At 48.3% G+C, this 56172-nt stretch carries 64 protein-coding genes and 2 other annotated features (2 of these 66 running past the window's edge); of the genes, 51 read left to right on the top strand and 13 right to left on the bottom strand.

What is annotated here, in order from left to right; translation table 11 throughout:
- From ACHWTJ_RS11980 to ACHWTJ_RS11965, 4 genes are all read left to right on the top strand, one after another.
- Positions 1-515: the 3' end of a M42 family metallopeptidase gene (locus tag ACHWTJ_RS11980; protein WP_294742850.1), read on the top strand. 523 nt of this gene lie to the left of the window's left edge; 515 of the gene's 1038 nt are visible here — the last part of the coding sequence; its start codon lies beyond the left edge, outside the window; it ends in the stop codon at positions 513-515.
- Positions 499-702: a YqgQ family protein gene (locus ACHWTJ_RS11975; RefSeq protein ID WP_394679777.1), complete on the top strand. Its 204-nt coding sequence runs from the start codon at positions 499-501 to the stop codon at positions 700-702. The genes ACHWTJ_RS11980 and ACHWTJ_RS11975 overlap by 17 nt, the downstream gene beginning before the upstream one ends.
- An 82-nt stretch (positions 703-784) precedes the next feature.
- Positions 785-1735 (top strand): ROK family glucokinase, encoded by a 951-nt coding sequence (locus ACHWTJ_RS11970; RefSeq protein WP_394679776.1) that lies wholly within the window; start codon positions 785-787, stop codon positions 1733-1735.
- Between the two features lie 216 nt (positions 1736-1951).
- Positions 1952-3877 carry an LTA synthase family protein gene (locus ACHWTJ_RS11965; RefSeq protein WP_394679775.1) on the top strand — a complete coding sequence of 642 codons (1926 nt, stop codon included), beginning with the start codon at positions 1952-1954 and terminating at the stop codon, positions 3875-3877.
- A 104-nt stretch (positions 3878-3981) separates the two neighbouring features.
- Here the strand turns inward: ACHWTJ_RS11965 and ACHWTJ_RS11960 are convergent, their stop codons facing one another.
- Positions 3982-4161 (bottom strand): DUF2759 domain-containing protein, encoded by a 180-nt coding sequence (locus tag ACHWTJ_RS11960; protein ID WP_035409134.1) that lies wholly within the window; start codon positions 4159-4161, stop codon positions 3982-3984.
- Between the two features lie 168 nt (positions 4162-4329).
- Between ACHWTJ_RS11960 and ACHWTJ_RS11955 the strand changes: the two genes are divergently transcribed.
- Positions 4330-4947: an MBL fold metallo-hydrolase gene (locus ACHWTJ_RS11955; protein ID WP_294742839.1), complete on the top strand. Its 618-nt coding sequence runs from the start codon at positions 4330-4332 to the stop codon at positions 4945-4947.
- 41 nt (positions 4948-4988) lie between these two features.
- On the opposite strand, the gene ACHWTJ_RS11950 is transcribed toward ACHWTJ_RS11955, so the two are convergent.
- Positions 4989-5252 carry a DUF2626 family protein gene (locus ACHWTJ_RS11950; RefSeq protein WP_023467555.1) on the bottom strand — a complete coding sequence of 88 codons (264 nt, stop codon included), beginning with the start codon at positions 5250-5252 and terminating at the stop codon, positions 4989-4991.
- 224 nt (positions 5253-5476) lie between these two features.
- Here ACHWTJ_RS11950 and ACHWTJ_RS11945 point away from each other — a divergent pair, with 224 nt between their 5' ends.
- From ACHWTJ_RS11945 to gcvPB, 13 genes are all read left to right on the top strand, one after another.
- Positions 5477-5863, top strand: coding sequence for a Spx/MgsR family RNA polymerase-binding regulatory protein (locus ACHWTJ_RS11945; protein ID WP_035409130.1), 387 nt, complete (start codon positions 5477-5479; stop codon positions 5861-5863).
- A 62-nt stretch (positions 5864-5925) separates the two neighbouring features.
- Complete coding sequence (locus ACHWTJ_RS11940; protein ID WP_294742833.1) at positions 5926-6768, top strand: ATPase, T2SS/T4P/T4SS family; 843 nt, start codon at positions 5926-5928, stop codon at positions 6766-6768.
- A 14-nt stretch (positions 6769-6782) separates the two neighbouring features.
- Positions 6783-7724, top strand: coding sequence for a type II secretion system F family protein (locus ACHWTJ_RS11935; protein ID WP_294742830.1), 942 nt, complete (start codon positions 6783-6785; stop codon positions 7722-7724).
- A 17-nt stretch (positions 7725-7741) separates the two neighbouring features.
- Positions 7742-8053, top strand: coding sequence for a competence type IV pilus major pilin ComGC (locus tag ACHWTJ_RS11930; protein WP_294742828.1), 312 nt, complete (start codon positions 7742-7744; stop codon positions 8051-8053).
- Positions 8022-8483: a prepilin-type N-terminal cleavage/methylation domain-containing protein gene (locus ACHWTJ_RS11925; protein ID WP_394679774.1), complete on the top strand. Its 462-nt coding sequence runs from the start codon at positions 8022-8024 to the stop codon at positions 8481-8483. Before ACHWTJ_RS11930 ends, ACHWTJ_RS11925 begins: the two co-directional genes overlap by 32 nt.
- Before the next feature lie 5 nt (positions 8484-8488).
- On the top strand, positions 8489-8848 hold the full coding sequence (locus ACHWTJ_RS11920) for a type II secretion system protein (protein WP_294742820.1): 360 nt from the start codon (positions 8489-8491) through the stop codon (positions 8846-8848).
- A complete protein-coding gene (locus tag ACHWTJ_RS11915; RefSeq protein ID WP_294742818.1) occupies positions 8841-9134 on the top strand; it encodes a hypothetical protein in 294 nt (97 codons plus the stop codon). Before ACHWTJ_RS11920 ends, ACHWTJ_RS11915 begins: the two co-directional genes overlap by 8 nt.
- The gene (locus ACHWTJ_RS11910; protein WP_231884698.1) at positions 9131-9403 is read left to right on the top strand and encodes a hypothetical protein; all 273 of its coding nucleotides are present in this window, start codon (positions 9131-9133) and stop codon (positions 9401-9403) included. Before ACHWTJ_RS11915 ends, ACHWTJ_RS11910 begins: the two co-directional genes overlap by 4 nt.
- Positions 9396-9881 (top strand): shikimate kinase, encoded by a 486-nt coding sequence (locus ACHWTJ_RS11905; RefSeq protein ID WP_294747596.1) that lies wholly within the window; start codon positions 9396-9398, stop codon positions 9879-9881. The genes ACHWTJ_RS11910 and ACHWTJ_RS11905 overlap by 8 nt, the downstream gene beginning before the upstream one ends.
- On the top strand, positions 9878-10192 hold the full coding sequence (locus ACHWTJ_RS11900; protein WP_023467565.1) for a hypothetical protein: 315 nt from the start codon (positions 9878-9880) through the stop codon (positions 10190-10192). Before ACHWTJ_RS11905 ends, ACHWTJ_RS11900 begins: the two co-directional genes overlap by 4 nt.
- Positions 10193-10376: 184 nt before the next feature.
- The gene (gene gcvT, locus ACHWTJ_RS11895; RefSeq protein ID WP_294742808.1) at positions 10377-11459 is read left to right on the top strand and encodes a glycine cleavage system aminomethyltransferase GcvT; all 1083 of its coding nucleotides are present in this window, start codon (positions 10377-10379) and stop codon (positions 11457-11459) included.
- Between the two features lie 13 nt (positions 11460-11472).
- Positions 11473-12819, top strand: coding sequence for an aminomethyl-transferring glycine dehydrogenase subunit GcvPA (gene gcvPA / locus ACHWTJ_RS11890; protein ID WP_294742806.1), 1347 nt, complete (start codon positions 11473-11475; stop codon positions 12817-12819).
- On the top strand, positions 12812-14281 hold the full coding sequence (gene gcvPB / locus ACHWTJ_RS11885; protein ID WP_294742804.1) for an aminomethyl-transferring glycine dehydrogenase subunit GcvPB: 1470 nt from the start codon (positions 12812-12814) through the stop codon (positions 14279-14281). The genes gcvPA and gcvPB overlap by 8 nt, the downstream gene beginning before the upstream one ends.
- A 66-nt stretch (positions 14282-14347) precedes the next feature.
- On the opposite strand, the gene ACHWTJ_RS11880 is transcribed toward gcvPB, so the two are convergent.
- A complete protein-coding gene (locus ACHWTJ_RS11880) occupies positions 14348-14728 on the bottom strand; it encodes a rhodanese-like domain-containing protein (RefSeq protein ID WP_035409116.1) in 381 nt (126 codons plus the stop codon).
- Between the two features lie 138 nt (positions 14729-14866).
- Here ACHWTJ_RS11880 and ACHWTJ_RS11875 point away from each other — a divergent pair, with 138 nt between their 5' ends.
- The 3 genes from ACHWTJ_RS11875 (at position 14867) to hpt (ending at position 16821) form a co-directional block, all read left to right on the top strand.
- Complete coding sequence (locus ACHWTJ_RS11875; RefSeq protein ID WP_294742802.1) at positions 14867-15697, top strand: lipoate--protein ligase family protein; 831 nt, start codon at positions 14867-14869, stop codon at positions 15695-15697.
- Between the two features lie 24 nt (positions 15698-15721).
- Positions 15722-16144, top strand: a complete 423-nt coding sequence (gene mntR / locus ACHWTJ_RS11870) for a transcriptional regulator MntR (RefSeq protein WP_035398709.1) — start codon at positions 15722-15724, stop codon at positions 16142-16144.
- A gap of 149 nt (positions 16145-16293) precedes the next feature.
- Complete coding sequence (gene hpt / locus ACHWTJ_RS11865; RefSeq protein ID WP_035409112.1) at positions 16294-16821, top strand: hypoxanthine phosphoribosyltransferase; 528 nt, start codon at positions 16294-16296, stop codon at positions 16819-16821.
- A 58-nt stretch (positions 16822-16879) separates the two neighbouring features.
- Here hpt and ACHWTJ_RS11860 read toward each other — a convergent pair whose 3' ends face one another.
- Entirely contained in the window at positions 16880-17281 is a 402-nt protein-coding gene (locus ACHWTJ_RS11860; RefSeq protein WP_294742799.1) for an SA1362 family protein, read from the bottom strand.
- 20 nt (positions 17282-17301) lie between these two features.
- Positions 17302-18237: a DUF1385 domain-containing protein gene (locus tag ACHWTJ_RS11855; RefSeq protein WP_394679844.1), complete on the bottom strand. Its 936-nt coding sequence runs from the start codon at positions 18235-18237 to the stop codon at positions 17302-17304.
- 152 nt (positions 18238-18389) lie between these two features.
- On the opposite strand from ACHWTJ_RS11855, the gene aroQ reads away from it, so the two are divergent.
- The 15 genes from aroQ to spo0A all read left to right on the top strand — a co-directional run bounded on the left by aroQ (position 18390) and on the right by spo0A (position 32195).
- The gene (gene aroQ / locus ACHWTJ_RS11850; RefSeq protein ID WP_294742796.1) at positions 18390-18836 is read left to right on the top strand and encodes a type II 3-dehydroquinate dehydratase; all 447 of its coding nucleotides are present in this window, start codon (positions 18390-18392) and stop codon (positions 18834-18836) included.
- Positions 18833-19897 carry a Xaa-Pro peptidase family protein gene (locus ACHWTJ_RS11845; protein ID WP_035409103.1) on the top strand — a complete coding sequence of 355 codons (1065 nt, stop codon included), beginning with the start codon at positions 18833-18835 and terminating at the stop codon, positions 19895-19897. Before aroQ ends, ACHWTJ_RS11845 begins: the two co-directional genes overlap by 4 nt.
- 34 nt (positions 19898-19931) lie before the next feature.
- Positions 19932-20498, top strand: coding sequence for an elongation factor P (efp, locus tag ACHWTJ_RS11840; RefSeq protein WP_023467577.1), 567 nt, complete (start codon positions 19932-19934; stop codon positions 20496-20498).
- 168 nt (positions 20499-20666) lie between these two features.
- Positions 20667-21122 (top strand): acetyl-CoA carboxylase biotin carboxyl carrier protein, encoded by a 456-nt coding sequence (gene accB / locus ACHWTJ_RS11835; RefSeq protein ID WP_294742790.1) that lies wholly within the window; start codon positions 20667-20669, stop codon positions 21120-21122.
- Between the two features lie 16 nt (positions 21123-21138).
- Positions 21139-22491 carry an acetyl-CoA carboxylase biotin carboxylase subunit gene (accC, locus tag ACHWTJ_RS11830; RefSeq protein ID WP_053452803.1) on the top strand — a complete coding sequence of 451 codons (1353 nt, stop codon included), beginning with the start codon at positions 21139-21141 and terminating at the stop codon, positions 22489-22491.
- A 123-nt stretch (positions 22492-22614) separates the two neighbouring features.
- The gene (nusB, locus tag ACHWTJ_RS11825; RefSeq protein ID WP_294747861.1) at positions 22615-23016 is read left to right on the top strand and encodes a transcription antitermination factor NusB; all 402 of its coding nucleotides are present in this window, start codon (positions 22615-22617) and stop codon (positions 23014-23016) included.
- A gap of 69 nt (positions 23017-23085) precedes the next feature.
- On the top strand, positions 23086-23919 hold the full coding sequence (folD, locus tag ACHWTJ_RS11820; protein WP_394679773.1) for a bifunctional methylenetetrahydrofolate dehydrogenase/methenyltetrahydrofolate cyclohydrolase FolD: 834 nt from the start codon (positions 23086-23088) through the stop codon (positions 23917-23919).
- On the top strand, positions 23916-25238 hold the full coding sequence (gene xseA, locus ACHWTJ_RS11815) for an exodeoxyribonuclease VII large subunit (RefSeq protein WP_394679772.1): 1323 nt from the start codon (positions 23916-23918) through the stop codon (positions 25236-25238). Before folD ends, xseA begins: the two co-directional genes overlap by 4 nt.
- 2 nt (positions 25239-25240) lie before the next feature.
- The gene (gene xseB / locus ACHWTJ_RS11810; protein WP_023467583.1) at positions 25241-25462 is read left to right on the top strand and encodes an exodeoxyribonuclease VII small subunit; all 222 of its coding nucleotides are present in this window, start codon (positions 25241-25243) and stop codon (positions 25460-25462) included.
- Entirely contained in the window at positions 25459-26328 is an 870-nt protein-coding gene (locus ACHWTJ_RS11805; protein ID WP_294742781.1) for a polyprenyl synthetase family protein, read from the top strand. Before xseB ends, ACHWTJ_RS11805 begins: the two co-directional genes overlap by 4 nt.
- Positions 26329-26446: 118 nt before the next feature.
- The gene (gene dxs / locus ACHWTJ_RS11800; RefSeq protein ID WP_294742779.1) at positions 26447-28333 is read left to right on the top strand and encodes a 1-deoxy-D-xylulose-5-phosphate synthase; all 1887 of its coding nucleotides are present in this window, start codon (positions 26447-26449) and stop codon (positions 28331-28333) included.
- Between the two features lie 6 nt (positions 28334-28339).
- Complete coding sequence (locus tag ACHWTJ_RS11795) at positions 28340-29146, top strand: TlyA family RNA methyltransferase (RefSeq protein WP_394679771.1); 807 nt, start codon at positions 28340-28342, stop codon at positions 29144-29146.
- A gap of 154 nt (positions 29147-29300) precedes the next feature.
- A complete protein-coding gene (gene ahrC / locus ACHWTJ_RS11790) occupies positions 29301-29750 on the top strand; it encodes a transcriptional regulator AhrC/ArgR (protein WP_023467586.1) in 450 nt (149 codons plus the stop codon).
- Between the two features lie 12 nt (positions 29751-29762).
- Positions 29763-31469, top strand: coding sequence for a DNA repair protein RecN (gene recN, locus ACHWTJ_RS11785; protein WP_294742774.1), 1707 nt, complete (start codon positions 29763-29765; stop codon positions 31467-31469).
- Between the two features lie 3 nt (positions 31470-31472).
- Entirely contained in the window at positions 31473-32195 is a 723-nt protein-coding gene (spo0A, locus tag ACHWTJ_RS11780; RefSeq protein ID WP_074668437.1) for a sporulation transcription factor Spo0A, read from the top strand.
- 36 nt (positions 32196-32231) lie between these two features.
- On the opposite strand, the gene ACHWTJ_RS11775 is transcribed toward spo0A, so the two are convergent.
- Together ACHWTJ_RS11775 and ACHWTJ_RS11770 are read right to left on the bottom strand one after the other, a co-directional pair.
- Positions 32232-32810, bottom strand: a complete 579-nt coding sequence (locus tag ACHWTJ_RS11775; RefSeq protein ID WP_394679770.1) for a dihydrofolate reductase family protein — start codon at positions 32808-32810, stop codon at positions 32232-32234.
- A 675-nt stretch (positions 32811-33485) separates the two neighbouring features.
- Positions 33486-33740 carry a DUF2627 family protein gene (locus tag ACHWTJ_RS11770; RefSeq protein ID WP_023467590.1) on the bottom strand — a complete coding sequence of 85 codons (255 nt, stop codon included), beginning with the start codon at positions 33738-33740 and terminating at the stop codon, positions 33486-33488.
- Between the two features lie 122 nt (positions 33741-33862).
- Between ACHWTJ_RS11770 and ACHWTJ_RS11765 the strand changes: the two genes are divergently transcribed.
- The 15 genes from ACHWTJ_RS11765 to trpA all read left to right on the top strand — a co-directional run bounded on the left by ACHWTJ_RS11765 (position 33863) and on the right by trpA (position 50467).
- On the top strand, positions 33863-35518 hold the full coding sequence (locus ACHWTJ_RS11765; protein WP_294747568.1) for a sigma-54-dependent Fis family transcriptional regulator: 1656 nt from the start codon (positions 33863-33865) through the stop codon (positions 35516-35518).
- A gap of 144 nt (positions 35519-35662) precedes the next feature.
- Positions 35663-36583, top strand: a complete 921-nt coding sequence (yqiS, locus tag ACHWTJ_RS11760; protein WP_041255026.1) for a phosphate butyryltransferase — start codon at positions 35663-35665, stop codon at positions 36581-36583.
- Between the two features lie 13 nt (positions 36584-36596).
- The gene (locus ACHWTJ_RS11755; RefSeq protein WP_023467593.1) at positions 36597-37721 is read left to right on the top strand and encodes a Glu/Leu/Phe/Val dehydrogenase; all 1125 of its coding nucleotides are present in this window, start codon (positions 36597-36599) and stop codon (positions 37719-37721) included.
- A gap of 16 nt (positions 37722-37737) precedes the next feature.
- A complete protein-coding gene (gene buk / locus ACHWTJ_RS11750; RefSeq protein WP_294747565.1) occupies positions 37738-38841 on the top strand; it encodes a butyrate kinase in 1104 nt (367 codons plus the stop codon).
- Entirely contained in the window at positions 38811-40232 is a 1422-nt protein-coding gene (lpdA, locus tag ACHWTJ_RS11745) for a dihydrolipoyl dehydrogenase (protein ID WP_294747562.1), read from the top strand. Before buk ends, lpdA begins: the two co-directional genes overlap by 31 nt.
- Positions 40233-40245: 13 nt before the next feature.
- The gene (locus ACHWTJ_RS11740) at positions 40246-41259 is read left to right on the top strand and encodes a thiamine pyrophosphate-dependent dehydrogenase E1 component subunit alpha (RefSeq protein ID WP_394679769.1); all 1014 of its coding nucleotides are present in this window, start codon (positions 40246-40248) and stop codon (positions 41257-41259) included.
- Entirely contained in the window at positions 41256-42239 is a 984-nt protein-coding gene (locus ACHWTJ_RS11735; protein WP_023467596.1) for an alpha-ketoacid dehydrogenase subunit beta, read from the top strand. The genes ACHWTJ_RS11740 and ACHWTJ_RS11735 overlap by 4 nt, the downstream gene beginning before the upstream one ends.
- 14 nt (positions 42240-42253) lie before the next feature.
- Positions 42254-43522 carry a dihydrolipoamide acetyltransferase family protein gene (locus ACHWTJ_RS11730; protein ID WP_394679768.1) on the top strand — a complete coding sequence of 423 codons (1269 nt, stop codon included), beginning with the start codon at positions 42254-42256 and terminating at the stop codon, positions 43520-43522.
- 56 nt (positions 43523-43578) lie between these two features.
- Positions 43579-43830, top strand: a binding site (T-box leader).
- 48 nt (positions 43831-43878) lie between these two features.
- Positions 43879-44130, top strand: a binding site (T-box leader).
- Between the two features lie 51 nt (positions 44131-44181).
- Positions 44182-45576, top strand: coding sequence for an anthranilate synthase component I (gene trpE / locus ACHWTJ_RS11725; RefSeq protein WP_394679767.1), 1395 nt, complete (start codon positions 44182-44184; stop codon positions 45574-45576).
- The gene (locus tag ACHWTJ_RS11720; RefSeq protein ID WP_394679766.1) at positions 45573-46139 is read left to right on the top strand and encodes an anthranilate synthase component II; all 567 of its coding nucleotides are present in this window, start codon (positions 45573-45575) and stop codon (positions 46137-46139) included. Before trpE ends, ACHWTJ_RS11720 begins: the two co-directional genes overlap by 4 nt.
- A gap of 6 nt (positions 46140-46145) precedes the next feature.
- Entirely contained in the window at positions 46146-47162 is a 1017-nt protein-coding gene (gene trpD, locus ACHWTJ_RS11715; protein ID WP_394679765.1) for an anthranilate phosphoribosyltransferase, read from the top strand.
- Entirely contained in the window at positions 47159-47926 is a 768-nt protein-coding gene (gene trpC, locus ACHWTJ_RS11710) for an indole-3-glycerol phosphate synthase TrpC (protein ID WP_394679764.1), read from the top strand. Before trpD ends, trpC begins: the two co-directional genes overlap by 4 nt.
- A complete protein-coding gene (locus ACHWTJ_RS11705) occupies positions 47923-48492 on the top strand; it encodes a phosphoribosylanthranilate isomerase (RefSeq protein ID WP_394679763.1) in 570 nt (189 codons plus the stop codon). Before trpC ends, ACHWTJ_RS11705 begins: the two co-directional genes overlap by 4 nt.
- Positions 48489-49685, top strand: a complete 1197-nt coding sequence (gene trpB, locus ACHWTJ_RS11700; protein ID WP_023467602.1) for a tryptophan synthase subunit beta — start codon at positions 48489-48491, stop codon at positions 49683-49685. The genes ACHWTJ_RS11705 and trpB overlap by 4 nt, the downstream gene beginning before the upstream one ends.
- Positions 49685-50467 (top strand): tryptophan synthase subunit alpha, encoded by a 783-nt coding sequence (gene trpA / locus ACHWTJ_RS11695; protein ID WP_047390833.1) that lies wholly within the window; start codon positions 49685-49687, stop codon positions 50465-50467. Before trpB ends, trpA begins: the two co-directional genes overlap by 1 nt.
- A gap of 245 nt (positions 50468-50712) precedes the next feature.
- On the opposite strand, the gene ACHWTJ_RS11690 is transcribed toward trpA, so the two are convergent.
- The 6 genes from ACHWTJ_RS11690 to abc-f all read right to left on the bottom strand — a co-directional run.
- Positions 50713-50982 (bottom strand): GNAT family N-acetyltransferase, encoded by a 270-nt coding sequence (locus ACHWTJ_RS11690; RefSeq protein ID WP_394679762.1) that lies wholly within the window; start codon positions 50980-50982, stop codon positions 50713-50715.
- 27 nt (positions 50983-51009) lie between these two features.
- Entirely contained in the window at positions 51010-51183 is a 174-nt protein-coding gene (locus ACHWTJ_RS11685; RefSeq protein WP_394679761.1) for a hypothetical protein, read from the bottom strand.
- Between the two features lie 16 nt (positions 51184-51199).
- Entirely contained in the window at positions 51200-53173 is a 1974-nt protein-coding gene (locus tag ACHWTJ_RS11680; protein WP_394679760.1) for a penicillin-binding transpeptidase domain-containing protein, read from the bottom strand.
- A gap of 116 nt (positions 53174-53289) precedes the next feature.
- A complete protein-coding gene (locus ACHWTJ_RS11675) occupies positions 53290-54006 on the bottom strand; it encodes a M23 family metallopeptidase (protein ID WP_294742729.1) in 717 nt (238 codons plus the stop codon).
- Between the two features lie 245 nt (positions 54007-54251).
- A complete protein-coding gene (locus tag ACHWTJ_RS11670) occupies positions 54252-55145 on the bottom strand; it encodes a diacylglycerol kinase family protein (RefSeq protein ID WP_294742726.1) in 894 nt (297 codons plus the stop codon).
- 67 nt (positions 55146-55212) lie between these two features.
- Positions 55213-56172, bottom strand: the 3' portion of a protein-coding gene (gene abc-f, locus ACHWTJ_RS11665) for a ribosomal protection-like ABC-F family protein (protein ID WP_394679759.1). The gene runs 897 nt beyond the window's last position; only the last 960 of its 1857 coding nucleotides appear in the window; its start codon lies beyond the right edge, outside the window; the stop codon is at positions 55213-55215.

Raw genomic sequence — 56172 nt, 5'->3', positions numbered from 1 at the left:
TGAAGTCACGCCACCTGGATGATAAAGCATCTGTCGCTTTATTGCTTGAATTAATCAAAGAATGGAAAACAATCGAGCTTCCACACACAGTTCAGATACTGATTTCAAATTACGAAGAGGTCGGATTCGGTGGCAATGCTGGATTCTCGGAAGAAGTCGCAGAATATATCGCGGTCGACATGGGAGCATTAGGGGATGGTCAGCATTCGGACGAATTCACGGTCTCAATTTGTGCAAAAGATGGTTCAGGTCCTTATGACTTGGCACTTCGTCACCAACTGACACGCTTGGCGCAACGTAATAGTATTCCATATAAGGTCGATATCTATCCGTTCTACAGCTCGGATGCCTCAGCAGCAGTACATGCAGGACATGATGTCCGGCACGGACTGTTCGGTCCGGGGATCGAATCGAGTCATTCGTATGAACGAACACACGAGACATCGTTACAAGCGACCTATGATTTGCTACATGCCTATGTAAAGGAGCCGATGGTCGATGAAGACACTGTATGACGTACAACAGTTACTTAAGACATATGGCACATTCATCTATCTTGGGGATCGAGCATCCGATATCACGATGATGATGCTAGAACTCGATGAACTACAAGAAGCAGGTGTTTTGGAACAACGTCAATATGATTCAGCGAAATTAATCTTGCGCCATGAATTAAAGCGTTCACAACCTGAAAACAGTTAAGGTGTGCAACCCTTTGCGCAAAGTAGTCCAGTTCGGTAAACTGAATAGGTAGATATTATATGAACATAGGGGAGACAGAGCGATGAAATGGTTACTCGGCATTGATATCGGTGGAACAACAGTCAAGATGGCAATTTTGGATTTGCAAGGTATCATCGTGGAAAAGTGGGAGATTGAGACGGTGATCCTGAATGATGGTGCACAAATTCCGGGAGATATCGCAAAATCATTCTTTGAGAAGTGTCAAGAAAGCAATAAACGACCAGAGGATTTCGTCGGAGCGGGTATTGGGGCACCAGGATTCATCGACTTCAATACAGGTGTCGTCGAAAAGGCAGTCAACATCGGTTGGCATAATTTCGAACTCGTCGGTGAATTCGAACGGTTGACAGGTTTACCGGCAGTACTTGAAAACGATGCAAATGCAGCGGCAATCGGTGAGATGTGGAAAGGCGCCGGTAGCGGTGCGACAGAATTACTTGCTGTCACGCTTGGTACGGGGGTCGGTGGCGGTTTGATCACGAACGGACAAATCGTTCACGGTACGGTTGGTATGGCAGGAGAAATCGGTCATATCACGATGTTGCCCGAAGGCGGCGTCATGTGTGGATGTGGACGGAAAGGATGTCTTGAGACGATTGCTTCAGCAACAGGTATTGCCCGTCTTGGTCTTGAGAAGCGTAAAGGACAAGAAACGCTACTGAATGACATTAAAGCTGTGACGGCGAAAGATGTATTTGAAGCGTATGAGAAAGGTGACCGTGTCGCGACGGAAGTCGTAGAGGAAGTAACGTTCCACCTCGGACTTGCGATTTCGAATCTAGCAAATAGTATTAACCCGGAAATCATTGTCATCGGTGGAGGTGTCTCAAAAGCAGGTGAAACACTGCTTGCGCCATTACGTCAACAGTTTGAACGGTTTGCTTTACCGCGTGTCTTTGGATCGACGACGTTCAAGATCGCTGAACTTGGAAACGATGCTGGAGTCATCGGGTGTGCCTGGCTTGCTAAACAAATGTTCTTGAAAAAATGATAATATTCAATTTCAATGAAAGGTTCGCTTCGGCGAATCTTTTTTTTGTTTACAAACGTATAGTAAATATGTGATTGTTAAGTATCTTCCGGATTCCGGTTGCATTTTTGTAAAACTAAGCGTAAAATTTTCACGTGATATGGGTATATGTACATTATGAGGTAGGTTGTGTGAACTGAAAGCAGAAAGCACATGTAAATTAGGAGGCAGGTTTTTATGCAGCAAGACGCAAACATCTGGTCGCGAATACGCCTAAAGATGGGTCAAGGCGTTCGCAGCACATATAAAGAGCATAAGCTCTTTTGGATTGCGACCTTATTGATTTGGTTAAAAACGTATTTAGCGTATACACTTTTCTTCAACGTTCCCGTAACGAACTCCGCGCAAGCATTCATTCTACTAATTAATCCAATTAGTTCAGCGCTCTTCATGTTCGGGTTCAGCTTCTTCTTCCGGGGGAATGTCCAAAAATGGTTCATCTACGGCACACTATTTGTCGCAACAGTCATTTTATATGCGGACATCATTTTCTTCCGCTTCTTTAATGATTACTTGACGTTGCCAGTATTGTTCCAAACGTCGAACGCAGAGACGGTTTCCGCTTCTCTCGCATCGCTTTTAAGTTGGGCTGACTTACTGATCGTCGGCGATTTGATCATCTTACCGTTTTTCTTACGGAAAATGGATATGTCAAAAAATGTCGCGTCACGTGGACGGGCGATTCTCGCTTTCGTCGCAGCAGTCGTCGTCTTCCTTGGAAACTTGACGCTTGCTGAGACAGAACGCCCAGAATTATTGACACGTGCCTTTGACCGGGAATTACTCGTCAAGAATATCGGAACATTTAACTTCCATATGTATGACGCACTCATCCAGTCGAAGACATCTGCCCAAAAAGCACTTGCGGATAGCTCAGAATTATCAGAAGTCCAAAACTTCATCGATTCGAAGCATGCTGCAGCCAATCCGGCGATGTTCGGAAAGTATAAAGGGAAGAACGTCATCGTCATCTCGTTTGAGTCGGCTCAATCCTTTGCGGTTGGTTTAAAAGCACCAAACGGTCAAGAGATTACACCGAACTTGAATAAGTTGATTAAGGAATCCCATTCATGGGATAACTTCTATCACAACACAGGACAAGGGAAAACGTCAGATGCCGAGTTCATTCTTGAGAACTCGATTTATCCACTTGGTCGTGGATCTGCGTTCTTCACAAACGGAGAGAACGAATTCCGTGCAACACCTGAGATGTTAAAAGAAGATGGCTATTACTCAGCTGTTTTCCATGCGAATAACAAATCATTCTGGAACCGGGACATCGTCTACAACAGTTTCGGCGTAGATCGTTTCTTCTCGGAGACGGATTATGATTTAGGGGATCCAGCAGATTTAACGGAGTGGGGCTTACTCGATGACAAGTTCTTCGAACAGTCACTTCCGATGTTAAAAGATTTACCGCGCCCGTTCTATTCGAAGTTCATCACGTTGACGAACCACTATCCATTTGAGATGCCAAAACCAGAAGATGAACTCGTACCACCGCTTGAGACAAGTTCTACGACACTGAATCACTATGTTCAGGCACTAGCGTATCAAGATATGGCACTCGGTAAATTCATCGAGGGTCTGAAAAAAGATGGTACGTGGGATGATACGATCTTCATGGTATACGGTGACCATTACGGTATTTCAACAAACCATAATGCTGCGATGGCAGAACTCATGAACAAAGATGAGTTGACACCATATGATGTCGCACAATTACAACGTGTGCCGTTCGTCATCCATTTACCGGGTCAAACGAAGGGTGTCAAACACGAAAATGTCGCGAGTCAAATCGATATCAAACCAACGTTGCTTCACTTGTTAGGTCATGATTTCAAAAATGAGGTCTTGTTCGGTACCGATCTCTTCTCGAAACAACATAAAGACTATGCGTTGTTCCGTGATGGTTCTGTCGTAACAGATAAGACAGTCTACACGCAAGAAACATGTTATGACCGCAAGACAGGAGAAGAAGTGAAAGACGGGGAACAAGCGGAGATGTGTAAACAATCTACGAAACAATCTGAGAAGGAATTAGGACTTTCAGATAAAGTCATCTATGGTGACTTGCTACGTTTCCTTCAAACTTCAAAATAAGTCAGTCATCGGAGTAGGTCTACGTTCTAGTAGATCTACTCTTTTTTTATAAAACAACGAAAAAGAGAGATGCGCGAGGCATCTCTCTTTTTAGCGTACTCTGATTACGATGGAATACCGCCGTAAATCAATGTCGCAATCCCAAACCAGCCGAATAAGACGACAGTTAGGGCTGCGAATACGAGTGGAAACATTTGGCGTTTCTTAAGTGAACGAACGACGGCCCAAACGCCGACGAGTGCGACGAAGAAGAAAAGCCAACCGATTGGTTGATCCAAATGCATGACGTACTCCCCCTTAAACAATCACGTTATGAATTTCACGAAGATTTCACTTAAATCTCACTTTTTAGTTTATCCGACTCGCGGGATAAAGTCGAGAGGGCGTTGCAGGAACTTTCGACAATTTCGTGTATAGTAGGGGAAGAGTCTATTGCAAAGGGGTTTTATAGAATGGAAATCGTAATGATCACTTCCGGTATGGCATCTGAGAATGGTTATTTGTTATTTAAGGATAAGGAATGTCTTGTCATTGATCCGGGAACAGAGGATATGCGTTTTTTCGATGAAATTGAAAGTCGAGGAGCAACCCTAAAAGGAATTCTTTTGACCCATGCTCATTTTGATCACATCGGTGGTGTCGATATGTTACGACGCTTCACGGAAGCTCCTGTCTACGTGCATGCGGAAGAAGCGGGCTGGCTTGGTAACCCGGAATGGAATGGTTCGGCGAAATTCGGTATGCCGCCGATGCGGATGAAGCCAGCGGATCATCTGTTGCAACCAGGACGATTGACGATCGGTAACTTTTCGATGCACGTACTTGAGACGCCAGGGCACTCACCAGGAAGTGTGACGTTCTACTTTAAGGGAGAGCGGATCGCGTTCGGTGGAGATCTTTTGTTCCAGCAAGGAGTCGGACGGACGGATCTTTATGGTGGGGATCAAGACGTGCTGATGCGTTCGCTTGATCGACTCGTTGCAGAACTACCGGCAGATACGACGGTCTACCCGGGTCATGGTCCGAGTACGACGATTCGTCAAGAAATGAAATCGAATCCATTCTTATGACTAAAAAACTCGCCATCCAAAAGGATGACGAGTTTTTTTCATTACATCTGGAAGTTTGACCAGTACGTAAAGACGATGAAAAATACAGTTAAGTAAGCTCCAAAGATATAGACATACGTTTTTTCAGTTAAGCGCAAGTAACCAAGCGCTGCAAAAAAGACAGTTTGTGCCAAGAAGACGAAGCCCATGACTAAAAATGAATCCGTATGCTCACTTGAGCTTGCATCGCCACCCAATGCGCCGATAAATGCCATGACTGCGATAATACCAGTCCAGAAACCGAGTACGCGGTACATTCTCCCCATTCCTATAACCCCCTAAATCCGACAGATAGTCAATATACGTACTTATTTTACCAAGCAAACAATCATTCGTCTATCCTGTTCTAGTGATTGTTAAGGAATAACTGTGAACAAAAGATGAAGTTTCAAAAAAAGTTGTACAATAGTTGTACAAAAGGTGTACAAAGGAAAAATGGCGTGCTATAGTAACTGTAATGAAACCCCACACTTTGAGAGGAGGAGCAAAAATGGCGAATGAGTTAGTCTTTTTCACATATCCAAGCTGTACATCATGTCGTAAAACGAAATCATGGTTAAAAGAGGAACATGTTGATGTAGAGGAACGTCATCTGTTCAGAAATGCTCCAACAGTTGATGAACTCATGGAACTGTTGAAATTATCGACGGACGGGATTGAAAGTTTGCTCGCAACACGCAGTCAAGCCTTCAAAGATCTCGGCATTGATATTGAAGACATGAAACTCAGTGAGTTACTACGCCTCATGAGTGACAATCCGAAATTGTTACGTCGTCCAATCATCACTGATGGAAAACAACTCGTTATCGGTTATGATAAACCGGGTCTTGAGACGTTAGCGAAACGTAAACATCGGACAATTGCACACGTATCGTAAAGAAGCCGGTTTGGTCGGCTTCTTTTTTTTGTGTATTGTTTGCTGTAGGGAGGTGAATAGAAATGAAGGAATGGACGACACAACTCATGGAACGATTCGAAGCTCTCGGTGCAACGGATGTTCATTTTGTACCGAACGAGACTCGTGTCAGGATCGTTTGTCGAACGAGCGACGGACTGTGTGAACAAGATGACGTAGAACTGACGCGTTACCGGACGCTTGTCAGCCATGTTCGCTATGAGGCGAACTTAAAGGAACAAAATGAACGGATTCCGCAAAGTGGCTTGTATCCACACGGAAAAAAGGGAATGCGCGTCTCATTGTTACCGAGTCGACAAGGCGATGCGATGTCGTGGCGCTTTTATCGTTCGACGGTCTCTCGTGAAACGGCTTTACACACGCTGCATGATCAGTTGGACTTTGCTTGGTTAGCTGAACAACGACACGGGTGTATCGTCATTTCTGGATCGACAGGTGCAGGGAAGACGACGATGTTATATTCCTTGATGAGTGCAATGGAAGAAAAACGAATCATCTCGATTGAAGATCCGGTGGAATGTACGGTACCAAACGTCTTACAACTGGAACTAAATGAAAAGGCAGGGTTCACTGCTACGCGATGTTTTGAAGAGATATTGCGAGCGGATCCGGATTGGATTGCTTTTGGTGAGGTGCGGACGAGGGAGGCAGCACGTTTGACGATGAATGCCGCACTTAGTGGTCACGTCGTGTTATTTACGTTACACGCTGGAAGTATTGATGAGGCGCGATTGCGATTGCGCAGTTTAGGGATCGAAGAGTCAGAACTAGCTGTCTGTCAACGCATCATTCATCTCGAGCGAAAAGGAGAGGATGTCCGCTGTACCGTCAGAAACTTACAAGCCGCGATCAAAGTCGGTTCTTAAAACGATATCATCGCTTGTTATCAAAAGGTATTTCCGCGAAAGAGACATTACTCATTTTAAAACGATTCGAGCGTCAGCCGTTCGCGGAAGTAGTCGGAGAAATGGAACAACGTCTTGAAAAAGGAGACTCCTTTGCAGCATCGCTTGAACCACTTGCGTTAACGAATACCTTAAAACGACTTCTTTTTGTTGGAGAAAGGACAGAGCGACCGTTGCTCGTTCTTCGCCAAATCGTGAAGCTGCTCGACCTCGAAACAGAAATGCGATCGAAGTTTTGGAAGATGATTCGGTATCCGCTTGTTCTAGCGACCAGTCTATTCCTTCTGTTCTTCTTTTACGCCCTCTATGTATTTCCGTCTCTCCTCGAGATGTCGGACCCGAAGACTCTCCCCTCATTTCTTCATCTCCTTCTTCACCCCTCTGCGAAGTATCTACTCGCAAGTATTCCCGTTATTTTGTTGACCTCCGGTTACCTCTTTTTTCGCTTCTTTCCGTTAAACCGTATTTTACGTCTGAAACCGCTACAGCGATTGATTCGTCTCTACTACAGCTATTTATTCACGATCGAAGTAGGATCGTTCATCGATGCTGGCTTCTCGCTCGAAGAGACCTTTCGACACCTAGAGCAAGGGCAAGCGAATAAAAAAGGACATCTTTATGCTCGTCTGCATGCTAAACAACAGGCGGGAGAACCACTTGCAGAAGCACTGGGTGAAGATGAAATCATCGAAGCCGAGACGATTGGCATCGTCCATTTGGCACGGGAAAGTGGTGATCTTGGACCATTGTTGCTTGAGCAAGCGACGCTCTTGTATGAATCCATAGAGGAGGAACTAGAGAAAAAATTGTTATGGATCGAGCCGATTTTGTATGGCGGATTGACGATCATGACGGGAACATTGTTTCTCATCTTATATTATCCGATACAGCTAGCGATTCAGCAGCTTCCATTCTAAACAGAGGAGACGATACGATGAATCAATTCTTAAAGCGACAGGATGGATTCACCTTACTTGAGATGGCAGCCGTCTTATTGATCATTTCGTTATTACTGCTCGTTTTGATTCCAACGATGACAAGTGGAAAGGACCAGGCGAAAGGTGTGAGTTGTGAGGCGAACATTCGAGTCATTCGGTCAGAAGTAAACCTTTACTATGCCAAAGAGAAGAAGTACCCAGAATCGCTTCAGACGATCAATCGCGGAACAGCTGATAAACCGAATGCTCTCGTCTGTGATCAGGAGACGTATACGTATGATTCGAAGACTGGCGAACTTACGAAGTGAACGAGGGTTTACCTTATTTGAGATGACGTCGGTGCTGACAATCATTGCTTGTTTACTTGTTTTTTTATTACCGGCACTGTTTGAAAAACGACCGGACTGGATTCCGCTTGAACAAGAGGTTCGTCTGATGGAACAAGATATTCAGACACTTCGACTCATGCAGTACTCAAAGCAAAATCAAGCATTGATGCAGTTTCGATTTCGAGGAGACGGTACAGGATACCTTGTCCTTGCGGATGACCGGTTGTTATGGCAACGAACATTCCAAAATGGTCATACGTGTACCGTTCCGCCCTCGAATCGCATCATCTATTTTAAAAGCTATCACTCGATCTATGCAGCGACCTGGTCTTGCCGTTCGGCAACAGCCGAATATGAAATCAAATTCTTACTTGGGAACTATCAAATAGCAATCCGTAAAGTGAGGTGAGAAGTATGCAGAACGAACGCCAAGCGGGCTTCTCTTTGCTTGAAGTGATGCTCTCGATCGTTGCAATCGGTATCTTCATGATGTTAGCGATTGATCCTTATCTCGATTTACGAACGAAACAAATGAAATGGGAACAAGAGACGGAACAGCTTGAGCAGATGGCTACGGATCAAGTTGAAAACCGAACAGCGTCCTATGTCCTGAAACAAGGAGCGTGGTGCAATGAAACGATATGTCTTGCGAGCGGAATCCGGAATGACCCTTCTCGAACTGTCATTCGTCCTATGGCTGAGCCCACTTCTTCTGCTGGCAATCTTGACATTGACCCCACTCATTCGTCCGCCGGAAGTCAACCGAATGAATGAAGAATTGTTCTTTCATACCGTGGAACGACTGATGTGGCGCAGTACGATGTGCGAGCGCGCAGGAGACGAGATTCGTGGAATGGACGTCAATCCGGGAGAGACGTCTGAAAAGTGGCGTCTCGTCCGTGTGCAAGATCAACTACGTCTCAAAAAAGAACAGGGAGGTGAACTGACATACGCCCGCGACGTCAAACACTATGTCGTGACAGGGGATGCCGAGGTTCTCTCGATTCAGTTGAACGACAGCAGACGTTCCTTCCGATGCATCAGGAAGGATTCGTCTTGATTCAAACGTTACTGTTACTTCTAGGAATGGGAGTCGTGCTCTTGATTTCTTGTCAGCAGATTGACGAAGAGATGCGGCATCATCAGTTAGAGCAAGAAGCACTCCAACTCGAGTCTCTCATCCGAGCAGCGAAAGCAGATTGTACGAAGGACGAGACGCTCCACTACCCAATCGGACAAGTCAGCTGTACAGCGACCGATAAAGGCTTTAAAATGGAAGCGAGATTAGAGAATGGTCAAAGAATTGAGGCGGTCGTCACACATGAGTAAGGTTTATTTGATTGGGTTTATGGGAACTGGTAAAACAGCCGTCGGACATCGATTGCGTACACAATACGAGGTCGACGAACTGGATGAACGGTTCGAACAGGAACATGGACAAACGATTACTGCTTTTTTCGCTGAGCATGGCGAAGCAGGATTTCGTACACATGAAAGCGAATTGTTAAAGAGTAGCAATGCGGAAGTAATCGTCACGGGTGGCGGGATCGTCGAACGAGAAGAGAACCGACTGTACATGCAGGAGTCCGGAACAGTCGTCTGGATCGATACACCCTTTGATTTGATTTGGGAACGGATCGCCGCTGATCCGAATCGTCCACTCGTGACAGAACGGGAACAAGTGAGACGATTGTTTGAACGTCGCTATTCCTTATATGCTGGAGTGGCTACTGTCCGACTCGAAGGAACGGCATCAATCGAAGAGTTAACGCGTGCGATTGAAACGGTATTGGAGGAGAAGTCATGATTTGGATTACGTTAGGTATTATTTTATTGGCTATCATAGGACTCGTGTTGTTCGGATTCAGTCTTTACAAAAAGAAGCTGTCTCAGGATATTCGGCAGTTAAAACAACTGATGGAGCGCTTTACGATTCGTCAGCAAACCTTGCAGACGAACATTGATCATACGACGCAGCGAATCGATCAAATAAAAGGGAATATCAATCGAATCACTGAAGAAGGAAATCGTGTGAAGCAAGGAGCGAGCCAATTGGTGACGGAAGGTCGTCGACTCCAGGAAGAAATCAAACGAACTGCCGGAATCAAACAATTTTGAAATGGCTTTCATGGGAAGAATATGAAACAATAGGGGAGAAGGGACAGGGTCCTTTCTCTCTTTTTCGTATGTTCCTTTTTCCGAATAATACTAGATAATTATGATTTTAATTGGTAAGATGGATTTGAAAATGGAACATTAAAGAGAAGAGAGAGTGAAAACGTTCGTAAATAGGGGGATTTGTATGAGTCAAACGACATTGAAAAGAACACCGTTATTCGAAACGGTTTCGCAAACCGGTAAGATGGTGGATTTTGCGGGATTTGAAATGCCAGTTTTGTTTTCCTCGATTAAAGAAGAACACGTTGCAGTAAGGGAAAACGTCGGCATGTTCGATGTCTCGCATATGGGTGAACTGTTCGTCAGCGGACCGGATGCTCTGACGTTTTTACAAGCTACATTATCGAACGATATTTCGAAGATTGCGGTGGGGCAAGCGCAATATAACGTCTTATGCCAAGAAGACGGTGGGACAGTGGATGATTTACTCGTCTATCGTTTGGCAGAAACGGACTATCTTCTCGTTGTCAATGCTTCGAACATTGAAAAAGACGAACAACATTTACGCCATTATCTAACCGGGGACGTCACGCTTCAGAATCAATCGGAACAATATGGTCAAATTGCGGTCCAAGGACCACGCGCGGAAGCCATCCTTTCCGGTATGACACCACTTGCTTTATCAGAGATCGGATTTTTCAAGTTCCAACGGGGGACGGTTGCAGGAGTGGAAATGATCGTCTCACGCAGTGGGTACACAGGGGAAGATGGATTCGAACTCTACATGGCAGCTGGTGACGCACCTGCTGTCTGGCAAGCATTGCTTGAGCAAGGTGTCGTACCATGCGGGCTCGGGGCACGTGACACATTACGTTTTGAGGCATGTCTGCCACTTTATGGACATGAATTATCAGCAACGATTTCACCCATCGAAGCGGGAATGGGCTTTGCGGTCAAACCACAAGTCAAACCGTTCGTCGGTTCAGAAGTCTTGTTGCAACAGAAAGAACAAGGAGCACCGCGTCGCTTGATCGGTCTTGAATTACTCGATAAAGGGATTGCGCGTCAAGATGCACCGGTTTGGCATGACGGGGAAGTCGTTGGTGTGGTGACGACAGGTACGTTGCCGCCGACAGTCGGAAAAGCGATTGCTTGGGCACTCGTTCCTGCAGAAGTAGCGGAACAAGAGCAATTTGAAGTGGAAGTACGCGGAAAACGTTTAGCAGCGAAACGAACAGCGACACCGTTTTATCGTCGCACGAAATAAGGGGGATATTTCTATGGATTTTCGTTATTTACCAATGACAGCAGAAGATGAGCAGGCGATGTTACAAACGATCGGTGCAGCATCGATCGAAGATTTACTCGCTGATATCCCGGCATCCGTCCGTGATAACGGTACATTGGAAGAAGTCGGAGTTCCACTTCCGGAAACAGACTTGATTCGGACACTCTCGAAGCTTGCCGACCAAAACATGAATACGAAACAATATCCATCGTTCCTTGGCGCCGGTATCTATGATCACTATGCACCTGCTGTCGTCAATCATATGTTACTGCGCTCGGAGTTCTACACTGCCTATACACCGTATCAGCCAGAGATTTCGCAAGGCGAACTACAAGCGATTTTTGAATTCCAATCGATGATTTGCGAATTGACAGGGATGGACGTCGCGAACTCGTCGATGTATGACGGTATCACGGCGTTAGCGGAAGCGGCCATGCTTGCGTGTGCCCATACGAAGAAAAAGACGATCGTTCTTTCGGACGGTGTTCACCCGGAAGCACACGATGTCGTTCGGACGTATGCGAACGGTCCAGGACTAAACGTCGAGACATTATCGCTTGAGCAAGGTGTCACACGGATCGATCAACTCGATGCCATCGAAGACGTCGCCTGTGTCATCGTGCAGTATCCGAACTTCTACGGTCGTGTCGAAGAACTACAAGCATTGGCCGATGCGACACATGCACGTGGTGCGCTCTTCATCGTCTCTGCGAATCCACTGGCACTCGGTATCTTAGAAGCGCCAGGTAAACTTGGCGCTGACATTACGATCGGAGATTGCCAACCGTTCGGAATTCCACAAAGCTTTGGTGGACCGACATGTGGTTATTTCACGACGACAAAAGCGTTGATGCGTAAGATTCCAGGACGTCTCGTTGGACAGACCGTCGATGAGAATGGAAAACGCGGTTTCGTTCTGACCTTACAAGCACGTGAACAACACATTCGCCGTGACAAGGCTACATCTAACATCTGTTCGAACCAAGCGTTGAATGCACTCGCTGCTTCGATCGCGATGAGTGCACTCGGAAAACGGGGTATCCGGGAACTCGCGACACGTAACTTGCAAACGGCACATGCATTAAAACAAAAGCTGAAACAGGCTGGCTTTACGATCGTTGACGATGGGCCGAGCTTCAATGAATTCGTCGTCACGCTACCAATCGACGCGACACGTGCGAGTCAACAATTGCTCGAGCGCGGAATCATCGGCGGTTTGCCGTTAGGATCGTATGACGCGGCACGTCAAAATGAAATGCTTGTTTGTGCAACGGAATTACGGACGAATGAAGAGTTGGATCAATTCGTGACAGCGTTAGGGGGACTCACACATGAATGAGCAAACATTGATCTTTGAAATTTCTAAACCGGGTCGTATCGCCTATAGCTTACCGTTACCGACTGTCGATGAGGTGGCAGTAGAAGAATTGTTACCGACCTCGATGTTACGGAAGGAAGACGTGGCGCTACCGGAAGTATCGGAACTGGATCTCGTCCGTCACTACACGGCACTCTCGAACCGTAACCATGGTGTGGATTCTGGATTCTATCCACTCGGGTCATGTACGATGAAATACAACCCGAAAATCAATGAAGATATGGCACGCCTCCCTGGGTTTGCACACATTCACCCGCTTCAACCAGTCGAAAGTGTCCAAGGGGCACTCGGTTTAATGTATGATCTGCAAGAAAAACTCGCAGTCATCACAGGAATGGATGAAGTGACGCTCCAGCCTGCGGCGGGAGCACACGGTGAATGGACAGGCTTGATGTTGATTAAGGCCTACCATCATGCACGTGGTGACTTTAAACGGACGAAAGTCCTCGTACCGGACTCGGCACACGGAACAAACCCCGCATCGGCATCTGTCGCTGGATTTGATACCGTGACGGTCTTATCGGATGAACGTGGTCTCGTTGATTTAGCGGACTTAAAGAAAAAAGTCGGTGACGATACAGCGGCACTCATGTTGACGAATCCAAACACGCTCGGTTTATTTGAGTCGGATATCGTCGAAATCGCCAAAGCGGTTCATGAGGCAGGCGGAAAACTGTACTACGATGGTGCGAACTCGAATGCGATCATGGGCATCGCTCGACCAGGGGACATGGGCTTTGATGTCGTCCACTTGAACTTGCATAAGACGTTCACAGGACCGCACGGTGGCGGCGGACCAGGGTCGGGTCCAGTAGGGGTCAAACAAGATTTGATTCCGTATTTACCGAAACCGATCGTCCGCAAAGAGGAAGAGCGTTATGTCCTCGACTACGATCGCCCGGAAGCAATCGGTCGTGTCAAACCATTCTACGGTAACTTCGGCATCAACGTGCGTGCCTATAGCTATATTCGGACGATGGGTGGAGCAGGTCTCGCTCGCGTCTCGAAAGAAGCGGTCTTGAATGCGAACTATATGTTGGCTCGTCTCAAAGGTGCGTATGAAGCGCCATACGACGTCTATTGCAAGCACGAATTCGTCTTGTCGGGTAAACGTCAAAAAGCACTAGGTGTCCGGACGCTTGACATAGCTAAACGTCTGCTTGACTTCGGATACCATCCACCAACGATCTACTTCCCATTGAACGTCGAGGAGTGTATTATGATCGAACCGACGGAAACAGAGTCGAAAGAAACACTCGATGCCTTTTGTGATGCGATGCTCCAGATTGCAAAAGAGGTCGAAGAGACACCAGATGTCGTCTTGAACGCACCACACACGACGGTCGTCAAACGGATGGACGAGACACTTGCTGCTCGAAAACCGGTCTTACGCTACGAACCAAAACAAGAAGTACACGCATAAGCTGTTTCATAAAAAAGAGGATTTCTCCGACGAAGGAGAGATCCTCTTTTTGCGATGAACGAAACATTAGCTCCGTTTGATTTTTCCTGACCACTGCTTGAATCCGCCTTTTAATTGATACAGATTCGTATAGCCTGCTTTTTTCAAGACTTTTGCAGCTTGTGAAGAACGCATGCTTCCTTGGCAGTACAAGTAAATCGGCATATCTTTCCGTAATTCCTTCGAGCGCATCTTCATTTGGCTGACCGGGATATTACGAGCACCAACGATGTGTCCACCTTTGAATTCCTGTGTTTCGCGGACATCGACGATTTGTGCTTTGCGATAGTTCGCGCGGAATTCTTCCTGTGACAATTTCGTGATACCTTTGACCGGCATGAAACGCCAAGCGATGTAGGCGATCAGCGCGACCCATAGTACGATCGTAACGATAGTTCCAGTTTCCATATTCGACTTCCAACCCCTTCGTTCGTTTAACCTCTGTTTCATTATAGTCAACGAAATCGATTTCGGCAATCGACTCGTGATTGCGCGACTGAGAAAGGGTTTGATACACTAAGACGGAAACGTTTTGGGGGTGCTGAAGTGAACAGAGAGTGGCAAGTGTTGACGACGCCGGCGATGGAGCCGGCAATGAACATGGCAATCGATGAAGCATTGATTCAGTTCGTCGGGCGGGGAGAGATCGCACCGACGCTTCGTTTTTACTCATGGGAACCACGTGGATTAAGCGTTGGTCATTTTCAGCGGGCAACTCGTGATATCGATCGTAAGCGGATCGCAGAGCTCGGGATTCCGATTGTGCGCCGGATGACAGGAGGGCGCGCCGTCTTGCATGCAGACGAGTTGACTTATAGTGTCGTCATCCCAGAAGATACAGAAGGTTTACCACGCACGGTCATCGAAAGTTATCGGATGTTGACGGAAGGAATTCGTAAAGGATACCATCACCTCGGCATTCCGGTCGAATTTTCAGTTCCATTGACGGAAGAGGAAAAAGAAGAGTTACGGAAGCCTAAATCAGCCGTTTGTTTTGATGCAGCATCGTATTATGAACTCGCTGTTGGAAAACGGAAAGTCGCCGGAAGTGCGCAAGTCCGTCATCAAGGCGTTGTCTTACAGCACGGTTCGGTCCCGCTCTCTGTTGATGAAGGTGAGCTATTCGATTGCTTCTTGTATGATGATGAGTCGACGCGCGAGCGAATGAAGGCGCGTTTCTCTGGAAAGGCTGTCGCCCTGAACGAGTTAGCAGGTCGCGCTGTCGCCTTTGACGAAGTACGAGAAGCGTTCACGAAAGGCTTCGAAGAGGCGCTTGAATTGTCATTCGTTCCGTTAACGTTCACGAGTGAGCAGTGGCAGGAGATTGAGCGTCTTGCCGAGAAATACCGTAGTGATGAGTGGAACTGGAAACGCTAATGAATGAAATGGGAAGGTGATGTCGTGCCAACTCCGAGTATGGAAGATTATTTGGAACAAATTTATAAGTTGATTGAAGATAAGGGATATGCCCGTGTATCGGATATCGCGGAGTCGTTAGGAGTTCATCCTTCGTCTGTGACGAAGATGGTTCAAAAGCTCGACCGGGAGACGTACCTTGTTTATGAAAAGTATCGGGGTCTCATGCTGACGCCTAAAGGACGTAAGATTGGGAAACGTCTCGTGGAACGACATGCCTTACTTGAGGATTTTCTTCGTCTCGTTGGTGTGGATGAAGAACTGATCTATAAGGATGTCGAAGGAATCGAGCATCATATTAGTATCGAAGCGTTGGATAAGATTAACGGAATGATTCAGTTCTTCGCGGAACGTCCTGGTTTGAAAGAGGAACTGCATCGTTATCAACAAGCCCATCCAGAGGATTGAGGCTTGTTTTTTTATGTTTTATTACGAATAAAAGTCCTCAAACACGAACGATTCATTACATTTTTATGATAAAGTGCGCATTTTGGAGTGGATATGCTATACTGAGCCTGAAAATGGTCGAAGGGGGTGACGGGTGTTCGCACCTTGTCATGGAAATCACGATTAAAGAAAAGTTAGTGTCGGAGTCACAACTGAAAGAAAAAGTTCGTGAGTTAGCACAGCAGATCGAAGCAGATGCGGCAGGACGTCAAATCGTTCTCGTCGTCGTATTGAAGGGGTCAATGGTCTTTGCGGCAGACTTAATGCGCGAAATCAAAGGGAGCGTCCAAATTGATACGGTCGCGTGTTCTTCTTACGGGACGAAGACCGTTTCTTCAGGTCGTGTTCAATTGAAGAAGGATCTCGATCTCGATGTTCAAGGAAAATATGTCGTCGTCATCGAAGACATCATTGATACAGGACGGACGCTTCATTTCCTATGTGATCATATGAAATTACATCAACCAGGCGTCCTGAAGGTATGTACGTTACTCGATAAACCGGCGCGTCGGGAAGTAGAACTCGATGCGGACTATGTCGGATTCGAGATTCCGGATTATTTCGTTGTCGGGTACGGGATTGATTGCGCTGAGGAATATCGTAATCTTCCTTACATCGGTTGGGTCGAAACGGAGTGAAAAAAACAAGGAGGTTCGTCACCTATGACGAACCTCCTTGTTTAATATGCTTTTATCATTAAAAAGCACGTTTTTTCTTTTTGCCTTTTTTCCCTTCAATGACCGTCAAATGAGGGGCTTTCGAACGATCACGTAACGGTCTGACTTTATTCGATGCGGGTGCTTTCGAAGACTTGACCGGTTTTTTCTTGAAGTCTGTCCGGCGAACAGCATTCGAAGTACCATGCATTTTTTTGGATTGAGCGACCGATTTACGATATTGCGCGTTCGTACCGCTTCCGACGCTTCGATTACGAGTCAGGAACTTAAAGAGTAAGAAGATGATCCCGGCGGTAATGCCGAAGAACAGCAATTGTGAAAACAGACTACTTGGATTATTGACGAGTTTATATCCGAAGCCGACAAAAGCGAACAGTAACACGACGAGTGCAAATGTAGAACCAATGCGTTGTCTGATCATAATATCACCCCTGTTATCGATTAACCCAGTGCATTCTCATGTAAGTTATGTTCCTGTTTTTCTAACGCTTCAAACGCATAAATCGCAACCTCGATCTGGGCATCATCCGGTTCTTTCGTCGTCAAGTACTGTAACCATAGACCGGGCAAGGCGATGACACGAAGTCCTTTGATGTGCTGGGCTTTATTCGTTAGCTGTAAGACTTCGAACGAAAGACCGATGACGACCGGCAATAAAGCAATTCGGCAGATGAGACGCAACCAGAGCGGATCCGTTGGCACGATCAAGTAGACGAAAAAACCGACGATGACGGTGAAAATCAAGAAACTCGAGCCACAACGGTAATGGAGACGACTGCTGACACGAACGTTCTCGATCGTGAGTGGGCGTCCTGATTCGACGCAGTTGATGACCTTATGCTCCGCACCGTGGTACTGAAAGAGGCGTTTGACGAGCGGTGTTAAAGAAATCACGTAGAGATAACTAAATAGTAACGTTAATTTAATCACTGCTTCGATGATGTTTTGAATGATATGTCCCGATAAGGCGGGGAACACATCGAACAGTGACGCAAGGAATGCAGGGAGTAACGTAAAAAGTAATTTACCGAAGAAGAATGATAGAATCCCGACGACAGCCACTCCGAGCCATTTCGTCAATGGACTAGCCGTTGACTCTTCTGGTTCTTCTTCACCAGGTTTGACACCGTATCGGTCACTTGCGAAGTTCATGTGACTAGCGCCATTCGCTGAGGACTCCATTAAAGCAAAGAGACCACGCAGGAGTGGAATTCGTTTTCCTTTGGCGATTCGTGGTCGAATCGGTTTTTGTTGAGCGAACGTCTCGATCGAATCGTCATTTCGACGAATCGCAGAAACCGCATGGGTCGCATTTTGGAACATGACGCCTTCGACGATGGCTTGACCACCGACTGGCGGATTAGTCGATTTCATAATAGAACGCATCCCGTCTTCATAAAATAAGGTGTATCGTCAGTGTACTTGATTTACGCTAAAAAAACTATGTTCGACTCGTCAAAACGAGGCAATCTTTAGGAGTCGGAATTCGGGTTATGATACAATGAGGAAGAATTCGAGGAGGTGTTTTTTTGCGTGTCTTGATTTTAAACGGACCTAACTTGAATTTACTCGGAACGCGCGAACCGGATACATATGGAACGGCGACGTTAGCCGACTTAGAACACGAGCTTCGCGTATATTTTCCGAACATTCAGTTTCGGTTCGAACAATCGAACCATGAAGGACGACTGATTGATGTTCTTCACGAGGAACGAGGGGCGGACGGTATCGTCTTCAATGCGGCTGCCTACACGCATACGAGTATCGCGTTACGTGACGCAATTGCCGCGATCGAAGCACCCGTCATCGAGGTCCATTTATCGAATGTCCACGCACGTGAATCCTTCCGGCATCATTCGATGATCGCACCCGTCTGCAAAGGTGTCATCGCTGGACTTGGCATGACGGGATATCGTCTGGCAACGGAAGCACTTCAAGCTTTACAACAATCGGAACAAGGGGGAAATCAATCATGAAACAACGGATCGAGGCGTTACAAGCAGCTTTAAAGGAACGGGATCTTCCGGGATTACTCGTCACGAAAGCAGAGAATATTCGTTACATTTCCGGCTTCACGGGTTCAAGTGGTGCGTGTCTCGTAACAGAAGAACAAGCCTACTTCGTGACGGATTTCCGTTACACGGAGCAAGCGGCAGACCAAGTCAAAGGAATGGAGATCGTTCAAATCGAACGTTCAATTCCAGAGACGATGGGCGAATTGATGGCAGGGGCACGTGTTCGCGCAGTTGGCGTCGAAAAAGATGCGATGACACTCGGTGCTTTTGAAGCGTACGATCAAGCTTCTTCGATTGAGCTTGTTCCGACGACAGGAATCATTGAAAACCTACGCTTGATTAAGGATTCGTCAGAGATTAAGATGATTAAGGAAGCGGTGGAGCTCGCGGATGCGACCTTCCAACACATCTTGACGTACATTCAACCAGGACGGACGGAACTTGAAGTATCAAATGAACTAGAATTCTTCATGCGTAAGCATGGAGCGACGTCTTCTTCTTTCGATACGATCGTTGCATCGGGCTATCGTTCTGCCTTGCCACACGGTGTTGCCAGTTCGAAGGTCATTGCGACAGGCGAACTCGTCACGCTTGATTTCGGGGCGCTTCTGAACGGTTATGTTTCAGATATCACACGGACTGTCGCAGTTGGTCCGATCAACGCCGAATTGCAGAAGATCTACGATACAGTCTTACAAGCGCAACTAGCGGGTGTCGACGGTTTAAAACCAGGTATCACAGGGATCGAAGCGGACGCATTGACGCGTGATATCATCAAAGAAGCAGGATACGGCGAGTATTTCGGTCACTCGACGGGACACGGCATCGGTCTAGAAGTACATGAAGGACCTGGTCTGTCTTTCCGCTCTGAGACGAAACTTGAACCGGGCATGATCGTCACGGTCGAACCAGGTATCTACGTGCCGCAAGTTGGCGGATGCCGGATTGAAGATGACGTCTTGATCACGGAAACAGGTCGAGAAATTCTTTCGTCTTCACCAAAAGAACTGATCACTCTCTAAGCAGAGTGACGGGACATTTTAGGAGGAACCATTCATGGTATCAGTAAACGATTTAAAAACAGGATTAACGATTAAAACTTCAGACGGTATGATTTGGCAAGTACTTGAATTCCAACATGTTAAACCGGGTAAAGGGGCAGCATTCGTACGGACGAAAATGCGTAACATCCGTAACGGAAACATCCAAGAGATGACATTCCGCGGCGGTGAGCGTGTCGAGCGTGCACACATCGAGCGTAACAAAATGCAATACCTTTACCCAATGGGCGAGACATACGTCTTCATGGACACAGAATCATATGAGCAGTTGGAACTGACGACGGCACAAGTCGAAGCAGCTCTTCCATACTTGCTTGAAAACATGGAAGTTCAAATCGCGGTTTACAACGGCGAAATCCTTGGTCTTGAATTACCGAACACAGTCGTCATGACGATCGTTGAAGCAGAGCCTGGTGTTAAGGGTGATACAGCTTCGAACGTCAAGAAAAATGCGACAGTGGAGACAGGTCATATCATTCAAGTCCCACTCTTCATCGAAGCAGGCGAAAAAGTAACGGTTGATACACGTACAGGTGATTTCACAGGTCGTTACAACGGATAATATTGAAACGACAAGACGTCTCTCACCTTTTATCAGGTCGAGAGACGTCTTTTTTCATCCAGCTTGACTTGCATCCAATGGTATGACCAGTTAATATAAGTATTTGAGTAGGCATTAGCACCTGGTATAATAATTGTGAATACAGCATAGATGGGGGAAGAATGACAGATGAAAATCGATCAGTTGAAGCAAGTACTTGAAATGCTCGATCAGTCGAGTGTAAATGAACTCTCACTCGAGACGGATACGTATAAATTGAAGTTGAAGAAACAAGGAGAGACGGTAACGGTCTCGCATCAAGCACCTGCTGCGCCAGTAGCGGCACCTGTTCCTGCTCCTGTGAAGCAAGCAGCTGCACCTGTTGAAGAAGAAACAGTCGCAGACGACACGATCACGATCAATGCGTTGATGGTCGGAACGTTCTATTCACGTCCGAATCCGGATAAACCGGCATATGTTAAAGTAGGGGATCGGATCGAAGTCGGTCAAGTCATCTGTGTCCTTGAAGCAATGAAACTCTTCAATAACTTAAACTCGGAAGTATCTGGAACGGTCGTCGAGATTCTTGTCGCCGATGGAGATCTCGTTGAATTTGGTCAACCACTCTTCCGGATCCGTCCGTAAAACTGAGGTGAACAGCATGGAAAAATTATTGATTGCCAATCGTGGAGAAATTGCCGTCCGTATCATTCGAGCGGCAAAGGAACTTGGAATACAAACCGTTGCTGTCTACTCGACGGCGGATAAGGAAGCTTTGCACGTTCGTTTAGCCGATGAGGCGTACTGCATCGGTGAGGCGAGTTCTGCTTCATCTTACTTAAACGTTACGAATATCCTCGCGATCGCGACGAACCGTCAAGTGACGATGATCCACCCAGGGTACGGTTTCTTAGCCGAGAACGTTGATTTTGCTGAGATGTGTGAAGCGTGCGGGATCAAGTTCGTTGGTCCGACGTCGGATGCGATCCGTCAGATGGGGATCAAGGACGTTGCGAAGAAGACGATGATCGAGTGTGGCGTGCCCGTCGTACCTGGTTCAGATGGAACGGTCACGGACGAAGAAGCGGTCGCACTAGCGCAAGAAATTGGTTATCCGGTCATCATCAAAGCAACAGCAGGTGGTGGAGGTAAAGGGATTCGGGTCGCTCGTTCGGAAGAAGAGCTGATCAACGGGCTAAGTGAGACACGCCGTGAAGCAAAACAAGCTTTCGGAAACGGGGATGTCTATTTAGAGCGCTTTATCGAAGAATTCCGCCATGTCGAGGTACAGGTCCTCGCTGACCGTCACGGCAATGTCATTCACCTTGGTGAACGGGATTGTACCGTCCAGCGCCGGATGCAGAAACTGATCGAGGAGGCACCATCACCTGCGGTCAGTGAAGCGACACGATTGAAGATGGGCGAGGCTGCCGTAAAAGCCGCACAAGCGATTCAATATACGGGAGCTGGAACAATCGAATTTATCTTCGTCGAAGAGACAGAAGAATTCTTCTTCATGGAGATGAACACACGTATTCAAGTCGAGCACCCAGTAACGGAGATGATCACGGGGTTCGACCTCGTTCAAGCACAACTGCAGGTCGCGCTTGATCATCCACTTGCCGTCAAACAAAAGGATATCAAGTTCCACGGTCATTCGATCGAATGCCGGATCAATGCCGAGGATCCAGATCATGATTTCCGTCCGTCTGCTGGACGCGTCACACAATACGTGACACCAGGCGGAATGGGTGTGCGCATCGATAGCGCGGTCTATCCAGGGTACATGATTCCACCATACTATGACTCGATGGTTGCGAAATTGATCGTTCATGCGGAAACACGGGAAGAAGCATGTGCGAAGATGGAACGTGCACTAGCTGAATTTTGGATCGAAGGTGTCAAGACGACGATCCCGTTCCACGAACGTGTTCTCAGTCACCCGGTATTCCGGCGTGGGACGTTCACGACGAAATTCGCAGAGCGTGAGCTAAAAGGTACGATCGTTAACTGAATCAGGACGGGAGTTTGTGCGACGAACTCCCGTCTTTTTTTGGCGTTCTCTATGTTTTTTAAAAGAGGAATGTGCTAAACTAACTGATTGAGAACGACAAAAAAAGGAGCACGCAAAATCATGATGAAACGACACATGGCACGCGAACTCGCAGTCCAATCTTTGTTCCAAATGGAGCTTTCGGATCTGACTGCACAAGAGGCCATTGAATTCGCGGTAGAAGGTAAGGAATATGACACATTCGTCGAGCAATTGGTGAACGGTGTCGAAACGAACAAAGTAACGATTGACCAACACATCCGAGAAGCACTGGTCAACTGGTCATTCGAACGACTCGGAAACATCGAGCGGACGATTCTTCGCTTAGCAGTCTACGAATTATTATTCGAAACGAACATTCCAGTTCGAGTGACGATCAACGAAGCGATTGAATTGACAAAGGCGTTCGCTGACGAAGAAGCGACAAAAATCGTGAACGGTGTTCTCGGTAAGGTCGCACAAGGCGTCGTTAAAGAAAATTCATAAACGTGTAAAACCGAATAGAGACAAACAGACAGAAGAGTGAATCGAACTTTTTGGGGGAGTGGACAAATCATGGCAGTAGTAATCGATGGAAAACAGGTAGCCCATTCATATCGTATGAAGCTGAAAGAAGAAGTCGCACGTCTGAAAGAACAGCGGATTCAACCGCAATTGACTGTCATCCTGATTGGCGAAGATCCTGCTAGTCAGTCCTATGTACGTGGTAAAGAAAAGGCAGCGAAGGAAATCGGCATGGATTCGGAGTTGATCCGACTGCCGGCAGAAACAACGGAATCAGAGCTTCTTCACTTGATCGAACGTCTGAACGTTGATGCGAGTGTCCATGGGATTCTCGTTCAATTGCCGTTGCCTGACCATATTGATGAGAGTAAAGTCATTTTTGCGATTTCTCCTGAAAAGGACGTCGATGGTTTTCATCCTGTCTCTGTCGGGAAAATGATGATTGGTGAACCGACATTTTTACCGTGTACACCAAACGGTATTCTTCATCTCGTCAAAGAGATGAATGTACCGATTGCCGGTCAGCACGTCGTTGTCGTCGGTCGTAGTCAAATCGTCGGAAAACCCGTCGGCATGTTGTTCTTAAATGAATCGGCTACCGTTTCCTATTGTCATTCAAAAACTAAAGACCTCGGTGCGATGACGCGTCAAGCGGATATCTTGATCGTCGCAGTCGGCGTACCGAAGCTGATTACGGCGGATATGGTGAAACCGGATGCTGTCGTCATTGACGTTGGTGTCAACCGTGTCGATGGCAAACTCGTCGGTGATGTCGAGTTTGATACGGTACAAGACGTTGCATCGATCATCACACCTGTTCCAGGTGGCGTTGGTCCGATGACGATCACGATGCTACTGCATAACACGATCGAGGCCGCGAAATGAGCGAACCTCTTCACGTTTCCGATTTAGTCCACTATGTCAAACGTGAACTAGAAGGCGACGCCCTTCTGCAACAAGTCCAGGTGGTGGGAGAAGTGTCGAACTTTAAACGACACTCTTCCGGTCACCTTTATTTTACGTTAAAGGACGAGCAGTCACGGATGAAAGCCGTCATGTTTGCCCGGGATGCGAGTCGAGTCAAAGCAGACGTTCGTGATGGAATGCGTGTCGTTGTCACCGCGCGCTTATCCGTCTACGTCTCTTCAGGAGAGATGCAACTCTATGTCGAACGGATGACGGAAGATGGCATAGGAGCGCTATATGAGGCGTTCTCACGCTTGAAGGTGGATCTTGAAGAGCGTGGTTGGTTTGATCCAGCCATCAAACAATCGTTGCCAGCTTTTCCAGAGCGCATCGGGATCATCACGTCGCCAAAAGGAGCAGCGCTTCATGATATCGCAACGACACTCCGGCGCCGTTACCCGCAAGCGGCCATCGTCTTTGCCCCGGTCCTTGTACAGGGAGCGGACGCGGCACCACAAATCAGTCGTGCCATTCAGCTGATGAATGAGCATGCTGCCTGTGATGTGTTGATCATTGGTCGTGGTGGTGGTTCGATTGAGGAGCTGTGGGCATTTAATGAAATGTCTGTCGTGACTGCCGTGTTTGAATCACGCATTCCGATCGTCTCTGCTGTTGGTCACGAAACGGATTTTACGATCAGTGATTTCGTCGCCGACGTTCGTGCGGCTACACCAACGGCAGCGGCAGAACTCGTCACTCCGGAAGCAGAGGCACTCACTCGACGGGTACAGGATGTGAAGCGTCGTTTAGAACGAACGTATGCACAACTCCTTAAAAGTAAGCAGGAGCAAGTGACGCGTCTAGCTGCAAGCTACGGTCTGAAATCGCCACGCGTCTTACTTGGACTGAAGCAAGAACAATTGGACCGGACCGAAATGTTGCTCCAAAAAGAGATGCAGCATATCGTGACTCAAAACCGACAGCAGGTGGAGCGTCTTGACACACGCTTAATGCGAGTACCTGTGCGTGATCGATTCGCACAACAACGGATAACGATTGAACAGTCACGGCGTCGACTCGAAAGCGTGCGTCGGCTTTTGAATTCGAAACAACAACAGGTGCGTCATGTGCTCGCGCGACTCGACTCTGTCAGTCCGACGCATGTCCTGATGCGCGGCTATACGTATGTCGAACAGGATGGGCAAATCGTCCGTTCCGCGAAGGCATTGACAGCGTCTTCGTTCGATATCCGATTCCATGATGGAACGATTCGTGCCAAACGAGAGGATGGGGAGTAAGAATGGAGACGGAACAATCTTTTGAAGAAGCATTGGAACGACTAGAAGAGATCGTCACATTACTCGAAGAGGGGGAAGCTCCTCTGGAACAAGCGATGGCTCTTTATGAAGAGGGCGTCAAACTGACAGCTCTTTGCCAAGGGAAGTTATCCGTTGCTGAGAAAAAACTCGATCAAATCCTGGAGCAAGATGGTACGCTTCGGGAAAAAGGAGGAGCACAATGATTGCCTTGCATGAATGGAAGACACAAGTCGAAAACAAAATGGCAGAGTTCATGGAGCGACTCGATGCACCGGACCGCTTACGTGACTCGATGCGGTATTCACTCGATGCGGGTGGGAAACGGATTCGCCCAGCCTTGATTTATGCCGTGCTCGATGCCTTTTCGATTGATCGCTCAAAAGGAGATGCGACTGCTGCGGCACTTGAGATGATTCATACATATTCACTGATTCACGATGACCTTCCAGCAATGGACGATGATGATCTTCGTCGAGGGCGTCCGACGAATCATATCGCTTTTGATGAAGCGACAGCGATTTTAGCAGGAGATGCCTTGCTCACGAACGCCTTCAGCTGCCTCCTCGAGACACCGGTTTCGCCCGAAGTGAAGCTTGCACTTGTCGAACGGTTGGCAACTGCAGCGGGAGCTTCAGGAATGGTCGGCGGACAACTGGATGATATGCTCGGTGAGCGTGGCGGCATCAGTGACGTAGCGGAACTGGAATCGATTCATCGCCGCAAAACAGGAGCGCTTCTCGTCTTTGCGGTCGAAGCGGGTGGATTGCTTGCCGCGGTCAGTCCGACTGATCTTGAACACCTTCACCAATATGGTCGTCATCTTGGGATTGCGTTTCAAATTCAAGATGACATCTTAGACGTGACAGGAGATGCTGAAAAGATCGGCAAGCCGGTTGGTAGCGATGAAGGAAATGAAAAAGCGACGTATCCGAAACTCCTCGGTCTTGAAGGTGCGAAACGTGCACTGACGGCTCAGGTGGAAGCAGCGGAACAGGCGATTGAGGCATTATCGGTCGAAGCGACGACACTTAAGGAACTGCTAGACTTCGTGGTCAAGCGTGACCATTAAGCAGGACGACGCATCGTGCGTCGTCTTTTTCTATGCTGACAATGGCGCTCGATAGATTGTTCTAGTACAATGTAGGGTACAAACCCTATAAGATTGTAAGGAAAAGAGGCGGTAAGGTATGAAATTGACAGAAATACAGGATCCGTCATTTTTAAAGCGTATGTCGGTCTCCGAACTCGAAGTACTCGCAGGCGATATTCGACGCTTTTTGATTGAAGAATTAGCGACGACAGGTGGACACTTGGCACCGAACCTTGGTGTCGTCGAGTTGACGCTTGCGTTGCATCGTGAATTCGACAGCCCGAATGACAAGTTCGTCTGGGACGTCGGACACCAAGCCTACGTGCATAAGATTTTGACAGGACGCGCGAGCCAGTTTGATACGCTCCGTCAGCACAAAGGACTCTGTGGATTCCCGAAACGCAATGAAAGTGTGCATGACGTCTGGGAGACAGGGCACAGTTCGACTTCGTTGTCAGCAGCAATGGGGATCGCTGTTTCAAACGAATTGAGCGGTAAGGATGACCGTGCGGTCGCGATCATCGGTGACGGGGCATTGACAGGCGGTATGGCCCTCGAAGCATTGAATCACATCGGAGCAGAGCAACAAAACGTCATCGTCATCTTGAACGATAACGAGATGTCGATTGCACCTAACGTTGGGGCGATGCATCAAATGCTTGGACGGATTCGTTCATCGCGTAAAGTACGCTTTGCGCAAGACGAGCTCGAAGCGTTGATCAAAAAAATTCCGGTCATTGGCGGACGTCTTGAAAAAGGAAGCGAGAAATTGAAGGAAGCCGTCAAGGGAGCGCTTGTTCCTGGGATGTTCTTCGAAGAACTTGGCTTTAACTATTACGGTCCGGTCGATGGACACGACCTCAATGATTTGATTGAACAGCTCAATTACGTGAAAAAAGAAGAAGGACCTGTCCTGCTTCATGTCATCACGAAAAAAGGGAAAGGCTATCGTCCGGCAGAGTTTGATGGGGTCGGCACATGGCACGGTCTTGGACCATACAAGATGGAGTCCGGCGAAGTCATCAAAGGGAAATCAAAAGCACCAAGTTATTCCTTTACGGTAGCGGATACCTTGACGAAGATGGCACGCGATGATGAAAAGCTGACATTGATCACACCAGCGATGAGTGTCGGTTCAAAACTTGATTGTTTTGAAAAAGAATTCCCTGAGCGGATGTTTGACGTCGGGATTGCAGAACAACATGCTGTGACGTTCGCGGCAGGTCAAGCGACGCAAGGGATGAAACCTGTCGTATCGATCTACTCGACGTTCTTCCAGCGTGCATACGATCAGCTCGTTCACGACGTGGCACGTCAAAATCTCGATGTGACGTTTACGATTGACCGTTCAGGACTTGTCGGTGCGGACGGAGAGACACACCAAGGGGTCTTCGATATCGCCTTCATGCGTCACGTGCCGAATATTCGGATCGTCATGGCGAAGGATGAGAACGAACTTCAACACTTGCTCTATTCTGCCGTCAAATATGAAGGACCAATTGCGGTTCGTTTCCCACGTGGAGAAGGAATCGGTGTACCGATGGACGAGACATTGCACGAAATTTCACTTGATACATGGGAAGTTGAACGTGAAGGAACAGATGTCGCGATCCTTGCATTCGGACCACAAGTGCAAGATGCACTCAAAATAGCAGATCTCCTAGCAGGCGAACTGTCGGTTCGTGTCATTAATGCCCGGACGATCAAACCGCTTGATGAGAAGATGCTGAACGCCCTTTACGCAGAAGGCATTCCACTCGTGACGCTCGAAGAAGCCGTCTTAAAAGGTGGATTCGGATCAGCAGTTCTAGAGCACGCGAACGAGCAGGAAGCATTCCCACGCGTCAAACGCTTCGGTATTCCAGATTGGTATATCGAGCACGGCGGTGTCAACGAGTTACTAGAAGAAATCGGATTATTACCTGGACAAATCGCAGAAGAAGTACGCGCTTTCGTCAATCAAGGAAAGAAACAGAGTGTGTGACGATTCATGGAAAATGTAAAAAAAATCCGCCTCGACGTTCTTCTCGTCGAGCGCGGTTTGTTTGAAACGCGTGAAAAAGCGAAACGGTCGATCATGGCTGGACTGGTCTTTAGCGGAACAGAACGATTGGAGAAGGCCGGTGAAAAGGTCAAGTCCGATATCGATTTGCACGTCAAAGGTCAGTTGATGCCTTATGTCGGTCGTGGAGGCTTCAAGATGGAAAAGGCACTTCAAGTATTCGATTTTGATGTCACGGGTAAAACAGGTCTCGATATCGGATCGTCAACGGGTGGTTTTACCGACTGCTCCTTACAAAATGGAGCGGCACATATGTATGCGCTGGATGTCGGTTCCAATCAGCTGGACTGGAAGCTTCGCTCGGATGACCGTGTGACAGTGATGGAGAAAACGAACTTCCGGCATGCGACACCAGATATGTTCCCTGTCTCGCCACAGTTCGCGACGATTGATGTGTCATTCATCTCGTTACGATTGATGCTTCCACCGCTGACGACGATCCTCGTCGAAGGAGGAGACGTCATGGCGCTCGTCAAACCACAATTCGAAGCTGGGCGTGATGATATCGGTAAAAAAGGTATCGTGCGTGACGAACGGATTCATGTCCGAGTGCTCGATGAGATGATCGAATTCTTCATTCAACAAGGGTTCTATGTCAAGCAGCTCGACTATTCACCGATTACCGGTGGAGAGGGGAACATCGAGTTCTTGTTGCATGCGCGCCTTGGTCAACCAGGGCTTGATCCATCCGTCGATGCGACGGAGACGGTCAAGCAAGCACATGCTAGTCTTTAAACGAACAGATGAAAACGAGGACGGATCCGGTTCATGGGTCCGTCTTCCTTGTTGTTCGGAGCGATGAAAACCGTATAATAAAATGGCAAACGTGGACTTTTAATGATTTATTGGATTACAATAGTAACATCGAATAATACTGTGAGGTGCAGGGATGACAAAGGGGCAACGGTTGATTAAGATTCGGGAGATCATCACCCAATCAGAAGTAGAAACCCAGGATGAATTGGTAGAGGAATTACGGAATGCAGGATATAAGGTGACACAGGCAACGGTATCACGAGATATTAAGGAACTCCATCTCGTCAAAGTCCCGTTGAATGATGGACGTTATAAATACAGCTTACCCGCCGACCAACGCTTCAACCCACTCGGGAAATTGCGGCGTCTGCTCGGGGATAGCTTCATCTCGATTGATTCTGCTCAAAATCTGATTGTCATGCATGTCCTGCCGGGAAATGCGAACGCAGTCGCTGTCTTACTGGACCATTTGAGCTGGAACGAACTGCTTGGGACGGTGTGTGGGGACGATACGATCCTATTGATCGCACGAAGTGAGGAACAAGCGAAAGAAGTGACGGAACGAATTTTAGAAATGCTGTAAGGAGTTGACAGGATGCTAGCTGAATTATCGATCAAACAATTTGCGATCATTGACGAGCTACAGATCGACTTTAAAAAAGGAATGACCGTCTTGACTGGGGAAACAGGTGCCGGTAAATCGATCGTTCTCGACGCGATCGGATTATTGATTGGTGGACGTGGATCCGCAGAATTCGTTCGATACGGGGAAGATCGGGCGGAACTAGAGGGGTTGTTTCTGATTGAGGACGACCATCTCGTCTATGATCTCGCAGAAGAGTATGGTATCGATATCGAAGATGGATTGATCATCTTGCGACGTGATCTGTTCGCGACCGGGAAAAGTGTCTGTCGCGTCAACAATAAGCTGGTCACACTGACGATCTTACGTGAGTTCGGGCGTGTCCTTGTCGATATGCACGGGCAACATGAACATCAGCATTTAATGGACAGTACGTATCATCAAGCGATTCTCGATGACTTCGCGCAAGAGGCAATTGCGCCGCTTCTTCAAGCCTACCAGTCCGGTTACCAAGCGTATGAAGAAAAACGGACGGCTTTGCAATCGCTCGCGCAAAGTGAGCAGGAACTTGCACAACGGATTGATTTGTTGTCATTTCAGACAGAAGAGATTGAAGGCGCAAAACTTCGGGCGCATGAGGAAGATGAGTTGCTTGTCGAGCGGAATCGTCTCGCGAATTTCGAGAAGCTATATGCGTCACTGAAGACAGCGTACGATGCTTTGCATGATGAGATGCGCGGTATCGACTCTGTAGGAGACGCGATGCGTGAACTACAGCAAGCGTCAAGTATCGACGAACAGTTTTCGCAGCAGAGTGACGCGATCGCAAGCGCTTTTTATGGACTCGAAGAAGTCGGGTATGCGATTCGAGATCAACTTGAAACACTTGAGTTCGATTCCAATCGTCTCGATGAGATTGAACAACGTTTATCCGTCTTCCAACAACTGAAACGAAAATACGGGGCGACGATCGAGGAAGTCATTGCATACGGTGAGAAAATTCGAGTTGAACTTGATACGATGACGAATCGAGATGAACGGATTGAGCGCTTAAAAGCCGAAGTCGAACAGCTCGAAGGCGAATTGTTTGAGATTGGTGGTCGTCTCTCGCAACAACGGCGAAAAGCGGCCGTTCAATTAAGCGAAGCGATTCATCTGGAGTTGCGTGAGCTCTACATGGAGAAAGCGCGGTTTGAGATTCGTTTTCTTCAAGATGGAAAAACGCCGACGCTGCGCAAGAACGGGATCGACCAAGTGGAGTTCTTCATCATGACGAATGCGGGCGAGCCGTTCAAGTCGCTCGGAAAAGTCGCATCGGGTGGGGAATTATCCCGTATCATGCTCGGACTGAAGTCGATTTTCTCGCGCTCGGTCGGGGTCGCCTCGATTATCTTCGATGAAGTCGATACAGGTGTCTCGGGTCGTGTCGCCCAAGCGATGGCTGAAAAGATCTATCGTTTATCAGTAGACGGACAAGTGCTTTGTATCACGCACTTACCACAAGTCGCTTCGATGGCCGATCAACATCTCTATATTCGGAAGATTGAGGAGACGGATCGTACGACGACCCAAGTCAACGTCTTGTCTCAAGCAGATCGAGGGAATGAACTCGGACGGATGATCTCCGGCGCGCATATGACGGATTTGACGTTACGTCATGCCGAGGAATTGATGGATCAGGCGAAGACGATGAAAGAATCGCTTAAAAATGGGGTGTAAGGATTGATTAAAGTCGGGATAGCAGATGATAATCGCGAAATGGTCGAACTGATTCGCCAACATATCTCTGCGCAAGAAGACATGGAAGTCGTTTGCGTCGCCTACAACGGCGAGAGTTGTCTCGAACGCATGAAAGAACATGAAGTGGATGTATTGCTCCTCGACATCATCATGCCTCATTTAGATGGGCTGGGTGTCCTTGAAGAGTTGATGAAGAAAAAGAAGAATCCTGCTGTCATCATGTTGAGCGCCTTCGGTAAGGATGAGGTCTCACAACAAGCGGTCACCCTCGGAGCATCATACTTCTTACTTAAACCGTTCAGCATGGATCAGCTCGTTCAAAAAATTCGTCTCGTGACGCATCAAGGACAAGCACCGATCGTCGAAACGATTGACTTAAGAGTCGGTACGACACTGCGAGAAGTGGGAATTGCTCCGCATATCAAAGGGTTTACCTATTTAAAGGACGCTGTCTTAATGGTGCTTGAACGGGAAGATTTACTTGGATTGATTACAAAGGAACTCTATCCGACGATCGCGAAGAAACACCAAACGACAGCATCTCGTGTCGAACGAGCGATGCGTCACGCCATCAAGTCCGCTTGGAACGAAGGGATGCAACAGCACGAGCTCTTCAACGGTCGAATCGAACAAGAGAAAAGTCCAAAGAACTCGGAGTTCATCTCGTATGTTTCGAGTCATATGAATCAAGAACAATCTGGTTAAAGGAAACACACCGTCTGATGGTTAGACGGTGTGTTTTTAGTTCCGATCCCGTTCATAGTAAGCGATCAACACACCGTTATCAAGCGTGTGTCGTTTTGTGACGTTCCAAGTGAGAGGCGTCATTCCGTTGCCGGGAAATAGACGTTTACCAGAACCGACGATGACCGGATAGTGGATCAATCGAAGTTCATCAATCAGATCCGCTTGATACAGTACATGAACGAGTTCACTACTACCCCAGACGTGAAGCGGTGGTCCGTCCTGTTGTTTCAAAAGCTCTAGTTCAGAAGTCGGCTGCTTTAAATACATCGTCGGCTGCCAAAGAATAGGTGGTGCATGACGCGTGGCGACATATTTCATGGTATGATCGGCAACTGGCCAGATATCTGCATGGAGCGGCCAGTAACTCGACCATTGCTCGTATGTCGCGCGACCGAGTAACAGGGCGCAATCCTCTTGCATCCATTTACGGATGACCTGACCGATCTCAGGATGTTGGAACGAAGTAGTCCAACCACCATGGGTAAAACCGTTACTTGGATCTTCTGTCTTATCGCTCGGTGCTTGAATGACACCGTCTAACGATAGATGCTCGAATACGATGATTTTTCGCATGAAAGATCTCCTTTCGATTACGATCTGCTTATAGCATACCGTAAAGTTAAAAATATATAAAAGCGTTTACAAATAAATATTGCATAAACTGAAATGTTTGTTATAATAAAAGTACCAAATGATTTGGCAAGACGTCAGATGAACGTCGAGTCGGCGAGGACTCCGGAAATCCCGTTGATGAACATCATCTCAGAACGCCAACTGTAAATGGCTCAAGAATGCCGGACGACATTCTCTTGGTAGAAGTCGTACCAAGGTATCTTGTTCATTCTAGATGGGAAATCTCGAATGAATGGGAGCTTCCATGATTTCGAAGCTAGGGAAAAGTGGAAGGTAACGGATCGTCTAAAATGAAAAGTACAGTTCGTGAAAAGGAGTGTTGTCTAGCAGTGATTGTTAGCAACCGAATGTTTGACTGCTTCAAGCGGATGACATTACGCTCCACCTAGGTCCCGAGTACAGTCAGATGATGGAACTGAAATACCATTCTATCGTTAGCCCGATAGCCAGATCTGATTTCTTTCCACCTCTTCATTAAGAGGAACACCTAAGGTTTTGGAGTACACGAATAGTTCTAACTATGAGAGGAGTTCATCCGTAAGTGAAACCAATTTTATACGAGTAAAAGGTCCCGCGCTTGAAATGAGTTCAAGAGATGGGGACCTTTTTCTGTGTTCATTTTTTTTGATAGCGGTCAGAGACTTTTCCGCGTTTTCGGTCGCGATAAAAGACATATCCTGCGACAAAACCAATGCCGCCCATCGCAAGAATCAACCCGACGAGACCTTGTAATACATATACGTAAGCCGCATCGCCTAAGTATTTAAATGGAACTTGAGCAATTAGAAAGACACTGTCGCGCATGAGCTTGATGCCGATTGCGCCGATGATGCCGGGGATCAATAATGAGAGCAAACCAATGATACGCATAGGACGCCACTCCTTTCCAAGCGTATTGTATCAAAAAATCGACCGTTCTGCGAATCGGGTTTGCTTCCCTATTTTATTCCGAGTAGGATAGAAATGTAAGCAGTTTCAAAGGGGGAATTCATATGCATCATCTACTCGTCGTCGGGGCTGGTCAAGGGGGAACAGAAGTCCTGCACGCATTTCAACGTTCACCATTATTAACGGTCATCGGTCTTGTCGATCCAAACATGGAGGCGCCTGGGGTGGCGCTTGCACGGCGTGCAGACATCCGCATCGAAGCCAATTGGTCGGCATTCGAAGGAGAAAACGTCGATTTCATCATTGACGCCACGGGAGAAAATGGCGTACTCGAACAATTGATTCATGATTTTCCGGGAGCGGCGGTCTTACCGGGTGAATTCGTCAGAGTGTTACTCGAGCGTCTGACTGAAAAAGAAAAAATGCTCGAAGCGATCATTCATTGTACGAGTGAGGCAATCTCAGTCGCTGATCAAGATGGACAGACGATGCTGATCAATCCTGCATATACGCGAATGACCGGTTTCACAGAACGAGATGTCGTCGGAAAACCGGCTAGTGCTGATATCGGAATGCAGGAGTCTGTTCATTTGAAAGTCTTGAACACAGGCGAGAACGTTCGAGATGTTCGGATGAAGATCGGGCAAGATCAACGCGATATCATCGTCAACGCGGCACCTGTCATCGTCGATGGACAAGTCCGAGGTTCGGTAGGTGTCATTCGGGATATCTCAGAAATGAAGGCACTGGCAAAAGAATTAAAGGCAGCGCGTCAAAAAATCCGGACGCTTGAAGCCAAATATACATTTGATGATATCATCGCCGAGAGTGAAGCAATGCGCTTCGTCGTCGATCAAGCAAAGCTTGCGGCAACGATGCCCGTCAACGTCTTGATTCGTGGTGAATCGGGAACCGGAAAAGAGTTGTTCGCGCATGCGATCCATGCAGCGAGCGAACGCAAATATGAACAATTCGTCCGCGTCAACTGTGCGGCGATTGCACCGACGTTACTCGAAAGTGAACTATTCGGGTACGAGGAAGGCGCGTTCTCAGGAGCGCGGCGCGGCGGGAAACGGGGATATTTCGAAGAAGCACACGGAGGTTCGCTATTCTTAGATGAGATCGGCGAATTGCCACTCGACGTCCAAGCCAAACTGTTACGGGTGTTACAGGAAAATGAAGTCGTCCGTGTCGGTGGCACGAAGGCGATTCCGGTTGATGTCCGCATCATCGCGGCGACGAATGCCAATCTCGAACAAAAAATCATCATGAATGAGTTCCGAGAAGATCTTTATTACCGGATCAATCGTTTACCGATACACATACCGGCACTACGTGAGCGTCCGGATGATATCGCACCGTTAACCTTACACCTACTCCGCAAATTGAATCAAAGTTATGGACGATCGGTCGGACGGATCTCGGATGATGTACTCGAAGCAATGAAGAAGCAACCGTGGAAAGGAAATGTCCGCGAGCTTGAAAATGTCATCGGTCGTGCATTGATTTTTACGGATAAAACAGAAACCGTCTTACGAAAAGGCCATCTCCAGCTTGTCGTGCCACAAACAACGAAAGTCGCGACGAGACAGAAAAAGGAAATCAAACATTTATCGGATGAGATGTCACACGTCGAAGAACGGTTGATTCGGGAAGCGCTTACTGCCTTTAATGGCAACAAAACAGAAGCAGCGAAACAACTCGGAATTTCACTTCGCGCACTTTATTACAAAGTGGAACGATTTAACATCTATTCGTAAAGCGCAAATTTTTGCGTGCAATATATTGCAAAAAATGCAAAAGCGTGCAAAATTAAAGACGTTCTTGCTTAACCTACCGTCTCTTTTGAATTGGCACGAAAATTGCTATTACTATTTATGTATGACAGGTGAGGGGGGAATACGGTGAGATTCAGTGAAATGGTCGAGCAGGCAGCTCGACTCGAAGATTCCGTCGTTGCGATCGCAGCTGCGGATGACGAAGAAGTGATGGATGCTGTCGCATTAGCAATTGAGAACGATTTAGCGCGTTTTCATTTGTTCGGGGATGCGACACGGATTCAGCAGATGATTCAAAAACGAGCATTACGAGAGTCACAGTTCGTGATCACACATACTTCTACATCACAAGAAGCGGCAGAACGTGCCGCTCATGCCGTTCGCAAAGGGGATGCGAGCGTCTTGATGAAAGGTCTTGTTCCGACAGCTACGTTCATGAAAGCTGTCTTGAACAAAGAAACGGGTTTGCGTTCAGGGAATGTCTTGTCGCATGTCGCCTTGTTCGAAGTACCGGGGCGTGAATCAGCGATCGGATTAACCGATGCAGCGATTCATATCCAACCGACACTCGAAGACAAAGTGAAGATCATCGAAAACGGTGTCTCCGCCTTACGTGCTCTCGGATACGGCTTACCGAAAGTCGCAGTCTTAGCAGCTGTCGAAGTCGTCAATCCAACGATGCAGGCGACGATTGATGCCGCCCTGCTGACGCAAATGAACCGACGTGGTCAAATCAAGGATTGCCTTGTAGACGGACCACTCGCACTCGACAATGCCGTAAATCTCGTCGCTGCCCAGCAAAAAGGATTGACGGGAGATGTAGCAGGTCAGGCGGATTTACTCGTCGTTCCGCAAATCGAAGTCGGAAACGTCATCTACAAATCACTCATGTATTTCGCGCATGCCTCGGTTGCGGCGATTCTCGTCGGAGCACGGGCTCCGGTCGTCTTAACAAGCCGTGCCGATACAGCAGAAGCAAAAATGTACTCACTAGCCTTTGCGCTATTAAATGCTCAACAGACGAAAAAAGTAAAACAAACAATCTGAGGAGGAACTTAAAATGGTCGAAACAAACGTAGAATCACGCTTCAGCATCTTTGAAACAATGGAGATGGAAGATTACGAACAAGTCGTTTTTTGCCACGATAAAGTATCAGGATTAAAAGCAATCATCGCGATTCATGACACGACACTCGGACCGGCACTCGGTGGACTTCGCATGTGGAACTATGCATCAGATGAAGAGGCATTGATTGATGCGCTTCGTTTATCAAAAGGGATGACGTATAAGAACGCAGCCGCTGGTTTGAACCTTGGTGGTGGTAAAGCTGTCATCATCGGCGATGCGAAGACACAAAAGTCAGAAGCACTCTTCCGGGCATTCGGACGTTACGTCCAGTCACTGAACGGTCGTTACATCACAGCAGAAGATGTCAATACGACAGTTGCAGACATGGATTACATTCATATGGAGACAGATTTCGTTACTGGTGTCAGCCCAGCATTCGGATCAAGTGGTAACCCATCACCGGTTACAGCATACGGTGTCTACCGTGGGATGAAAGCTGCGGCAAAAGAAGTGTACGGAACAGATTCACTTGGTGGAAAAACGATTGCGATCCAAGGTGTCGGTAACGTTGCCTTCAATCTATGCCGTCATTTGCATGAAGAAGGGGCGAAGCTAATCGTCACGGACATCAACCAAGAAGCACTTCAACGTGCAGAAGAAGCATTCGGTGCCTTGATCGTCGCACCAGAAGACATCTATAGTGTCGAAGCAGATATCTTTGCACCATGTGCCCTCGGTGCGACATTAAACGACGAGACGATTCCACAATTGAAAGTCAAGATCATCGCCGGTGCGGCAAATAACCAACTCAAAGAAGACCGTCACGGTGACATGCTCGAAGAACGCGATATTTTATACGTACCAGACTTCGTCATCAATGCCGGTGGTGTTATCAACGTTGCCGATGAACTCGACGGATACAACCGCGATCGTGCCATGAAAAAAGTCGAACTCGTTTATGATGCGGTCACGAAAGTGTTCGAAATCGCAAAACGCGATCACTTACCGACATACCGGGCGGCTGAAAAAATGGCAGAAGAGCGCATCGCGACGATGCGTAGCGCCCGCAGTCAATTCCTGCGTCGTGATAAAAACATTCTAGGATCACGTGGCTGATCAGAGGAGGATATCCATGAGCGAACGTATTTTAACGATCAATCCCGGTTCGACGTCGACGAAGATCGGTATCTTTGAAGGAGCGAACCAGGTGTTCACAAAGACGTTACGCCATCCAGCGGAGGCGGTCGGAGGACCGCTTCCAGCACAGCTGGAGATGCGTCGTCATGTGTTACTCGAAGTATTAGCTGAAGAGCAGATTGATTTGAAAGCGCTTACTGCAGTCGTAGGACGCGGAGGACTACTCCGGCCGCTCGTCAGCGGTACGTACGCCGTCAATCGGGAAATGCGAGAAGACTTACTCAGCGGTATTTTTGGCGTCCATGCCTCGAACCTCGGTGGACTCCTCGCGGATGAGATTGCTCGGACACTCGACATACCATCATTTATCGTTGATCCGGTCGTCGTTGACGAACTTGAGCCGATCGCGCGGATTACAGGCTTACCTGAACTTGAACGAAAGAGTATTTTTCATGCATTAAATCAAAAAGCTGTCGCGAAACGGTATGCGAAGGAAATCGGACGTCCATATGAGGAATTGCGCCTGATCATCGCTCACATGGGCGGCGGGATTACGGTAGGCGTGCACCAAGAGGGGCGTGTCATCGACGTCAACAACGGACTCGATGGAGAAGGACCGTTTTCGCCAGAACGCAGCGGATCGCTACCTGTTGGTCAACTAGTAGAACTATGTTATAGTACCAAGTATAAACTTGAAGAGATGAAGCGTCTGGTCGTTGGGTCAGGCGGACTTGTCGCGCACTTGGGAACGTTTGACGCGATCGAGATCGAGCGCCGGATTGAAGAAGGCGACGAAAAAGCGGCGTTGTTATATGACGCGATGGCATACCGGATCGCAAAAGAGATTGCTGGTCAAAGCGCCGTCTTGTTCGGTCAGATCGACGCGATCATTCTAACAGGCGGACTTGCCTATAGTGATCGATTGACGCATGCGATCGAAGAGCGTATCGCCCACCTCGGTCAAGTCGTACGTAGTCCTGGTGAAGATGAGTTGCAGGCGCTCGCAGAAGGAGTGTTGCGTGTCTTACGTGGGGAAGAAGAAGTTAAGGAATATGGAGGCGAACCAACATGGCTAGAGAATTCGACGTCGTTGTCCTAGGTGGCGGACCCGGTGGATATGTCGCCGCGATTCGTGCGGCACAAGCCGGGAAGTCGGTAGCAATCGTGGAACAAGGAAAATTAGGCGGGACATGCTTACATCGTGGCTGCATCCCATCTAAAGCCTTTTTGAAATCAGCAGCAGTCTATCAGACGGTCAAACACGCTGCTACATATGGCGTGGACGTACCGGAATCGTTTTTACGATTCGAACAGGTCAAACAACGTAAACAAGAAATCGTGGATGGACTAGAAGCAGGCATTCAGCACCTGATGAAAAAAGGAAAGATTGAAGTCTTTCATGGTCGGGGTTCGATTCTTGGACCAAGTATCTTTTCACCGATGCCGGGAACAATCAGCGTCGAGCCGGAAGAAGGCGAAGGCGAATTGATCCTTCCGCGTCAATTGATCGTCGCGACAGGGTCGCGTCCACGTCCATTGAACGGACTTGCTTTTGATTCAGAGTATGTCCTCAGCTCGGATGATGCACTCGATATGGCAGATTTGCCAAAGTCGATCGTCATCATCGGTGGCGGCGTCATCGGTGTCGAATGGGCATCGATGTTGACGGATTTTGACGTCGCAGTAACGGTCGTCGAATTCAGCGACCGGATTTTACCGACGGAAGATGCGGCAGTCAGTCGTGAAGTCGCTCGTCAATTGAAAAAGCGGGGCGTCAAGATTCATACCGGCGCAGCTGCACAAAGTGACACGTTCCGGATGTCAGAAGACGGTGTCTCGATCGCGATCGACCGTAACGGAGAACAAACGACGCTTGAAGCGGATAAATTGCTTGTCGCCATCGGTCGAATGGCGAACGTCGAAGGCATCGGGATTGAAAACACGAATATCGTCGTCGAAAATGGCTTCATCCAAGTAGATAACCATTTCCGGACGAAGGATCAACATATCTATGCGATCGGGGATGTGATCGGTCGCTTACAACTAGCGCACGTTGCGTCAGCAGAAGGTGTCAAAGCGGTCGAGGCGATCGTAAACGGAACGACGACACCACTTGAATACGCGTTCGTACCACGTTGTATCTACAGCGTACCGGAAGCGGCATCGGTCGGTTTGACGGAAGACGAAGCGAAACGTGCCGGAATGGACGTCAAGATCGGAAGCTTCTCGTTCAACGGATTAGGGAAAGCGCGGATCGAAGGAGAGGCAGCAGGATTCATCAAGCTCGTCTCCGATGCGAAGACAGATGATCTCGTCGGTGTTCACATCGTCGGACCAAAAGCAACGGAACTGATCAGTGAAGGTGGATTAGCGCTCGTACTCAATGCAACGGCATGGGAAGTCGGACAGCTCGTGCATCCGCACCCGGCCTTGTCAGAAGCATTCGGAGAAGCAGCACTTGCCGTCGACGGACTTGCGGTTCACGCCTAAGGAGGAATTACGGATGGAAAAAATAGAATTCAAAGAATTAGTAGAACTCGGATTAACGGAACAGGACGCGATTCAGATGTTCGAAACGATGGTCCGTGCGCGGAAGATCGACGAACGGATGTGGAAGTTGAACCGAGCGGGTAAAATTCCCTTCCTCGTCTCATGTCAAGGACAAGAAGCGGCTCAAGTCGGTGCGGCGTTCGCCCTTGAAAAAGGAACGGACTACATTTTGCCGTATTACCGTGATTTAGGTGTCGTCTTGCACTTCGGTCAAACGTCACGCGATATCATGCTGTCGGCATTCGCAAAGGCAGAAGATCCGAACTCAGGTGGTCGTCAAATGCCAGGACACTACGGTTCACGTGCCTTGAATATCGTCACGGGTTCAAGTCCGGTTACGACACAAGTCCCACATGCTGTCGGGATCGCACTTGCTGCGAAGATGCGTAAGGAACCACTCGTTGCTTACGTCTCGTTCGGAGAGGGCTCTTCAAACCAAGGAGACTTCCATGAAGGGGCGAACTTCGCCGGAATTCATAAGCTCCCGGTCATCTTGTTCTGTGAAAACAATAAATACGCGATCTCGACACCTCTCTCAAAACAGCTGTCAGCGAAACACGTCGCTGATCGTGCGATCGGCTACGGAATGCCTGGTTATACGGTGGACGGCATCGATCCACTCGCTGTCTATAAGGTCGTCAAGGAAGCACGCGAGCGCGGATTACGGGGAGAAGGTCCGACCTTGATTGAAGTTGAAGTCGAACGCCTCGTGCCACATTCATCCGATGATGACGATAAATCATACCGTTCTGCTGAAGAACTCGATGCCTTAAAAGCACGTGACGGCATCAAACTCTTCCGGGCACGTCTGATCGAAATGGGCGTCCTGACGGAAGAGTCAGCGACTGAAATCGAACAAGCGATGGAGAAAGAAGTCGATGAAGCAACGGCTTATGCGGAAGCAGCGGCTTACGATGTACCAGAAAATGCATTACGTTACGTGTACGACGAGGAGGAAACGAAATGACGACGTTAAGTTTAATCGAAGCGATCAATAGTGCAATCAAAGAAGAAATGGAACGCGACGAGTCCGTCTTCATCCTCGGCGAAGACGTTGGTGTCCGTGGTGGTGTCTTCCGGGCGACCCAAGGATTGCTCGAACAATTCGGAGAAGAACGTGTCATCGATGCACCGCTCGCTGAGAGTGCGATTGCCGGTGTCGGAATCGGAGCTGCGATGTACGGCATGCGTCCGATTGCTGAAATGCAATTCGCTGACTTCATCATGCCAGCAGTCAACCAAATCGTCAGTGAAGCAGCGAAGATTCGGTACCGTTCGAACAATGATTGGACGTGTCCGATCGTCATCCGTGCACCGTTCGGTGGCGGTATTCACGGGGCACTTTATCATTCTCAGTCGGTCGAGGCGATGTTCAACTCGACGCCTGGTCTAAAAATCGTCATCCCATCGAATCCATACGACGCAAAAGGATTGCTAAAGGCAGCGATTCGTTCGAATGATCCGGTCTTGTTCTTCGAGCACAAGCGGGGCTATCGTCTGTTAAAAGGAGATGTTCCTGAAGGCGACTATACGGTCGAAATCGGTAAAGCAGACGTCAAGCGTGAGGGCGAGGACGTGACGATCATCACTTACGGACTATGTGTCCACATGGCACTTGAGGCAGCAACACGCCTTGAAAAAGACGGAATCGATGTCCACATCCTTGACTTGCGGACCGTCTATCCAATCGACCGCGAAGCAGTCGTCGAAGCAGCGAAAAAGACGGGGAAAGTCTTGCTCGTCACGGAAGACAATAAAGAAGGTAGCGTCATGAGTGAAGTGTCGGCGATCATTGCAGAAGAAGCATTGTTCGATCTCGATGCACCAATCGAACGACTCTGTGGTCCAGACGTCCCAGCGATGCCATACGCTCCGACGATGGAGAAGTTCTTCAACATCTCAAGTGAGAAAATTGAAGATAAAATCCGGACGTTACACGCATACTAAGGGGGAACTGACCGATGAAGACTGAAACACTTACGATGCCACAACTCGGGGAAAGTGTTACTGAAGGAACGATTTCGATGTGGCTTGTCAAACCGGGCGATACTGTCAAAAAATATGATCCGATTGCAGAAGTCATTACCGATAAGGTAACGGCAGAAGTCCCATCTTCATTTGATGGTGTGATTGAAAAACTACTTGCAGAAGAAGGTGATACGTTGCAAGTCGGTGACGCAATCGTCACGATGCAAGTCAACGGCGGATCGACGGAAGTCGCGGCGACCGAACAAGAAGTGCCAGCTGTCGAAGAGACGAAGAATGCTGATACATCGATGAAAAAACGCTATTCACCAGCTGTCTTGAAGCTGTCGGGGGAACACGGTATTGATCTTGAACAAGTGACGGGTACAGGAGCAGGTGGCCGGATTACCCGAAAAGATCTCTTGAAACTGATCGAGTCTGGATCAGTCCCGACAACACAAACTACTGAACTAAAACCAGAAGTGAAAGCGGCTCCGGTAGCGCCTCCGACAGAAGCACCACCCGCACCAAAACGTCCGGTCAGTGCACCACAACCGACGGAAACGGGCGACATCGAGATTCCAACTGCCGGTGTGCGTCAAGCGATCGCTTCGAACATGGTTCGCGCGAAACACGAAGCGCCACATGCTTGGTTGATGATCGAAGTTGATGTCACGAACTTGGTCGAAGCACGTAATCGTCATAAAGATGCGTTCTTCAAACAAGAAGGGGTCAAATTGACGTTCTTACCGTTCTTCATGAAGGCGACAGTCGAAGGATTGAAGAAACATCCAATCATGAACTCGACATGGGCGGGAGATAAGATCATTCAAAAGAAAGCGATCAACCTATCACTTGCTGTCGCAACGCAGGACGCTCTGTTCGTACCGGTCGTCAAGAATGCGGATGAATTAAGCATCAAGGGGATCGCACGCGCGATCGATGACTTCGGGAAACGCGCACAAGCCGGCACGTTGTCATCTGCAGAGATGCAAGGTGGGACGTTTACGGTTAACAATACGGGATCATTCGGTTCGATCCAATCAGCACCGATTCTTAACTTCCCGCAAGCGGCGATTCTATCCGTTGAATCAATCGTCAAACGTCCAGTTTGGGTGAACGGCATGTTCGCAGCACGCGACATGGTCAACCTCTGTATGTCGATCGACCACCGGGTGCTCGATGGACTCGTAGCCGGACAGTTCCTACAAACTGTCAAACAAGCGCTCGAATCGATTGATCCAAACCAACTTTCCTTATACTGAGTTTTTCCAGTTGACAGGGAAGAAGAAGCATCGTAATATAAGAATCAATTCAACACACGATAGCAAAGACGAAGAGAAGTAACTTGTGAAACGATTCAAGAGAGCTGATGGGTGGTGCGAATCAGTATCGGGCAACAAGCGAATGGCCTTCTGAGCTTCAGACCGAATCCCTTCAATGGGTAGTAGGCTCTGACGGGTTCCTCCCGTTATCGGGGTCGACGAATCAGGACAACGGTCCGGTTCGTTTCAAAGGGGACGGTGTCAGCATCGTCAACGAAGGTGGTACCGCGGGTCTTCCCGTCCTTCATGTTCTACATGAGTGGGCGAGAAGACCCTTTTCGTATACAATCGAATCGAACAAATCGTAGAGTGAGTTAAGTAGCGAGACAACATCGGCGTTTCAGAGAGCGGAAGAATGGTGCGACTTCCGTACGGCGAGGTTTCGTGAATGGTCTCATGAGAGCGTGGCTGAACGAAGAAGTAGGTCGCGACGGATGCCCCCGTTATCGTAGGCTATGATGTCTCTTCTTTTTAGACGCATCAGACAGAGTGGGAGCGGTCGAACCGTTCCAATCGAGAGGTGGCACCGCGAGATCATCGTCCTCCATACAGCATACGCTGTGTGGAGGATTTTTTTATATTCCAGGAGGCGAAAAGGGATGGTTCAGACAGACACACTTATCATCGAACAACTTGAACTAAACGGCGACGAGATGACGCCGATCATGATTTTTCAACAACTGAGCGGAACACAGAAATGTTTGCTTGAAAGTTCCGCGCATACGGATCAAGGACGGTATTCGATCATCGGTGTCGATCCGGTGGAGATGATTCGGGCAGAAGGACGAACCGTGACACGGGAACAATTGACGACAGGTCAATTGACGCAGGAAACAGGTGATCCAGTACGGCTGATGCAACAGATGATCCTCCGGAGTAGCGTAGAAGAGGACCTTCCGTTTTTAGCGGGTGGGATCGGATATGTCGGTTACGACATGATGCGTGCCTATGAAACACTCGGAGCGGTTCCAGAGCGAACGCGACGATTACCGGACGCGCTACTCGCCGTATACGACCAAATCATCCTGTTCGATCATCTCGAACATCGTGTTCATTTGATTCAGACATCACTCGGTGGCATCACCGATCGTGATGAATTACGTCAACGTCTAGCAGAACGAAAAGCACAACTTGAGCAACCGCGGGAGCGAACGGACATCGAGCGTCCTCTCCGGGATGTCGTCTATGAACCGTTGATGGATCAAGAGACGTTTGAAGGACTCGTCGAACAAGCAAAGAGACATATCCGCCAAGGCGACGTCTTCCAGCTCGTGCTCTCACAACGCCTCGATGCGACGTTCTCAGGTGACCCGTTCCAGTTTTACCGGAAGCTCCGCAAGGACAATCCAAGCCCTTATCTCTTCTATATCGACTTAGGCGAAGCAATCGTACTCGGGGCCTCCCCGGAAAGTTTGGTCCAAGTCAAAGGGAATCGCGTGACGACGAATCCGATTGCCGGCACGCGCCGCCGGGGGAAGACGAAAGAGGAGGACGAACGACTGGCAGAGGAGTTGCTTCACGATGAGAAGGAACGGGCCGAGCACCGGATGCTTGTCGATCTCGGACGCAACGACCTCGGTCGGATTTGTCAAATCGGTACCGTCGAGGTGACGCGATTCATGCAAATCGAGCGCTTCAAGAACGTCATGCACCTCGTTTCTGTCGTTGAAGGAACGTTAGCAGACGGAAAGACCGGCGCAGACGCACTCGTCTCTTGTCTACCGGCTGGGACGGTCACGGGAGCTCCGAAAATTCGAGCGATGCAGTTGATTGACCAGTACGAACAGGTGAAACGAGAAGTATATGCCGGGGCGGTCGGCTATTTCGATGTTCGGGGGAATATGGATTTTGCCCTCGCTATCCGGACGATGGTGATCAAGGATGGTGTCGCTTCTGTTCAAGCAGGGGCTGGTGTCGTCTACGATTCGATTCCACGCCTCGAGTACCAGGAGACGTTACACAAAGCGAAATCACTACTGGAGGTTTGGAAATGATCGTCCTAATTGATAATTATGATTCTTTTACCTATAACCTATACCAATACGCATCCGTTTATACGGACGTTCACGTCATTCGAAACGATGCGGTCAGCATCGAAGAACTACGCGAGATGAAACCAGACGGCATCATCCTCTCGCCCGGTCCCGGTCGCCCGGCTGACGCTGGCATCTGTATCGATCTGATTCGACAATTCTCGGGTCAAATACCGATTCTCGGTGTCTGTCTCGGACACCAGGCAATCGGCGAAGCATTCGGAGGACATGTCGTCGAAGCGCCGGTCATCATGCATGGGAAGACATCGATGATCCGACAATCGGGACAACTCTTCGACGAAATGACAGGAACGTTAGAGGTCATGCGCTATCATTCGCTAATCGTCGCTCGAAACGACTTACCGACGGAGCTCGTCATCACAGCAGAAACGGATGACCGGACGATCATGGCACTCGAGCACCGAACGCATCCGACTTTCGGAATCCAGTTCCATCCTGAATCCGTCGGAACACCACAAGGACAGCAGATGATTAAACGATTCATTGAATTGACAAAGGAGTGACGAACGATGAAAGAGACGTTATTGAAATTAGCAGAAGCAAAACATTTACGATATGAAGAGATGCAACAGGCAGCACGCGAACTGTTTGCAGAAGACGTGACCGATAGCGAAATTGCTGCTTTTCTCGTCGCATTGAAAGCAAAAGGGGAGACTGCAGAAGAACTAGCCGGTCTCGCTTCAATCATGCGCGAGGTCGCCCTCGACATTCCGATCACCGGCGATTTCATGGATAACTGCGGCACGGGAGGCGACGGCTCACAGTCGTTCAACATCAGTACGACAGCCGCCTTCGTCCTAGCCGGTGCCGGCATGAAAGTCGCAAAGCACGGAAATCGGAGTGTCTCGAGTAAAACAGGCAGCGCTGATGTGCTCGAAGCACTCGGGGTTTCACTTGATGCGACACCAGAACGTTTAGCAGAACAGCTCGAGTCGAACGGAATCGCCTTCTTGTTTGCGCAACGGATGCATCCGCGCGTCAAGCAAATCATGAAGGTCCGACGCGATCTGCGGATTCCAACGATCTTTAACTTGATCGGTCCGTTGACGAATCCGGTCCCACTCAAGACACAACTATTAGGAATTTACCGGGAGGATATGCTCGAGACGATGGCGTTGACTTTACATCGACTCGGTCGGAAGCGGGCAATCGTCTTGCATGGTGCGAATGGAATGGATGAAGCATCCCTTGCCGGAACGAACCAACTCGTCTTACTCGACGAAGGTGAGCTGATCCGCTTCAGTCTTCACCCGGAGGAAGTCGGACTAAAGACCGCACCGCTTGAAGCGATCCGTGGAGGTAGTGCACAAGAAAATGCGACGATTTTACTGCAAGTCCTAGGTGGTGAGCATGGTGCTTATCGCGACACGGTCCTACTCAATGCCGGAATTGCCCTCTTTGCAGCAAATCGAGCGAAGACGATTCAAGAAGGAATTGCCTTAGCAGCAGATAGCATCGATTCAGGACGAGCGATGGAACGATTGAACCAATTACGACAAATGACACGGGAGGAAGCAATCGGATGAATATCTTAGATCGCATCATCGAAACGAAACGAGTAGAAGTCCTGCAATTAAAATTAAACGGGGTCGAACGAATTGATCGAGAGGCATTGAAGCCGTCGATTAAGCAACGACTAGCGGGAGCGGATTTATCCGTCATCGCGGAAATCAAACGAGCGTCGCCATCGAAAGGGGCCATCGCACTCGACGTCGATGTCGTCACTCAGGCAAAACAATATGAAGCGAGTGGGGCGACCGTCATCTCTGTCTTGACGGACGAGACGTACTTCAAAGGATCGATGGACGATTTAGCGGCAGTCGCTGCAGCAGTCGACATCCCCGTCCTCTGTAAGGATTTCATCATCGACCGGATTCAGATCGACCGCGCTAAAGCACATGGAGCACGGTTGATTCTCTTAATCGTCGCTGCTCTCGAGCAGGAGACACTTGCTGACTTATATGCATATGCTTATGCGGAAGGGCTTGAGGTCTTAGTCGAAGTCCATGACGAAGAGGAATTACGCCGGGCAGAGGCGATCGGTGCGCAAATCATCGGCATTAACAACCGGAACTTGAAAAAGTTCGAAGTTGATTTACAGACATCGGTCGGATTACTCGAACAGAAACAACCAGACGTCCGGTACATCAGTGAGAGTGGCATCAAGACGGTCGAGGAAGCACAGTTGTTACATGCTGCCGGTGCCGACGGGATCCTCGTCGGTGAGACATTGATGCGGGCAGACGATCCACAAGTCTTCATCCGAGAAGTGAGTGGCGTTCGCGTATGACACGGATTAAGTTCTGTGGTCTCCGGGAAAGAGAACATGTCGAAGCGGCAGTTCGCTTAGCGGACTACATCGGCTTCGTCTTTGCTAAAAGCAAACGACAGGTCACTCTAGAAGAGGCAGCGCGTCTTAGACTCGACATTCCAAGTACGGTCCAGGTCGTCGGCGTTTTCGTCTCCCCTACTTATCAGCAGGTGACCGACGCCGTCGAGCAAGTCGAGCTAGATCTCGTCCAAATTCATGGGACGATCCCGGACGGCAAGCTACCGGTTCCGATCATTCAAGCGATTCCCGTGACGGACATCGCAGAAGTAGAGCAACAGACGGAGTATTTGCTCGTCGACGCACCGGTTGCTGGAAGTGGCGAGACATTCGACTGGTCACGAGACATTCAAGCCGATCGTCCACTATTCATTGCCGGTGGCTTGACAGCAGAAAACGTAGGAGAAGCAATCAAACGATATCACCCGTTCGCCGTTGATGTCTCAAGTGGCATCGAGACGGATGGACGGAAAGATCCCATCAAAATGCAGGCATTCGCAGATGCCGTAAAGGAGAGAGAAGCATGAGCTACGCACAACCGGATACACTCGGACAATACGGTAAATACGGAGGGCGCTACATCCCGGAAACATTGATGCATGCAGTGATCGAACTTGAAGAAGCTTACGCAACCGTAAAAGAAGATCCAGCATTTCAAGCGCGAATGGACGAATTGCTGAAAGAATACGTCGGACGTGAAACACCACTTTATTTTGCCGAACATTTGACGCAAACGATTGGTGGCGCAAAGATCTACTTGAAACGAGAAGACTTGAACCATACCGGTGCCCATAAAATCAACAATACGATTGGTCAAGCGTTACTGGCTGAACGGATGGGGAAACGAAAAATCGTTGCTGAGACAGGGGCAGGACAACACGGTGTCGCGACAGCGACGGTCTGTGCCTTGCTCGATCTCGAGTGTGTCATCTTCATGGGCGAAGAGGACGTCCGTCGTCAAGAGTTGAACGTCTTCCGGATGGAGTTACTTGGAGCAACCGTCATCCCGGTCACACAAGGCAGTCGGACACTCAAAGATGCCGTCAATGAAGCACTCCGTTACTGGGTCAAACATGTCGAAGACACGCATTACTTGATGGGTTCTGTTCTCGGACCACACCCATTCCCACAACTCGTGCGTGATTTCCAAGCGGTCATCGGAAAGGAGACACGACGTCAAATCATTGAAAAAGAGGGGCGTCTGCCAGAGGCGATCGTCGCTTGTGTCGGCGGCGGCAGTAACGCGATCGGGATGTTCCATCCGTTCATCGATGATACAGATGTAAAATTATACGGAATCGAAGCAGCGGGCAGCGGAATCGACACAGAAAAACACGCAGCGACGATGACAAAAGGAGAGGTCGGTGTCTTGCACGGCTCGATGATGTATCTCTTACAGGATGCACATGGTCAAGTACAGGAAGCGCACTCGATCTCAGCTGGACTCGATTATCCGGGTGTCGGTCCGGAGCATAGTTTGCTAAAAGATATCGGTCGTGTTCAGTATGAAGCCGTGACCGATGAACAAGCACTGGAAGCACTTCAGTTGTTGAGCCGTAAGGAGGGAATCATTCCGGCACTTGAGTCGGCACACGCGATTGCCTACGCGACTCAACTCGCTGCAGAGATGGACAAGGAAGAGATTCTCGTCATCTGCTTATCAGGACGTGGCGACAAAGACGTTGTTACTGTCAGAAACGCACTAAAGGGGGAAGCATGATGCGATTAGAAACAGCCATTCGTACCGTTACGAGCAAAGGAGAGAAAGCATTTATTCCGTACGTCATGGGGGGAGATGGAGGAATCGATCAACTCCCGGAGATCCTGTCGTTTCTCGCTGAATCCGGAGCGACAGCGATTGAAGTCGGCGTTCCATTTTCGGATCCCGTCGCTGATGGTCCGGTTATTCAAGAAGCGGGACTCCGGGCGCTAGAAGCGAACGTTGGACTGAAGGATGTCCTCGAGGCAGTTCGCGTTGCTCGTCAGACTGTCGATGTTCCGGTCGTTTTGATGACGTACTTGAATCCGATTTTCCGATACGGATTAACAGCATTTCTAGCGACATGTCGTGAAGTCGGAGTCGACGGACTGATCATTCCTGATCTACCGCTTGAGCAGAGCGAACAGTTCTTTGAACAAGAAGACAAGTCAGACATCGCGCTCGTCCAGCTCGTCTCCTTGACGAGTCCGATGGAGCGAATCCAAAAGATTGCCGATAAAAGCGAAGGATTCCTTTATGCGGTCACGGTCAACGGAACGACAGGCGGACAGACGACGTTTGATACGGCGCTTGAAGACCACTTAGCGAACGTCGCAGCAAATAGTCCAGTACCAGTCCTTGCCGGGTTCGGAATCAGTACACCGGAACATGTCAAACAATTGAGCCGCCCGGTCTCGGGTGTCATCGTTGGCAGTAAGATCGTCGACCTACTCCATCAGAACGATCGAGAAACGATTCAACAGTTGATGGCAGCACGTCTTGCGGCGACGCCGTCGCATTAATAAAAAGTAAAAAGAATGACGCGTCTTTTTACGTCCTTTCCTCAGACGAGACACAAGCCCGTTTTCCTGCTTCATTCAAGCAGGAAAACCGGTCTAGTTTGTCTCTGAAGCGCATAAATGTGCTTTTCCTGTAGGAGTGGCGTATGACGCGTCATTTTTTACGAGAAAAGGGTGGCAGATCATCATTCTGCCACCCTTGTTTTATGGAGATTGACTTTTGAGTCAGTCCCTTTTTCGTATAGCTGTCACTGTTGAATGAGCGACTTCTGCAAGTTCGTATACAGCGGTTCGAATCCAAGTTCCTCATAAAACATGGCGGCACGGTTATTGACCGCCCAAACGTTTAAGCGAACAGCATCAATACCTCGCTCGAGTGCGAATTCTTCCGCCGCCTGCATCAACTGGCGACCAATTCCCGATGAACGATGGGAAAAGGTGACACCAACGTCGGTGACGTTCAGGATCCGAACGGGCTTGAACCGGTCAGGTGCTGGTGCCGTCCATTTACCAAACAAGTAACCGGTGATGTCGTCTCCGTCGAGCTACGTCAGACAGAGGTGTTGTTCTGAATCGAGCATTTGTCCTAAGGACTCCAGTGTGTAAGGCGTCAAAACATCTGGATGAAAATGTGGTGATAACCGCTTATGATGCTCGAACGTCTCTGCCGTCAAGGAAAGCAGGGCAGAGAGGTCTGAAGTACGGCTAGTGCGGATCATCAAACAATCACTCCAATCACCGATTTTGTTTGAGTACTTCGGCGACGAGTCCCGATACATACGGACTGCCGCGATCTTCTTTTTCGACCGATTCGATCATGATGGCAACAAGAAGATCTTTTTTGTCGTTATCGTAACCGACAAAGAAGCCATTCTCTTTTCCATCGGTTTCACCTGCTTTTTTCAATTCTGCCGTACCGGTCTTACCGGCAACATCGACTTCCTTGATGTCAGCCGGGAGTGTATAGCCGTTATGAACGACGTCATAGAGATCATCGCGAATCATCTTCGCGTCTTTCGCATCTAGTAGATCTTTTTTGAAGACTTGCTTCGTTTTTTCCTCTTGTAAAAGAGTCGGACGATAGATTGTTCCATCGGTCAAGAAAATTTCATACATCGACGCTAGATGGAGGATGTTCGTCAGCATCTGTCCTTGTCCGTAGGACGTATCCATCAGCTGTCCATCTGAAGCAATCGTCCCGTCGTTTGAGATTTGGGAAGCGCGTAACGGATACGCAAACGGTAGTTTTTCTCCGTATCCAAGTGCTTTAAGACCAGACGTGAACGCTTTCGTTCCGACTTGTTCGAGTGTGGAAAGGGCGAAATAGATGTTATCTGAATACACGAGCGCATTGTGCAGATTAACGGGAGCTGGTGTCTCATGAATCCGCGTGACGTTAAAACCATCGATCTTATTTTTCAGTCCATTGATTGTATAGGCTTTTTCTGGGTCGAGTGTTCCACTCTTTAAGCCAACCGCGGCCGTCAATGGTTTTTGTGTCGAACCAGGTGCGAAGGCACTCGTGAATCGGTTCAACAACGGTTGATCTGGGTCCTGCGTCAGTTCATCAAGTCGTGCTTGTGAGATGCCCGACATGAATTCAGAAGGATCAAAGCCCGGGGAGCTGAGTAAGACACGCGTCTCACCGGTCCGCGGATCGATTGCCGATGCCGTTCCTGGATCTTCTTTCATCGTGTCATATGTCTTTTTTTGGAGCGTAGCATCAATCGTCAACGGGATATCCTCACCATCCGTCGGTTTCGTTTCAGCGACGGTAACGCTTGATCCGTCTTTCTTCTGAAGTGCGATCTTCGCACCGGCTTTACCGCGTAACCGATCATCAAGGACTTGTTCAAGACCCCGTTTCCCGACTTGTTCGCCAGCTTGGATTTTATTTTTTGATTCTTTAATCTCGTCTGCTGTCGCCGAACCGATATAACCGATCAAGTGTGAAGCGGCCTTACCGAGTGGATATGTCCGGACTTCCGTCTCTTTGACGCTGATTCCAGGAATGTCACGCAATTTCGATACCGTCGTTTCATCGACTAGTGTTTTAAGCGGAACGAATTGTCCGTCCTTGACCCAACTTGCTTTTAAGGAATCTTCGACCGATGAGGTAGGACGGTCGAGCAACTCGGCAACTTGTGCGACATCTTTAAGTTGTCCTGCAGTTGCACCGACAGCATATCCTTTTCCAGAGGTCGCGAGCGGTTTATTGTTCGCGTCGAGTAAATCACCACGTTTGCCTTCAACGGTTTCTAACTGAACCTTATCTTCTTTTTTAAAGTCTTTTAGGATGAAAGAAGAGTCCCAGTCGATGAACCAGTTTTCCGTTTCCCCTTGTTTTTCGAATGTCAGCGGGACTTGTTTATCATAAGCAACGGCTCCTGCAACCGTATCAAAAGAAATTCGAACAGGAAGGGACGCTTTTTCGTCATCCGTTGCTTCTTTCGCTTTCTTTCGTTCGACGGATAACTTTTGGATATTAAGCGATTTCGACAACTGTTTCGTCCGCTTGATGAATTCTTTTTTACCGTATTCTTTTTTAGTAGCTGCACTCGCGTACGTATACATTTTATCGTAATCTTGTTTTTCCCAAAGTTTGATGTAGGCATCAAGCCGTTCTTCAGGTGTAGGCTGATCTTGACAACCGGCAAGCAGCGTCACGCCGAAAGATGCCGATAGCATCAGGGGAATAGTTCTTTTCATGTGATTCGCCTCCTATATGGATGAGAGCCTTGAATATACCGTACCACTCCTATCAGGAGATTTCATCTGAAACAAAAAACCGGACTTCTCGTGAGGAGAAGTCCGGTGAATGAAGCTTAGTTGAAATAATTGAGTGGATTGACGCTGTTTGCAGCCGATGTACCACTATAGATGTAAGAACCACGGTGCATTTCAAAATGTAAGTGGGCACCGAATGCATTTCCTGTCGCCCCGACTGTACCAATTTTTGTTCCTTTAGCAATCGTTTGTCCAACAGAAACAGCTCGGCTGTTCATATGTGCGTAGACCGTCGTGTACTGGATACCGTTGACCGTATGTGTCATCATGACATGATTACCGTATGCACCATAGTAACGAGATGTGATGACCTTTCCAGCAGCTGAAGCATAGATTGGTGTGCCCGTCGGAGCACCGATATCGATGCCATTGTGGAACGTGTAACCATAAACACCACTCGCCGCACCGTATCCTTGTGTGATCGGACCGCTAGCTGGACGCGAGAAACCAGTCGTTGCTTTTGATGAAGTCGTCGTACTGTATTTTTTTACATATGTAGAAGAAACATAGCGTGATGCACCGCCGTATGAAATTTTTGTCCATGAACCAGAAACACCAAGATAATTGAATGTCTGTCCTGTATTGACGCTACCGACGATTTTATAAGCCGTTGATGGACCTGTCCGGACACGAAGTCCGTCGGCTGTGACCTTTACCTTATATGTCGTTGCAGCTTCAACTTTTGAAGCACTCGTTGTTGCAAAACCTGAAACTACCAAAGCTGTCATTGTCATTGTTGTAAGTAAACGTTTCATTGAGTGTATTTCCTCCTTAAAAATCTGAAGCGACAGAACGGATCATTACAAAATTGTAAGATTTTATGTATATTTATTTATTTTAGGGGATGTTTTTTCGCCTGAGATGATTATAGCATCGTCAATAACACAGAAATATTTCAAATGTATTTCAAAATTACGCATTATTAACATATATTGTAATGGATTTTTAAGTAAAAAAAGAAACCGACAAAGCGTCGGTTCCTTTTTTTGATCATATAACGTTAGTCAGTGGAGGATGGTGAATATACAGTGAGATGTTGAGGCAGTACCTCAACCGTCACGGGAACATGACCGGCTGTGTCTCCATCGGCATTGATTGGTAACTCTTCTTTTGAACGAATCTCGACACGGGTCGTCGTGAAGTGTTCGATTTGATCAGCCTTTGATAAGCCTCCCGTGATGAGTTTAGGTAATGCTTGAAGTGCATCGAAGAATCCGAGCTTCGTAATGATGAAACCGTGCAACAACCCATCATCGACCTTCGCATCTTCCGCAAACGATTCGAATCCTCCGACGGAATTCGTCAAGGCGATGATTAACAAGTGAGCTTCTCCATCAAATTGTTTTTCGGCAGAGTTGATTTCGATTGGATAAGGACTATGATCCTTAAAAGCTTTCAAACCTTCAATGAAATAAGCGACCGATCCAAGTGACGTTTTCTGTTCAACGCTCACTTCTTCAACGGCTTCCGCAATCAGACCAACCGCAATGACGTTCATGAAGTAGTGGTCATCATATTTACCGATATCGAGCGGTCGGGCAGGGGCATCAGCTAGAATCTGGATCGCTTCTTCGGGATCCGTCGGGATGTGTAAAGCGCGTGATAAGTCATTGACCGTTCCGAGCGGCACGATCCCGAGTGTCGGGCGATGCGGTTGCTCTGCGATCCCGGTGATGACTTCATTAACTGTTCCATCACCACCCATGGCGATGACAGCGTCGTAATTAGACTGAGCGGCATGACGTGCGAATTCCGTCGCATCGAGTTCTTTTTCCGTGAACCGGACGTCGACGGTTTCAAAACGAGTAGCAAGCGTCTCTTCAGCGAGCGTCGCGTGTTTTTTTCCGAGTTCTTTTCCAGAAGACGGGTTGATAATCAACATGGCTTGAGACAAGATGAATTCCTCCTTTGACGTATCTGTTCCTATTTTCCCAAGTCAAAGGAGGACTAATCATGTTAGTTCAAGTTTCTAGAATTAAGCGCTCATACAAACCTTCAATTTTTTGTAACAATGCTTCTTTTTTCATCTCGACCGTCATCCATTCTTCTTCCTCGGATACATGAGAGAGAATGGCATCAAGGTGCATGACTTGAAATTCTAGCTCTTCAATTTGTTGTTCGATGGACTGTTCTTTCGCAGGCGTATTCGAACGCTTTGAAATACTCGATTTCTTCTCATGATTTATTTGAGGTGGTGTGGCACGAACGTCTTGTCGTTTCTCCACTGCGTAAGCATAGCTTCCAGCATACGAAGTAATTTGGTGGTCAAGCCAAATGATTCTCGAGAAAAGACGATTCAAGAAATAGCGGTCGTGTGAGACAGCGATCAATGTACCAGAAAAATTCTCGAGTGCTTCTTCCAGTGTCTCTCTTGATTCAATATCTAAATGATTCGTCGGCTCATCGAGAATCAAGACGTTAATCGACGAATGAACGAGGACGGCGAGCTGCAATCGCACACGTTCGCCTCCGCTCAGTGAAAAAATAGACCGGAAGACAGTTGGTCCAAAGAACAGAAACCGTGCAAGGATATGGCGGGCTTCCGCTTCCGGAACGGCAATCCGGTCTCTAAACCAGTCGATTAACCGCGCGTCCTCTTCGAAATGGGCATGCTGGGACAGGTAACCGATCCGATTCGATGGTCCACGCGTGAGTGTGCCTGCGTCTGGTGATAATTCGTCAAGCAGCAGTGAGAGCAACGTCGATTTTCCGCTCCCGTTCGTTCCGACGATCGCGATCCGATCCTGTGCCATGATTTCGAACGAGACGGTATCAAAAATATGACGGGTTCCGTAAGCGTACGAGAGTTCTTCAGCACGAAAGACGACTTGGCTCGAGTGATCAGTAGAAGAGAAGGAGACGTCAGCGGTTTTGGCTTCGAGTTGTGGTCGTTTAATCCGTTCGATCCGCTCGAGTGCCCG

Source organism: uncultured Exiguobacterium sp. (assembly GCF_964277885.1).
Classification (GTDB): Bacteria; Bacillota; Bacilli; order Exiguobacteriales; family Exiguobacteriaceae; genus Exiguobacterium_A.
The sequence above is the reverse complement of the archived record's forward strand: the minus strand, read 5'-3'. Positions and strand labels throughout refer to the sequence as shown.

What these genes read in the sequence shown, in the direction of transcription:
- ACHWTJ_RS11975 (WP_394679777.1), top strand. Translation starts at nt 499, where the DNA reads ATGAAGACACTGTATGACGTACAACAGTTACTTAAGACATATGGCACA.
- ACHWTJ_RS11970 (WP_394679776.1), top strand. Translation starts at nt 785, where the DNA reads ATGAAATGGTTACTCGGCATTGATATCGGTGGAACAACAGTCAAGATG.
- ACHWTJ_RS11965 (WP_394679775.1), top strand. Translation starts at nt 1,952, where the DNA reads ATGCAGCAAGACGCAAACATCTGGTCGCGAATACGCCTAAAGATGGGT.
- ACHWTJ_RS11960 (WP_035409134.1), bottom strand. Translation starts at nt 4,161, where the DNA reads ATGCATTTGGATCAACCAATCGGTTGGCTTTTCTTCTTCGTCGCACTC.
- ACHWTJ_RS11955 (WP_294742839.1), top strand. Translation starts at nt 4,330, where the DNA reads ATGGAAATCGTAATGATCACTTCCGGTATGGCATCTGAGAATGGTTAT.
- ACHWTJ_RS11950 (WP_023467555.1), bottom strand. Translation starts at nt 5,252, where the DNA reads ATGGGGAGAATGTACCGCGTACTCGGTTTCTGGACTGGTATTATCGCA.
- ACHWTJ_RS11945 (WP_035409130.1), top strand. Translation starts at nt 5,477, where the DNA reads ATGGCGAATGAGTTAGTCTTTTTCACATATCCAAGCTGTACATCATGT.
- ACHWTJ_RS11940 (WP_294742833.1), top strand. Translation starts at nt 5,926, where the DNA reads ATGAAGGAATGGACGACACAACTCATGGAACGATTCGAAGCTCTCGGT.
- ACHWTJ_RS11930 (WP_294742828.1), top strand. Translation starts at nt 7,742, where the DNA reads ATGAATCAATTCTTAAAGCGACAGGATGGATTCACCTTACTTGAGATG.
- ACHWTJ_RS11925 (WP_394679774.1), top strand. Translation starts at nt 8,022, where the DNA reads ATGATTCGAAGACTGGCGAACTTACGAAGTGAACGAGGGTTTACCTTA.
- ACHWTJ_RS11920 (WP_294742820.1), top strand. Translation starts at nt 8,489, where the DNA reads ATGCAGAACGAACGCCAAGCGGGCTTCTCTTTGCTTGAAGTGATGCTC.
- ACHWTJ_RS11915 (WP_294742818.1), top strand. Translation starts at nt 8,841, where the DNA reads ATGAATGAAGAATTGTTCTTTCATACCGTGGAACGACTGATGTGGCGC.
- ACHWTJ_RS11905 (WP_294747596.1), top strand. Translation starts at nt 9,396, where the DNA reads ATGAGTAAGGTTTATTTGATTGGGTTTATGGGAACTGGTAAAACAGCC.
- ACHWTJ_RS11900 (WP_023467565.1), top strand. Translation starts at nt 9,878, where the DNA reads ATGATTTGGATTACGTTAGGTATTATTTTATTGGCTATCATAGGACTC.
- gcvT (WP_294742808.1), top strand. Translation starts at nt 10,377, where the DNA reads ATGAGTCAAACGACATTGAAAAGAACACCGTTATTCGAAACGGTTTCG.
- gcvPA (WP_294742806.1), top strand. Translation starts at nt 11,473, where the DNA reads ATGGATTTTCGTTATTTACCAATGACAGCAGAAGATGAGCAGGCGATG.
- gcvPB (WP_294742804.1), top strand. Translation starts at nt 12,812, where the DNA reads ATGAATGAGCAAACATTGATCTTTGAAATTTCTAAACCGGGTCGTATC.
- ACHWTJ_RS11880 (WP_035409116.1), bottom strand. Translation starts at nt 14,728, where the DNA reads ATGGAAACTGGAACTATCGTTACGATCGTACTATGGGTCGCGCTGATC.
- hpt (WP_035409112.1), top strand. Translation starts at nt 16,294, where the DNA reads ATGGAAATCACGATTAAAGAAAAGTTAGTGTCGGAGTCACAACTGAAA.
- ACHWTJ_RS11860 (WP_294742799.1), bottom strand. Translation starts at nt 17,281, where the DNA reads ATGATCAGACAACGCATTGGTTCTACATTTGCACTCGTCGTGTTACTG.
- ACHWTJ_RS11845 (WP_035409103.1), top strand. Translation starts at nt 18,833, where the DNA reads ATGAAACAACGGATCGAGGCGTTACAAGCAGCTTTAAAGGAACGGGAT.
- efp (WP_023467577.1), top strand. Translation starts at nt 19,932, where the DNA reads ATGGTATCAGTAAACGATTTAAAAACAGGATTAACGATTAAAACTTCA.
- accB (WP_294742790.1), top strand. Translation starts at nt 20,667, where the DNA reads ATGAAAATCGATCAGTTGAAGCAAGTACTTGAAATGCTCGATCAGTCG.
- accC (WP_053452803.1), top strand. Translation starts at nt 21,139, where the DNA reads ATGGAAAAATTATTGATTGCCAATCGTGGAGAAATTGCCGTCCGTATC.
- nusB (WP_294747861.1), top strand. Translation starts at nt 22,615, where the DNA reads ATGAAACGACACATGGCACGCGAACTCGCAGTCCAATCTTTGTTCCAA.
- folD (WP_394679773.1), top strand. Translation starts at nt 23,086, where the DNA reads ATGGCAGTAGTAATCGATGGAAAACAGGTAGCCCATTCATATCGTATG.
- xseA (WP_394679772.1), top strand. Translation starts at nt 23,916, where the DNA reads ATGAGCGAACCTCTTCACGTTTCCGATTTAGTCCACTATGTCAAACGT.
- xseB (WP_023467583.1), top strand. Translation starts at nt 25,241, where the DNA reads ATGGAGACGGAACAATCTTTTGAAGAAGCATTGGAACGACTAGAAGAG.
- ACHWTJ_RS11805 (WP_294742781.1), top strand. Translation starts at nt 25,459, where the DNA reads ATGATTGCCTTGCATGAATGGAAGACACAAGTCGAAAACAAAATGGCA.
- dxs (WP_294742779.1), top strand. Translation starts at nt 26,447, where the DNA reads ATGAAATTGACAGAAATACAGGATCCGTCATTTTTAAAGCGTATGTCG.
- ACHWTJ_RS11795 (WP_394679771.1), top strand. Translation starts at nt 28,340, where the DNA reads ATGGAAAATGTAAAAAAAATCCGCCTCGACGTTCTTCTCGTCGAGCGC.
- ahrC (WP_023467586.1), top strand. Translation starts at nt 29,301, where the DNA reads ATGACAAAGGGGCAACGGTTGATTAAGATTCGGGAGATCATCACCCAA.
- recN (WP_294742774.1), top strand. Translation starts at nt 29,763, where the DNA reads ATGCTAGCTGAATTATCGATCAAACAATTTGCGATCATTGACGAGCTA.
- ACHWTJ_RS11775 (WP_394679770.1), bottom strand. Translation starts at nt 32,810, where the DNA reads ATGCGAAAAATCATCGTATTCGAGCATCTATCGTTAGACGGTGTCATT.
- ACHWTJ_RS11770 (WP_023467590.1), bottom strand. Translation starts at nt 33,740, where the DNA reads ATGCGTATCATTGGTTTGCTCTCATTATTGATCCCCGGCATCATCGGC.
- ACHWTJ_RS11765 (WP_294747568.1), top strand. Translation starts at nt 33,863, where the DNA reads ATGCATCATCTACTCGTCGTCGGGGCTGGTCAAGGGGGAACAGAAGTC.
- ACHWTJ_RS11755 (WP_023467593.1), top strand. Translation starts at nt 36,597, where the DNA reads ATGGTCGAAACAAACGTAGAATCACGCTTCAGCATCTTTGAAACAATG.
- buk (WP_294747565.1), top strand. Translation starts at nt 37,738, where the DNA reads ATGAGCGAACGTATTTTAACGATCAATCCCGGTTCGACGTCGACGAAG.
- lpdA (WP_294747562.1), top strand. Translation starts at nt 38,811, where the DNA reads ATGGCTAGAGAATTCGACGTCGTTGTCCTAGGTGGCGGACCCGGTGGA.
- ACHWTJ_RS11740 (WP_394679769.1), top strand. Translation starts at nt 40,246, where the DNA reads ATGGAAAAAATAGAATTCAAAGAATTAGTAGAACTCGGATTAACGGAA.
- ACHWTJ_RS11735 (WP_023467596.1), top strand. Translation starts at nt 41,256, where the DNA reads ATGACGACGTTAAGTTTAATCGAAGCGATCAATAGTGCAATCAAAGAA.
- ACHWTJ_RS11730 (WP_394679768.1), top strand. Translation starts at nt 42,254, where the DNA reads ATGAAGACTGAAACACTTACGATGCCACAACTCGGGGAAAGTGTTACT.
- trpE (WP_394679767.1), top strand. Translation starts at nt 44,182, where the DNA reads ATGGTTCAGACAGACACACTTATCATCGAACAACTTGAACTAAACGGC.
- ACHWTJ_RS11720 (WP_394679766.1), top strand. Translation starts at nt 45,573, where the DNA reads ATGATCGTCCTAATTGATAATTATGATTCTTTTACCTATAACCTATAC.
- trpD (WP_394679765.1), top strand. Translation starts at nt 46,146, where the DNA reads ATGAAAGAGACGTTATTGAAATTAGCAGAAGCAAAACATTTACGATAT.
- trpC (WP_394679764.1), top strand. Translation starts at nt 47,159, where the DNA reads ATGAATATCTTAGATCGCATCATCGAAACGAAACGAGTAGAAGTCCTG.
- ACHWTJ_RS11705 (WP_394679763.1), top strand. Translation starts at nt 47,923, where the DNA reads ATGACACGGATTAAGTTCTGTGGTCTCCGGGAAAGAGAACATGTCGAA.
- trpB (WP_023467602.1), top strand. Translation starts at nt 48,489, where the DNA reads ATGAGCTACGCACAACCGGATACACTCGGACAATACGGTAAATACGGA.
- trpA (WP_047390833.1), top strand. Translation starts at nt 49,685, where the DNA reads ATGCGATTAGAAACAGCCATTCGTACCGTTACGAGCAAAGGAGAGAAA.
- ACHWTJ_RS11685 (WP_394679761.1), bottom strand. Translation starts at nt 51,183, where the DNA reads ATGATCCGCACTAGCCGTACTTCAGACCTCTCTGCCCTGCTTTCCTTG.
- ACHWTJ_RS11680 (WP_394679760.1), bottom strand. Translation starts at nt 53,173, where the DNA reads ATGAAAAGAACTATTCCCCTGATGCTATCGGCATCTTTCGGCGTGACG.
- ACHWTJ_RS11675 (WP_294742729.1), bottom strand. Translation starts at nt 54,006, where the DNA reads ATGAAACGTTTACTTACAACAATGACAATGACAGCTTTGGTAGTTTCA.